The following is a 57,122-nucleotide window of genomic DNA, read 5'->3' as shown; positions in this document are numbered from 1 at the left end:
CAGCCGGGCTCCAGGCCCAGAGCGGACACCACGGCGTCCTTGATGGGCTGGACGAACTTGGCGATGCCGCCCACGATCTCGCCCTTCTCATCCAGGCGGAACCAGTAGGCCTTATTGCCGGACTGGACCTCCACCTCGTTGCAGATGCCGTCGATCTGCTTGCGGGTGCCCTCAAAGCCGGACACCACGATGGCCTTGACGGTGTTGCCCTCGAAGGGACCAAAGCCGCAGTTTGCCAGCACCTCGGTGGCGTCGGTGACGGTCAGGTCGATGCGCAGGTCGGGCTTATCGGAGCCGTACTTGTCCATGGCCTCCAGGTAGGAGATTCGCTTAAAGGGGGCCTCAGAGGCCACGTTGTAGGTGCCGTACTGGGCGAAGATGGGGGGGAGCACCTGCTCCAGAACGGCGAACACGTCCTCCTGACCGGCAAAGGCCATCTCCATGTCCAGCTGGTAGAACTCGCCGGGGGAGCGGTCGCCGCGGGCGTCCTCGTCCCGGAAGCAAGGGGCGATCTGGAAGTACTTGTCGAAGCCGGAGGCCATCAGCAGCTGCTTGAACTGCTGGGGAGCCTGGGGCAGGGCGTAGAACTTGCCGGGGTGTTTGCGGCTGGGCACCAGGTAGTCACGGGCGCCTTCCGGAGAAGAGGCGGTCAGAATGGGGGTGGTGATCTCCATGAAGCCCTGGGCGGTCATGGCCTGCCGCAGGGCGGCCACCACCTGGGAGCGGAGGATGATGTTGTTCTTGACGGCGGGGTTGCGGAGATCCAGGTAGCGGTACTTCAGACGCTGGGTCTCGTCGGCCTCACGGCTGCGGTTGATCTGGAAGGGCAGCTCGTTGTGGCGGCAGCGGCCCAGCACCTCGATCTTCTCGGGTACCACCTCAATGTCGCCGGTGGGCAGCTTGGGGTTCTTGGAGTCACGCTCCCGCACCACGCCGGTGACGGCAATGGTGGACTCCTTGTTCAGAGCCTTGATGGTCTTGACCATCTCCTCGGTCTCGGCCACCACCTGGGTGGTGCCGTAGAAGTCCCGCAGGACGGCGAAGCCCAGGCTGGCGCCCACCTCACGGAAGTTCTCCAGGAAGCCCGCCAGGGTGACGGTCTGGCCTACCTGCTCCATGCGGAGCTCCCCACAGGTGTGGGTGCGGTAGGCGGTTTTGACATTAGCCATGTGAAATCAACTCCAGATTGTATTATTTCTTTTCTATATTACAAAATAGCTGGGTTTTTGCCCTTGTTTGCAATTAACCCCGCAGGTCGATGACCTTGCTGTAGTACACCTGCACGTCGAAGTTCTTGTACGCTTCGGTGCCCTCCTTGGCGGTGACACCGAAGTGAGTGAGGGCGGTGTTCTTCACGTAGTCCAGGAAGGTGACGCCGTCCACGGTGTTGAACCAGTTGAACTCCATGCCGGCGGCGGCGCAGTCGGCCTCCAGGCCGTCGATGAGCTCCTGCACATAGGGCAGATAGGCCCCGGCGGTGGTGCCGTTGGTGAACAGCACGTCAGAGGGCTTGAGTCCGGCGGCGGTGAAGGGGGTGTAGTCGGCGGGGGTGAAGGTCTGGCGCAGGTCGGTGCGGGCCACACGGGCCACCATGGCGGCGGTCTCGGCACGGGTCAGGCTGTTATTGGCAGCGAAGGTGCCCCAGTCGTCCACGCCGGTGAGGATGCCCGCGTTGTAGAAGCGCAGCACGGCCTCGTCCTTGGTGTCGGGCAGGGTGGTGATGGTGTTGATGGGGGAGAGCATCTCCTCGGGCACCACAGCGGCCAGGATGGACACAAACTCCTGACGGGTGGCCTGCTTTTCCGGGTCGGGCACGTCAATGCCCAGGTCCTCCAGGTACTTCACATAGGAGAAATACCAGGGCAGAGTCTCGCCGGGCTTGGGAGTGGCCATGGGGATAGGGTCTCCGGTGATGGCCTCGTTCATGCGGGCGGCGATGGCGGCCACCTCGCCCACGGTGAGGATCTGGAAGGGGGCAAAGGCGTGGCCCGTGCCCTGCATCAGTCCCACCTCGGCGCAGATGCGGGCGGGATCTTCATACCAGGAACCGGCCTCCACATCAATGAAGCCGGGGTACTCGTTGACCTTGGGGAAGGCCTCCTCGGGGGAGATGGCGGCGGCGGAGCCCACCAACAGGGCGGCGGACAGGATCAGAGCGGCAAGCTTTTTCATGGAATGATTCCTCCTTGTCAAATGGCACAGGTTTGTCTTTTATAGACGGCTTGAAAGGGGGAAAGTTCCATTCAGTCCTTGTCCCGGATGGGAGCGCCGGCGGACCGGGCGGTGAGACCGGCCTGGACCAGAGCCACCGCCTCAGCGGGAGTCACGGTCTGCTGCTCGCCGGTGGTCAGATCCTTCACCGTCACCTTACCCTGAGCAATCTCGTCCTCACCCAGGAAGGCGGCGTAGGGGATGGACAGCTTGTCGGCGTAGGACAGCTTCTGCTTGAATTTCTTCTTCTCGCAGTGGAGCTGGGCCCGGACGCCGGCATCCCGCAGGGTGGTGGCGAAGGAGATGGCAGCGGACAGGTCCTCGGTCATGGGCAGGATGAGCACGTCGGCGGGAGCGGTGAGCAGCTCCTCGTTCAGGTAGCCCTGGGCCTCCAGCACGGAGAACAGCCGGGTCAGGCCGATGGAGATGCCCACGCCGGGCAGCTGCTTGTCGGTGTAGTACTCGGCCAGGTTGTCGTACCGGCCGCCGGAGCAGATGGAGCCCACCTCGGGGTGGTCCAGCATGACGGTCTCATACACGGTGCCGGTGTAGTAGTCCAGGCCGCGGGCGATGGTCAGGTCCACCATGAAGTGGTCCTCCGGCACGCCGTAGGCGGACATATACTTGACCACGGTCTCCAGCTCGGACACGCCCAGGTCGAAGAGCTCGTTCCTGCCCTTGAAAGGCTCCAGAGCGGCCATGGGGTCCTCAGCCGCCAGCAGGCCCAGCAGGGTGTCGGCGGTGTCGGCGGCCACGGCAAAGTCGTCCACCAGGATGGCCTTCACCTTCTCGGGGCCGATCTTCTCCAGCTTGTCGATGGTGCGCATCACGTCCCCGGCCTGCTCCTCCAGGCCCAGCAGGGCGAAGAGGCCGTTGAGGACCTTCCGGTTGTTCACCCGGATCTTAAAGCGGCGCAGGCCCAGGGCGGTGAAGGTCTTGTAGATGATGGAGGGGATCTCGGCCTCATTGGTGATGTCCAGGGCGCCGTCGCCGATGACGTCGATGTCGGCCTGATAGAACTCCCGGTAGCGGCCCTTCTGGGCCCGCTCACCCCGGTACACCTTGCCGATCTGGAACCGGCGGAAGGGGAAGGTGAGCTCGTTCTGGTGGAGGGCCACGTACTTGGCCAGAGGCACGGTCAGGTCAAAGCGGAGGGACAGGTCGCTGTCACCCTTGGTGAAGCGGTAGATCTGCTTCTCGGTCTCGCCGCCGCCCTTGGCCAGCAGCACCTCGCTGGCCTCGATGGCCGGGGTATCCAGGGGGGTGAAGCCGTAGAGGGAGTAGCTCTTGCGGAGGATGTCCACCATCCGGTCGAACTGCACCTGGCGGGCAGGCAGCAGCTCCATAAAACCGGACAGGGTACGGGGTTTGATCTGGGCCATAGTGATGCTCCTTTGTAGAGTAATAGAGGCTGCTGCCTGCCAACGCCGCAAGTGCGGCGTCAAGCGTTTTGCGCAGCAAAACCTTGAAATAGGCCGAATTCAGTTCGGCCTATTTGAATCAAATCCGGGGCCCCCGGCGGGTCACCGACCCGCTGGGGTCAGCAGCTCCATAAAGCCGGACAGGGTACGGGGTTTGATCTGGGCCATAGTGATGCTCCTTTGTATCGTAACATTTGGGATTCTGGCTCGGTGAGGGCGGATGTCCGCAAAAAGGCGCTCTCGTCCCTTGTCACGGGACGAAAGCGCCTGCTTTCGTGGTGCCACCCATGTTCGGCGCTCAAAAAGCGCCCTCTGGCCTTCTGTTGCGGGAAGGGGACCGCGCCCGTCTCCGGGCCCGCTGGTGGAGCCGTCTCCCGGCCGCCTGCCGCAGGTCCTTCCAGCCAGGGGACCCTTCTCTGGTGCGGCGGTGTGAGCGGTACTTGCTCCGTCATTGCGGTTTCAGCTCTTACGATATTATCCCGAAAAGGGGGAAAAGTCAATCCTTTTCCACGCTTTCCGGCAATAAAACGGGCGGCCCACAGGGGCCGCCCGTTTCAGATCACGCGGTAAAAGGCTTGGTTTTGGGATTGATGATGTCTCTCCAGTCCAAATCGCCCCGCGCCCCACCCGATGGTACCCATCGTGCGGGGACCCCTGTGATTTCAAATGCGGCCGCCGAGGGCGGCGTGCTGGAGCGGGGCGATACTTTGCGGTTTATGCAGTAAAAGGCTTGGTCTTGGGATTGATGATGTCTCTCCAGTCCAAATCCCCCCGCTCCAGACCGTGGATCAACATCTCAGCGGTGGCCACGTTGGTGGCAACCGGGATATTGTACTGGTCGCACAGGCGGGTGATATACTTCAGGTCCGCGTCCAGATCGCTGGACTGAGGATCGGAGAAGAAGAGCACCATATCGATCTCATTGTAGGCAATGCGGGCGCCGATCTGCTGGCTGCCGCCGTGCTCATGGGACAGGAAGAGCTGGACGGGCAGACCGGTAGCCTCCGCCACCAGACGGCCTGTTGTGTTGGTGGCGCAGATCGTGTGCTTGGACAGGATGCCGCAGTACGCAATACAGAATTGCACCATCAGCTCTTTTTTTCGATCGTGGCTCATCAACGCGATATTCATACTACACCTTCTCTTCCTTTCGAGATATCAGGCTCGAAGCTTCATCAGGGGGACTTTTTGTCCCGTCAGCCGCTTGGCAATGTTTAAGTAGGCGATGGCAGCCCCTCGGCTGGCGCACAGGATGAGGGGTTCTCCCCGGTTGGCGCTGAGGATGACCTGGGGGTCCTCCGGCACGATGCCCAGCAGGGGCAGACCGGCGGTATCCATGGCGTCGTCAATGGTGGTGTGGAGCCGCCGCAGCAGCTTGGGCTGCACCCGGTTGACCACCAGGTGGAGCTGGGGCAGCTGTTTGCGCAGCACCGACACGGTGCGCTGTGCGTCCCGCAGGGCGGAGGAATCGGTGGTGGAGACCACGATGGCCCGGTCCGCGGCACAGCAGGCCAGCCGGAAGCCCTCGCCCAGTCCGGCGGGGGAGTCCATCAAAATATAGTCGTACTTCTGCTTGGCCTGGCGGACCAGATCCCGCATGGCGTACTCGCTGAGGGGTTCGTCGGGCAGGTTCACCGGTGCGGTGATCAGGTTCAGACCCTGGATCACCGGGTGGGGGACTGCCGCCCGCTCCAGCGGACAGCGTCCGCAGAGCACGTCGGTAAAGTCCATCAGGGCCCGGTCGCTGAGGCCCAGATTCAGGTCCAGGTTCCTCAGGCCGATATCCATATCGATGCACAGGACCTGATGTCCCAGAGCGGCCAGGCAGGAGCCTACGCCGCCGGTGAGGGAGGTCTTTCCTGTGCCGCCTTTCCCTGAAGTGATAACGATTGCTGTGGACATAGGTTCACTCCCGACATACAAGATTAGAATAACACATTATTTCGTCAGACGCAATGCTTAACTTAGTCATATATGCACAAAATCTCGGGTTAAAGCGGGGTTTTCTGCATTCTGGCCCACCGGCGGGGATAGCCCTTGGGGGTGGGGGAGACCTTCTCCACCACCACCACCCGGTGGGTGACGCCGGTACCCGGGATCTCGTAATCCACCCGGGGCAGCAGGCGGCCTCCCAGCTTGGCGATGGCCCGGGAGGCCTTGTCCACCTCGTCGCCGCTGTCCACGCTCTTCATGGCCAGGAACTTGCCGCCCACCTTCACATAGGGCAGGCACAGTTCGCTGAGCAGCTCCAGAGAGGCCACCGCCCGGGACACGGCGAAGTCAAAGCTGTCCCGGAAGCCCTCCTGATGGGCCTGCTCCTCGCCTCGGGCGTGGAGACAGGCAATTTCGTCAAGGGAAAGTGCTTTACACACAGTTTCCAACCAGTTGACCCGTTTGCCCAGACTGTCCAGCAGAGTGACCTTCAAAGTGGGCTCCAGGATTTTCAGGGGCATACCGGGGAACCCGGCGCCGGTGCCCACGTCGATGAGGGTCTTGTTTTTAAAATCCTCGCCAATGGTGAGCAGGGCGGCGCAGTCCAGGAAGTGGAGGTCCACCACCTGGTCGGGATCGGTGATGGCGGTCAGATTCATGACCTGATTCTGCTCCAGCAGCATGGCGCCGTATTGGGCCAGGGCTTCCGCGCCCCCCGGCGTATGGATGCCCTGGGTATCCAGCCCCTGCTGAATGCGGGGCAGCTGGGCGTCCAGACGAAAGGATGTGGAAGTCTGGGTGGTGTTTTTCTCGTCGGCCATGGATGTGACTCCTTTTTCAGATACTTTTCCCCCAAGAGGGGAGAGAATGTGGAAAACCGGCCCTTACTTCAGGGTGATCCGGTAGGCGGCCCCGTCTATTGAGAGTGATGTTCAGGCCGTTGTAGGAGGCGGCGGCGGCAGGTACGGCGGAGCCGTCGGCGGTGAGCCAGATGCCGTCGGACGCCCCCACGGCGGAACTGTAGAAGTAGGGGCCGCCCCGGTGGCGGAGCTGGGGATAGGAGCAGGGGATCACCAGCTTGCCGGTGGTGTCGATGACGCCCCAGCCGCTGTCCTTCCGGACCATGGCATAGCCGTCGGCAAAGTGCTCCACGCTGTTGTACTGGGCCGGGATGACCCACTGGCCCTTGGTGTTCACAAAGCCATACAGCCGGGCGCTCTCATCCAGGCAGGGGGCCAGTCCGTCGCTGAGCACGTCCCAGTGGCCGTCGCCGGTGAGGGTGGCAATGGAGGTGCCGGTCCGGTCGTGGAGGATGGGATCGGCCCCATAGGAGGGCTGGCTGATAAACAAACCGTCGCCCAGCAGCTTGCAGGACCAGTTGGGGGTAAAGGGAACGGCGGCCCAGTCCTTAGTGCTGTCCGCCACGGCGTAGCTATCGTCGGCGGCCTCCATCATCACCAGACCGTCCTCGTTGGCGTCCAGGAACACCATGCCCTCCTCCGGGGTGTACCAGCTGCCGTCGGCGCGGTACAGGGCCCAGTGGTCGTCGTAGGTCACAGGGAGCAGGGAGGAGGTGGACCAGCTGCCCTCGGCCTTGCCGCCCTTCAGATCCAGGGGGGTGAGGGTATAGCGGCTGTCGTCCACGGTCTTAATGGTGAATTCCTGGCGCAGCTCCGGCCGGATGAGCCGGGCCGCCATGGTGGCCATCTCCGCCCGGCTCAGGGTGCCGTTGGCCCGGAAGGTGCCGTAGTCGTCAGTGCCGGTGAGTATGCCCGCCTGATAGAAGGGGAGGACCACATCCTTGGTCTCCTCGGTGGCATCAGGGAAGTCGGTGATGTCGTTGATGGGCTCCAGCAGATCGCCGGACACCAGGGAGAGCAGCTTTACAAAGTCCAGCCGGGTGGCGGTTGTGCCCAGATCGTTGATCTGGTTGGGACCGGTATGGAGCACCGTCTCCAGATAATAGGCGGTATTCCGGCTCCAGTTGCCGGGGGCGGGCCGCCACAGGGCGTCCCACAGATCGGCGGTGTAGTTCTCATAGTCCCGGGTGGCGTCGCTGAGCTGGAAGGCAAAGCTTCCGTCCCCGCGCTCCGTCAGGGTGCCGGTGTAGCTGGTACCGTTGAGGGTGAGGGTAACGGTCTGGCCTTCGGCGGCATTCCAGCTTTCATCCAGATTGAAACAGAGCTGGAGACTCTTTTCGTCCAGCCAGAAGCCGGTGTCACTGTTTTCGTGGAGGCCGACGGAGGTGCCATCGGCCCGGGTGAGGACCACCTGGCCCCACTCTTCAGGTGCTTAAGGCAGGGTGCCGTCCCCGCCGCTCAGGATATGGTGGATGCGGGCGGCCAGGGTGGCAGCCTCGCCGATGGTGACGGAGCGGCTGGGGGAGAAGTTTCCGTTGCCGGTACCGTTGAGCAGGCCGGTGACGTAGCACAGACCGGCGGCGTCGGTATACCAGCTGCCGCTGGCCACGTCTGCAAAGGAGGCGGGCTCCCGCACAGCGGGGAAGGAGTCCTCCACGCCGGTCTGGGTGGCCAGAACGGGTGTTACAAGCAGTGAGCCGGTCACGAGCAAGGAGAGCAGTCGTTTCATAGTGCCTACCTCCGTTTCACGGTGGGACGTAAGGTCCCGGGGCTTGTTCCATTCAGATACCGAAATTGGCCAGCAGGGGAGGGAACCCCAGCACCAGGCTTACCACAAAGCCCACGGCGCAGAGTACCGCCAGAATGGCCATGGACACTTTCCGGGAATAGGTGCTGTCCGGATGGCGGGCCAGATAGAGGGAAATGGCAAAGATGCCGGCAATGCCGGGGCAGGCGAAGAGGGGGGCGATGCCGGTGAGATAGTTCCCCTGATTAAAGAAGGGATACACGTTGAGGATCACAAAGCCCACCATATACACGATGCCCACCCAGGCCATGATACGCTTTACCGGGGGGGCGGGAACGTAGGGTTCCCGCTCCTCCCGGTTGGTGTTGTTGTCGGGCCGGTCAGTCATGGTTCTGCTCCTTCAGCAGGTCACGGATCTCCGTGAGCAGCTGCTCCTGGGTGGTGAGCACAGGCTCTGCCGGAGCGGTCTCGGCGGCCTCCTCCTTCTTGCGGTGGAAGCGGTTGATGCCCTTCACCAGGCAGAAGATGACAAAGGCCATGATGAGGAAGTTGACCACCGCCTGGATAAAGCTGCCGAAGGCGATGGTGGCGCCTCCCAGCTGGAAGGTGAGGGCGGCGAAGGTGGACTCGCCGATGAACAGGCCCACGAAGGGCATAAGAATGTCGTTGGTCAGGGAATCCACGATGGTCTTGAAGGCGCCGCCGATGATAACGCCGACAGCCAGATCCATCACGTTGCCCCGGGCAATAAACTTGCGGAACTCGGCCATAAAGCCTTTGGTTTTCTCTTTTGCGGACATTTGGTACTCCTTTATTCTGTGCGGGCGGCCACAAGGGCCGCCCCTACGTTCATTAGTGCTTGGGCACCAGCACTTCCTTGCCGCCCATGTAGGGGCGCAGGACGGCGGGGATCTTCACGCTGCCGTCGGCCTGGAGGTTGTTCTCCAGGAAGGCGATGAGCATACGGGGCGGGGCCACTACGGTGTTGTTCAGGGTGTGGGGCAGGTAGGTGCCCTTCTCGCCCTTGACGCGCATCTTCAGGCGGCGGGCCTGGGCGTCGCCCAGGTTGGAGCAGGAGCAAACCTCGAAGTACTTCTGCTGACGGGGAGACCAGGCCTCGATGTCGCAGGACTTGACCTTCAGGTCGGCCAGGTCGCCGGAGCAGCACTCCAGCTGACGGACGGGGATGTCCAGGGAGCGGAAGAGCTCCACAGAGTAGTGCCACATCTGCTCGTACCACTTCATGGAGTCCTCGGGCTTACAGACAACCACCATCTCCTGCTTCTCGAACTGGTGGATGCGGTACACGCCCCGCTCCTCAATGCCATGAGCGCCCTTCTCCTTGCGGAAGCAGGGGGAGTAGGAGGTGAGGGTCTGGGGCAGCTTCTCCTCGGGGATGATCTGGTCAATGAACTTGCCGATCATGGAGTGCTCGGAGGTGCCGATCAGATACAGGTCCTCGCCCTCGATCTTGTACATCATAGCGTCCATCTCGGTCTGGGACATAACGCCCTCCACCACGTTGCCGTGGATCATGAAGGGGGGCACGCAGAAAGTAAAGCCCTTGTCAATCATAAAGTCACGGGCGTAGGCCAGCACCGCCTCGTGGAGGCGAGCAATGTCGCCCATCAGATAGTAGAAGCCGTTGCCGGACACGCGGCCGGCGGCGTCCATGTCGATGCCGTCAAAGGACTCCATGATTTGGGTGTGGTAGGGGATCTCATAGTCGGGGGTGACGGGCTCGCCAAAGCGCTGAACCTCCACATTGCAGGAGTCATCGGGGCCGATGGGCACGGAGGGATCGATGATGTTGGGGATGACCAGCATGATCTTACGGATCTCCTCGGCCAGCTCGGTCTCCCGGTTCTCCAGGAAAGCCAGACGGTCGGCGTCCGCCTTGACCTCGGCCTTGAGGGCCTCGGCCTCCGCCAGCTTGGAGGGGTCCTTCTTGGACTGGCCCATCAGCACGCCCACCTGCTTGCTCTTGGTGTTGCGGGCGGTACGCAGGTCCTGGGCCTCCTGGATGGTCTTGCGGTTCTCGGCGTCCAGGGCAATGACCTGATCCACCAGGGGCAGCTTCTCGTCCTGGAACTTCTTCTTGATGTTCTCCTTGACGATCTCGGGGTTCTCACGAACAAACTTGATATCCAGCATGGTGTGATACAACCTTTCTGATAATTGATAGGGAAGAGGGGGCAGGGGGCTTTCTGCCGCCTGCTGTTTCACGTGAAACAATACCCCTTAATAAAGGGCCTCGTAGATCTCCTGATAGCGGTCGTAGGGGGAGAAGCGGTCGTTGTCGGTGATGCTCTCCTTGGGCAGGTACTCCGGCAGCTCTTCGCCCATATTCTCAATGAGGGTGCGGGCCTGGGTGTAGCGGCCCCGCACATAGGCCTCATTGATCTGCCAGAACCAGTCCAGAGCCTGGGTGCTCTTGGTCAGCTCCTCGTTCTCCTGCTCCAGCTCCTCCAGGCGGTCCTCCTGATCCCGGATGGTCTGCTGGTTGTCGGAGACAGCGGATTGCAGATCTTCCACCTGCTTGGTCAGGGTCTCATTCTGGGCAATGGTATTTTGCAGGGACTGGGTGGCGGAGTTGGAGGTCTCCTGCAGGTTATCGATGGCCTCCTGATTGGCCCGACGCTGCATGAGGAAGGACATGAGCAGCAGCAAAAAGGCCGCTGCGAACAGGATCATCAGATAGAAGAGCACCGGGTTGCGCTTGGTCGGCTTTTCATGCTCGGCCTCGTGCTGGAGGCGGCTGCGCTCCTGCTTCTCGGCATCGGGTTTGCTCAAAGGTCGGCACCTCCCTGATTGGAGGAGGGCAGCTGTTCCAGCAGGTCCAGCAGCGTGTTCAGATCCTCCGGATTATAGTATTCCAGCTCTATTTTACCCTTTTTCTTGCCGCTGATAATGTTAACCTTGCGGCCAAACCGGGCGGCCAGGGATTTTTCCGCCGCCCGTAGGTAGATGGACAGGTCGGGGCCGGGCGGGGGAGAGGGGGGCTCCTTTTCGCCGGCGGCCAGCCGCTTGGCAAGGGCCTCGGTCTGCCGGACGCTGAGATCCTCGGCAATGACCTTCTGGGCCAGCTTCTTTTGCAGCTCGCCGGTGGGGGCGGCCAGAATGGCCCGGGCGTGTCCGGCGGACAGCTTACCCTCCTCCAGCAGCTGGTGGACGGGATCGGGGAGAGCCAGCAGACGCAGGGCGTTGGCCACCGCCGGGCGGGATTTGCCCACCCGCTGGGCCACCTCCTCCTGGGTGAGGCCGTACTCGTCCATCAGGACTTTGTAGCCGTTGGCCTCTTCCACCGGGTTCAGGTCCTCCCGCTGGAGATTTTCAATGAGGCCCAGCTCCATGACCTTCCGGTCGTCGGCCTCGATGATGACGGCGGGGATTTCGGTGAGGCCCGCGATCTTGGCGGCCCGCCACCGGCGCTCACCGGCGATGATCTGATAGTAGCCTGAGGCCAGCCGCCGCACAGTCAGGGGCTGAATGACCCCGTGGGTGCGGATGGAGTCGGCCAGGTCCTGGAGGGATTCCTCGTCGAACCGCTTCCGGGGCTGTTTCAGGCCAGGTTCCACTTGGGAGATGGGGAGGGAGAGGGAACCACCCTCCTGGGACTGGAGGGCGGCGTCGCCCAGCAGCGCGCCCAGGCCTCTGCCCAGGCCGCGTTCCAATGCCATAGTCATTCGCTCCTTTCTTCCCGGGTAATGGCAAATTGGTTGTGTTCCAGCAGTTCGGCCGCCAGGGCTCCATAGGCCTCAGCCCCCCGGGAATAGGGGTCATAGGCCTGCACCGGCTTGCCAAAACTGGGGGCCTCGGACAGACGGACGTTGCGGGGGATTACCGTGGCGTACACCTGACCGGGGAAGTGGCGCTTGACCTCCTCCGCCACCTGCATGGACAGATTGGTCCGCCCGTCGTACATGGTGAGGATGACTCCTTCCAGTCCAATTCTGGGGTTGAGGGACCGCTTGACGATGCGGATGGTAGAGAGCAGGTCGCTCAGTCCTTCCAGTGCGTAATATTCGCACTGCACCGGCACCAGCACGGAGTCGGCGGCGCACAGGGCGTTGAGGGTGAGCAGCTCCAGAGAGGGGGGACAGTCAATGAAGATATAGTCATAGTCTGTCTCCAGGGTATCCAGGGCGTTTTTCAGCAGATACTCCCGGTGGTCGGCGGTGATCATCTCCACCGTGGCGCCTGCCAGAGACTTGTTGGCGGGGATCACGTCCACATAGGGAGTGGACACCACGGCCTTGTGTACGTCGGCGCCGTTGAGAAGCACATCGTAGATGTTGGGGGAGATGGTCTTGTCCACACCGAAACCGGAGGTGGTATTTGCCTGGGGGTCAAAGTCGCAGACCAGCACTCGCTGGTCCAGCTTTTTCAGGGCGGCGGCCAGGTTGACGCAGGTGGTGGTTTTGCCCACCCCGCCCTTCTGATTTACAATAGCGATGGTTTTTGCCATAGCGCACCTGCCTTTTTCTTGTAAAGGTTCAGGCTCTATTATATCCCCTTGCCTGACGCAATTCAACAGCAAAAGAAAAAGAATGGTTGTTCCTTAAGTTGTTTCACGTGAAACACAGCTTAATTGTCAAACAGAAAAAGGAGTGTTTCACTGTTTCACGTGAAACACTCCAAAAGAGAGGGAAGGCTATGATTTGGGAATGGTAATGGTCAGCTGGATGGAGTCCGCCGTCTCCTGGCGTTTGCAGTTGGCGTTCACCCCGGCGCTCTTCATAATGGACAGCCCACGGGTAACGGTGTTGAGGAAGAGCCGCACATCCTTAATAATAAAGGCGGGCTTCTTTCGGGCGGGCTTGTCCGGGGCGGGGTGGAGCAGCTCCTCCACATATTGCTCGGTCCTGGCCACCGTCAGGCCCTCCTCCGCCACATAGCGGGCAGCCGCCTCCTGGGCGGCGGGGTCGTCCAGTTTCAGGAGGGCCCGGGCGTGGCGCTCGGTGCAGCCGTGCTCCCGAAGGGTTGACAGGGCGGCAGGGGGGAGCCGCAGCAACCGCAGCTTATTGGCCACGGCGGACTGGGACTTGCCCACCCGTTTGGCGGCCTCCTCCTGGGAGAGCCGGTAGGTCTGAATGAGAGAGGACAGGGCGGCGGCCTCCTCCACAAAGTCCAGGTCCCGGCGCTGTAAATTTTCCACCAGGGCCAGCAGGGAGGACTCCTGCCCGTCTACACTGACAATGATACAGGGCACTTCGGTGAGCCCCGCCAGCTTGGAGGCCCGCAGACGGCGTTCTCCCGACACCAGCTCCAGCCCGGTGCTTGTCCGGCGCACCGACAGGGGCTGAAGCACCCCGTGCTCCTTAATACTGGCAGCCAATTCCTCCAGCCCGTCCTGGGCAAAAACCTTTCTGGGCTGGGCCGGATTGGGGGAGATGGCGGAGATGGGCATAAACTGGACCCGGTTGCTTTCAAACAGGCCCTTTCGACGTAGCAGCGGCATAAAAGCGCCTCCTTCGCGGTGGTAAGTAGTTGGTCTGACTATAGATTACCATATTTTTCCGCAAAAGAGGCCTAAGGGTGTCGAATGGGAAATATTTTCCATTTACCCGCCACCCTGGTCCAGAGCCCGGGCCAGGTGGCGGAGAAAGATCAGATTGCTGGGCCGCTGGGGCGGCAGGCCGCCCATCAGGTCGATGTAAGCCGGGCGGGCGGCGGCGTGGAGCTTGTCCACCATGGAGCGGATGTTCTTTTCCACGCTGCCGTAACAGGTGCGCTGACCGGCAATGGTGGGGGCGTAAGCCTCCTTCAGCAGGGCGTTGGGGTGCTGATGGAGGACCACAGCGGCCCGGGCGGCCGCCTCCATGCCCAGGCCGGAGGCTCCCATGGAGGCCAGCAGTTCCAGAGCCTGACGCTCCAGAGGCGCGCCGCAGAGGAACTGGAGCAGTTCCGGCAGGGCCTGGACATTCACTGGCTTGACCAGATAGTAGCTGGCGCCCAGGGAGAGGGCGCACCCCACCACCCCCTGGTGGGAGATCTGGGAGGTGACCACCACCACAGGGCCATCCCGCCGCCGGCCCATGGCCCGCAGCACCCCCAGCCCGTCCAGGTTGGGCATGACCAGGTCCAGCAGCACCGCGTCGGGCTGCAGCAGGTCTATGAGGGCCAGGCACTCCAGCCCGTCGGCGGCCACACCGCACAGGGAGAGCCCAGGCAGCCGGGGCAGGGCTTCGCTCAGCAGCCGCCGGGCGGCGGGGTCATCCTCCGCCACCAGCACCCGAATGTGGGCAGCCATGCCCTATTCCTCCGGGCCCATGGCCTCTGCCGCCTCCAGGGCCAGCAGAAGCATATGGGCGGCCAGTTCCCGGTCCAGCGGGGAGGTCTGGCGTAGATGGCGCTCCAGCCGATCCACCGCCGGATCCTCCGGCGGAGTGCCGTGGGCCAGGAAGTCCAGTCCTACTCCCAGCACCTGGCTCATTTCGACAAAAATAGACATAGACATACACTTTTTACCCTGCTCAATGTCGCTGACGTACTGAGCTGTAATGCCAAGCCGCTCGGCCAGCTGTTCCCGGCTCATGCCCAGCTGGGCGCGGGAGTTCCACACCCGTGTGCCCACTTCACCCAGCCACCGCTTTTTCTCTTGTTTTTCCACAGCAGCCACCCCGCATATCTGAGGATATCCCAACTATAGATATAGGGTGTCACAACTCAGTATTTTTACAAGAAATTATTGTTTTAAATTAAATGATTATAGTTGAAAGAATGAATAAAAAACGCAGCAGCCGGGACAAAGCCGGGCTGCTGCGCCGGAATACGAAAAAGGACCTCAGGCTGCGGGGGAGGCGGAAGGCTCCGCCGCGGGGGATTCGGTCTCAGGGGCGGGAGTCTGGGAGGCGGCGGCCTCAGCCTGCTGCTCCTCCTGCCACTCCAGGACCATGTTTATCATAAAGTCGTAGAAGGCCTTGGGGTCCAGGTTGTCGTAGGCCTCGGTGGTCTCCACCTTGGCGTCCGCCGTCCACTGGTCCAGCAGCTGGTTCATGGCGTAGTCGGTGTAGGCGGTGCGGGTCTCCTCGTTGTCGGCGTCCTGCCGCAGCAGGATGTGGTAGCCGTAGTCGGTCTCCACGGGCTGGCTGATCTGGCCCACCTCCAGCTCGGTACCGGCGGTGACGAACTCGGTGACCAGGGAGCCGCTGCCGTCCACCATGGCGCCGGTGGACAGGAAGGTGTAGCCCTCAGGCTTATACAGTTCGCCGGTGGTCTCGTCCCGGCCGTCGTCGCTCTTCTCATTCATGGCGGCGTCAAAGGCGGCGGCGGGATCGGCGGCGCCAGTGATCTCAGAGTACAGGGTGTCGGCCTCCGCCTTGGTGGCCGCCTTCTCCTCATCGGTGGGATCGGAGCCGTCGTCGTGCTGGGGGAAGGCCAGCAGGATGTGCTTGCAGCTGTAAATGCCCTCGGAATCGATCATGTTCCGGAGGTCCTCATCGGTGGGGTCCAGCTCGCCGGACTCCTTCAGGGACTCCTCCAGGCCGGACACCAGGTAGTAGGCGTCGTTCAGGCCCAGGTAGCCCTCCCGGCTGATGCACTGCTGGTCCAGCCACTCCTGGGTGGTCAGGCCGTAGTAGGCCTCATACATGGCGCCCATCTGGTCCAGCTGCTCCTCAGCCTCGGCCCGCTGATCCTCGGTGACCACGATGCCCGCCTCATCGGCGTGGTTAGCCACGGAGGCGTACAGCTTGCTGATCTCCAGGGCCTGCTCCTTCAGATAGTCGGCGGTGGGCTGGCCCTCGATCTCCTCCTCCCAGGCCTCGTCGTCGGCCAGATAGCCGGCGCTCTTAGCGGTGGAGATGCTGGTCAGCAGCCAGTACAGGTACTGGTCGGCGGTGACCTCCCGGCCGTCCACGGTAAAGAGTACGGTATCCCGGCTCAGGCCGGTGGCCTGGTAGGCGATGTCGTCGGCAGCGGGGGTGGGCTGAGGTTCCGCGGCGCCGCATCCGGCCATAGCCCCGGTCAGAAGCGCGCCGCTCAGTCCGGCGCACAAGAGTTTCTTCCAGTTCATATCTCGTTCCTCCTTGTTGTGGCCGGACTGTTCCGGCGAAACAGCATTAGTGTACACCTTTTTTTCTCTACAGGCAAGAAAACCGGGGCGGCGTTCATCGAAAATTCACAAACGCCGCCCCGGTACGGGGTATATAGATGATAGATGAGCGCCCCGCTCCTACGCCCTCAGAAAGCCTTTACCGAAGATCTCGCTGGAGTTGGCCACGATCATAAAGGCGTGGGGGTCCACCTGCTTCAGGTGGCGGCGCAGGGCCACCGCCTGGCCCCGGGAGAGGACGGTGAGCACCACATGGTGGACATCGTGGGTGTAGGCGCCCTGAGCGGTCCAGACGGTGGCGCCCCGCACCAGGGTGTGGGTCACATAGTCGCAGACGTGTTCCGGGTCGGAGGTGATGACAAAGAAGGCCTTCCGGCGGTTGAGGGACTCGATGGCCGAGTCCACCAGCACCGACTTGAGGGCCAGGCCCAGAAGGGAGCACAGGCCCGCCGTGGCGTCAAAGACGAAGAGGGCGGCGGCGGCAATGGCCACATCGGAGATAAGCAGGGCGGTACCCACGTCCAGGCCACTGTACTTCTTCAAAATCATGGCGGCGATGTCGGTGCCGCCGGAGGAGGCGTCAATGTTGAACAGAATGGCGGCCCCCAGGGCGGGCAGGATCACCGCGAAGAAGAGCTCCAGCATCAGCTGGTCGGTGAGGGGAGCGGTGAGGGGCCATACCCAGGAGAACACCTGGATCAGGCCCGCCGACAGCAGGGAGCAGTACACCGTCCGAAACCCGAAGCTCTTGTCCAGCATGAGAAAGCCCAGAATGAGGAAGAGCACATTAATAATGGTGTTGTAGGAGGAGGCCGACAGCACAGGCAGCACCTTGCCCAGCAGGATGGACAGGCCGGACACACCGCCCATGGAGAAGTTGTTGGGGAACTTGAAGCAGTAGACGCCCACGGAGATCATGACCGTGGCCACGTTCATCCAGAGAAATTCCTTCCAGAATCGCTTTTTGTCCGATATCATGTCCATCTCTCCTTTTCGTCAAGGGGGAGTCCTGTCATCGGGCGGCCTGGACGGCGCTCCACACGTCGTATCCGCTGCTGGCGGGGATGGTGCCCACCCGCCACAGGGATACCCCGGTAATGCCGAACATCCTGGCCAGCTGGAGCTTGTCCGCCACGCTGCGGGCGTCCTCATACCACACTTTGTATCTCTCGCCCTCCTCATTGGTGTAGATGGCGCAGGGATTGCGGTACTTGTCGCTGTAGGTCACCACCGTGTCCGGCTGGGCCAGCCGGGCGGCCAGGGTGGAGGCGCCGGGGTGGTAGATGGTGGTGTCCAGGAGTTTTCCTTCCTCATCGATGTGGAACCCGGCGGTGCCGAAGGAGATGGCCAGGGCGATCTTGCTCACATCCCGGACGCCGGTATCCGGATCGGTGATATCCCGCAGGGCCTCGTACACGCTGGCAATGGGGGTGACGGGGGAGTCGGTATTGCCGGTACCCACGTAGGACTCCGGGATGGAGGTCCACTGGTAGTCGTGGGCCATGAGGATCACCTTGTCGCACATCTCACCCAGGCCCCGGTAGTCAAAGCCGGTGTACCAGGTGTCGGGCTGGACGCACACATACAGGGTCTTGTTGTCAGGCAGGGCGGCCCGCAGTTCCTTCATAAAGGTGACATAGTTTTTCTTTATGGTATCCCCCTTCAGCCCCTCGAAGTCGATGGTGAGGCCGGCGTAGTCCCCGGCGGCGGCCACCAGGGCGTCAATGGCCTGGGCCCGGGCGTTGGAGTTGTTGACCACAGCGGCCACGGTGGAGGTGGTGGAGCCGTCGGCCAGGGTCACCGAGTCGGTGGCCGAGCCAAAGACACACAGGTTGTAGTCTACCCCGTGGCTGGTAAAGTAGTCGGTGGCGGGGGTGGGATCGGAGGGTTTCACCCAGTCGTTGCCGTTTGTGCTGGTGGAGTTGAGGGTGGGGCCATTTTCGCCGTACTCCAGCCGGGCCCAGCCCACGCTGACGGCGTCCATATCGGCGGTCAGGTTGATCTGGGAATAGGAGGAGAAGGCGTAGAAGCCGTGGAGCCAGTCCACCTTGGAGATATACCGCTCATATACCCGCACCAGCATGGCGGCGGCCTCCTCCCGGGTGGCCGAGTGGGAGGGGAGGAACTTGAGCTGTCCGTTGGGGCCGGTGACGCCCTTGATCATGCCGATGTCATAGGCAATGGCGATGTAGCCCGCGTTGCTCTTCACATCGTCAAAGGGGAGGGACAGGGAGGACAGGTCCTGGGCCAGGGTGTCGTACCCCAGGGCCCGGACCAGCATCACCGCCATCTCCTCCCGGCTGATGAGATCCAGGGGCCGGAAGGCGCCGTTGGGGTCCATCACGTCGTGGGCCCGGGCGGTCTCCACGGCGGAGTAGTACCACTCCCTGGTGCCGCAGTCTATGTAGGAGGGGGAGGACGGGGAGATCATGTCCCAGTCAAACATCCGGCACAGGACGGTGACAAATTCCGCCCGGGTGATGTCGTCGCCGATGCCGAACCGGCCGTCGGGGTAGCCCTCCATCAGGCCGTAATCCCGGGCCTTGTCAATGTCGGCCTGGGCCCAGTGGCCGCTGGTATCAGAAAAGGCCCGGGCGGCGGGGGAGAGGGGTGCGGCGCAAAGCAGTAAAACGGCGGTGAGAGCCGCCGCACAGATCCGGCGCTTCATGAAAAAAAGACCTCCTTTATCATGGGTAAAACAGGGAATTGGGTCTGACATCTATTATTTTAACAAAGGAGCAGGCAAAGTACAACGAAAAACGGAGGGCCTCCCAGGCGGGGGCAGAAAAAAACCTACATATATCAGACAAAATGAATAAAAAGGGGTGACGAGAACGCTGTTTTTTGATAGAATATGGTCGGTTGCAGAGGGATGCAGAATTCGATACAATAAAAATGAATTTTTTGTTAAGGAGACGGCGATATGAAATTGCTGGAAGATCGCATCCGCACCGACGGCATCATTCGGGAAGGCGGCGTGCTGAAGGTGGACAGCTTCCTCAATCATCAGATGGATGTCAAGCTGTTTCAGGAAATGGGTAAGGAATTTTTGCGTTTGTACAAGGACTGCGGGGTTACCAAGATTTTGACCATCGAGGCATCGGGGATCGGGATCGCGTGTGTGGCCGCGCAGTTTTTTGATTGCCCGGTGATCTTTGCCAAGAAGAACAAGACCAAGAACATCGCCGGCGACGTGTACACCTCCAAGGTGGAGTCCTTCACCCACGGCAAGGTGTACGATATCATTGTGGCCAAGCAGTTCCTGCTGCCCGAGGATCGGGTGCTCATTATTGACGATTTCCTGGCCAACGGCTCTGCCCTCCAGGGCCTCATCAAGCTGGTGCGGGACGCCGGGGCTGCCCTGGTGGGCGCCGGTATCGCCGTGGAGAAGGCCTTCCAGCCCGGCGGCGACCTGATCCGCGGCATGGGCGTGCGGGTGGAATCTCTTGCGAGAATTAAGAGTATGAGTGTAGAGGACGGCGTGGAGTTCTGCTGAACATCCGCCGTATAGGGTGCGCTGTGGCCCCTTTGTGTGTTCAGACCAGCCTGTAGGGAAGCAGGCTGTTTTGAAGGAAAGAATGGAAGATTTTGTGGATCAAAGGAGGAAACTTGGACATGAAGAAGAGAAAACTGCTTGCACTGCTCCTGGCCGGCGCCATGATGGTGGGCCTGGCTGCCTGCGGCGGCGGCAGCAGCGAGACCCCCGGCGGCGGTGAAACCGTCTCCGGCAGCACCGAGACCCCCTCTGGTGAGGGCAAGACTGTCAAGGTGGGCCTGATCTGTATCGGCGACGAGAACGACCAGGGCTACACCTACAACTTCATCCGCGGCAAGGAGGCCGTCACCGAGAAGCTGGCCGCCAAGGGCATCACCGTGGACTGGCAGGTCAAGTGGAACATCGGCGAGGACTCCTCCTGTGAGGACGCCAACATCGAGCTGGCCGAGGCCGGCTGCGACCTGATTATCAACAACTCCTACGGCTTTGAGCCCTTCATGCTGAAGGTGGCTCCCGACTACCCCGAGATCGAGTTCATCGCCTGCACCAACCAGGCTTCCTGGAACGACGGCCTGGACAACACCCACAACGCCTTCGCCAACATCTATGAGGGCCGTTACCTGGCCGGCGTGGTGGCCGGCATGAAGCTCCAGGAGATGATCGACAACGGCGAGATCACCGCCGACCAGGCCGTCATCGGCTATGTGGGCGCCTACTCCTTCGCCGAAGTGATCTCCGGCTTTACCGCCTACTACCTGGGCGCCAAGAGCGTGTGCCCCAGCGTGACCATGAAGGTCCAGTTCGTGGGTTCCTGGTCCGACGCCTCTGAGGAGGGCAACGCCGCCCAGGCTCTGTGCGACGCCGGCTGCGTCATGATCTCCCAGCACTCCGACAACACCACCCCCGCCACCGCCGCTCAGAACAACGGCGCTTTCCACACCGGCTACAACAACGACATGATCTCCGTGGCTCCCGATTCCTCCCTCATTGGCACCCGCATCGACTGGTCTGTGTACTTTGAGTACGCCATCGAGGCTGTGGCCAACGGCCAGCCCTTTGACCAGGATTGGTGCCACGGTATGGACGAGGGCGCCGTGGTCATGACTCCCCTGAACGAGGATATCGCCGCCGAGGGCACCGCTGAGAAGCTGGCCGAGGTGGAGGAGCAGATCCGCTCCGGCGAGCTGCAGGTGTTTGACACCTCCACCTTCACTGTGGAGGGCCAGCCCCTCACCACCTGCATGGCCCTGGATACCGACGGCGACTTCGTGGCCGATGACCAGGAGGCCGTGTTTGACGGCGCTTTCCATGAGTCCTACTTCCAGTCTGCGCCTTACTTCACCGTGCAGATCGACGGCATCGAGTGGCTCAACTCCGCCTATTGATGACCTTAACCCAAAAGAGGGCTGCACACGCAGCCCTCTTTTCTGTCCTTTCCCGGGAAATCCCGTAAAGCACCCACCCACGTCTCATCACAGGAAGGATGACAGCCTTGGAACCTGTCCATGCAATTGAACTCAGGCACATCACCAAACGCTTCGGCAAGGTGGTGGCCAACGATGGCATTGACCTGGCCATCAACCGGGGGGAGATCCTCTCCCTGCTGGGAGAGAACGGCAGCGGCAAGACCACGCTGATGAATATGCTCTCCGGCATCTATCTCCCCGACGAGGGAGAGATTCTGGCCGACGGCAAGCCGGTGACCATCCGCTCTCCCAAGGACGCCTTTGCCCACGGCATCGGCATGATCCACCAGCACTACAAGCTGGTGGAGGTGTTTACCGCCGCCGAGAACATCGCCCTGGGCCTGAAGGGGAAGGAGCACGACCGCAAGGCGGTGGCCGCCCAGGTCCAGGCCATCAGCGACAAGTACGGCTTCGGCATCGACCCCAACAAGAAGGTCTATGATATGTCGGTGTCCGAGAAGCAGACGGTGGAGATTGTCAAGGTGCTCTACCGGGGGGCTGAGATCCTCATCCTGGACGAGCCCACCGCCGTCCTCACCCCCCAGGAGACCGAGCGGCTCTTCAACATCCTCCGGGCCATGAAGGCCGACGGCAAGGCCATCGTCATCATCACCCACAAGCTCCACGAGGTGATGGCCCTGTCCGACAAGGTGGCGGTCCTCCGCAAGGGCAAGTACATCGGCACCGTCAACACCTGCGACACCAACCCCCAGAAGCTCACCGAGATGATGGTGGGTCACGCCGTCACCCTGAACATCGACCGGCCCCAGGCCAAGTACAAGGACCTGCGGCTGGAGGTAAAGGGCCTCAACTGCCGCAACGGCGAGGGCCTGCCGGTGCTGAAGGACATCTCCTTCCAGGCCTTCGGCGGTGAGATCCTGGGCATCGCCGGTATCGCCGGTTCCGGCCAGAAGGAGCTGCTGGAGGCCATCGCCGGGCTGCAGAAGGCGGACTCCGGCCACATCTTCTACTATCCGCCCCACCCTGAAAGCGACATCGCCGGCCACCATGTGCCGGTGGACAAGGCGGGGGAGGAGCTGGTGGGCAAGACCCCCGGCCAGATCCGCAAGGTGGGCGTCTCCCTGGCCTTCGTGCCCGAGGACCGGCTGGGCATGGGCCTGGTGGGGGGCATGGGCATGGTGGACAACATGATGCTCAAGACCTACAAGGACACCCCTGGCCCCCTGGTGGACCGAAAGACCCCCAAGGCTCTGGCTGAAAAGCTCATTGACGAGCTGGAGATCGTCACCCCCGGAGTGGCCACCCCGGTGCGCCGTCTGTCCGGCGGCAACGTGCAGAAGGTGCTGGTGGGCCGTGAGATCGCCTCCACCCCCACCGTGCTCATGACCGCCTATCCCGTCCGGGGCCTGGACATCAACTCCTCCTACACCATTTACCGGCTGCTCAACGAGCAGAAGATGAAGGAAGTGGCGGTGCTGCTGGTGGGCGAGGATCTGGACGTGCTGCTGGAGCTGTGCGACCGGATTCTGGTGCTGTGCGGCGGCCAGGTGTCCGGCATTGTGGACGGACCCACCGCCACCAAGGAGCAGGTGGGCCTGCTCATGACCCATGTGGGCGGCGGAAAGGAGGGAGAGGACCGTGCATGAATCCAATACGCCCCTGATCCGTCTAGCCAAGCGGGACGGTATGCCCAAGGGCCAGGTGTGGGCCATCCGGGGAGCCTCCTTCCTGGCGGCCATCCTCATCAGCGCCCTTATCTTCCTGCTCATGGGCCACAACCCCTTTGGGGCCTTCGGCACCATGGTGGGCGGCTCCCTGGGCAAGCCCACCGCCATCCGCCAGACCGTAAAGATTGCCGTGCCCCTGCTGGGCACCGCACTGGCCATCGCCCCCTGCTTCAAGATGCGCTTCTGGAACATCGGCGCCGAGGGCCAGATCACCGCCGGCGCCGTGGGCGCCTCCTACTTCGCACTGTTCTGGGCGGATAAGCTGCCTGGTCCCGCCCTGCTGGTGGTCATGGCCGTGGCCGGCGCCATCTGCGGCGGCCTGTGGGCCCTGGTGCCCGCCTTCTTCAAGGCCAAGTGGGGCACCAACGAGACCCTGTTCACCCTGATGATGAACTATATCATGATCGGCGTGGTGAAGTGGCTCCAGGGCGGCCCCTGGGAGGGCCGTCCCGGCTCCCAGATCATTCCCCAGTTTGACTCGGCGGCGGTGCTGCCCAAGGTGCTGGGGGTCCACTGCGGCTGGATCATCGTCCTGGTCCTGACGGTGGCCATGTTCTTCTACATGAAGTACACCAAGCAGGGCTATGAGATCGCCGTCATCGGCGAGAGCGAGAACACCGCCCGGTACGCCGGTATGAACGTGGGCAAGATCATCATGCGGACCATGTTCCTCTCCGGCGCCATCGCCGGTCTGGTGGGCTTCATCGTCTGCTCCGGCGCCGACAACACCCTGTACTCCGGCGTGGCCGCCGGTGTGGGCTTTACCGCCATCACCGTGGCCTGGCTGGCCCAGCTCAATCCCTTCGCCATGGTGGGCATCTCGGTGCTGCTGGCGGTGCTGGACAAGGGCGCCGATACCCTCCAGACCCAGCTGGCTGTGCCCGCCTCCATCTCGGACATCATCACCGGCATCTTCCTGTTCTGTATGCTGGGCTGTGAGTTCTTCATCAACTACCGCCTCATCTTCCGGGGCAGCCATAAGGAGGTGGCCAAGTAATGGATATCAACAGCAACGCGGTCCTGCTCCTGATCATGGCCGCCGTTCTCAACGGCGTGCCCCTGCTCTACGGTACCCTGGGTGAGATCCTGTCGGAAAAGGCGGGCAACCTGAACCTGGGTGTGGAGGGCATGATGTTCATGGGCGGAGCCATGGGCCTGGGCGCTGCCTTCTACTTCGAGGGGGCCGGCGGCACCAGCGGCGTGCTGGCCGTCATCCTGGCTTTGTTCTTCGCCTTCCTGGGCGGCGCCATCGGAGCCCTCATCTACTCCTTCCTCACCATCACCCTCCGGGCCAACCAGAACGTCACCGGTCTGGCCCTGGCCATCTTCGGTACCGGCGCGGGCCAGTTCATCGGCGAGTATATGCGGGTGACCTCCGGCGGCTATGTGGCGGTGAGCAACGACCTGAAGGCGGTTTTCCTCAATTCCCCCTTCCCGGCGGCCCTGCAGGAGCTGCCGGTGGTGGGACCCCTGCTCTTCGGTCACAGCATCTTCCTCTACCTGGGCATCGTGCTGACGGTGGGGATGCACCTGTTCCTCAATAAGAGCCGGGCGGGCCTGTCCCTGCGGGCGGTGGGCGAGTCCCCCGCCACCGCCGACGCCGCCGGCGTCAACGTCACCCGGTACAAATATCTGGCCACCGTCATCGGCGGCGGCATCTCGGCCATCGGCGGCATGGTGTACATCATGACCATCGCCAGCTGCGTGTGGAACCACGAGGCCCTGTCCGGCGAGGGCTGGCTGGCGGTTGCCCTGGTCATCTTCTGCCTGTGGCGGCCCCTCAACGCCATCTGGGGCTCCATCCTCTTCGGCGCGCTGATGATCCTGTACCAGCGGCTCCACCTGGGCTTTATCCCCGACGAACTGTACAAGATCCTGCCCTATGTGGTCACCGTCATCGTGCTGATCTTTACCTCCCTGCGCAACAGCAAAGACAAGCAGCCCCCGAACTCCCTCGGTTTGCCCTACTTCCGGGAGGAGCGGTAAGCCGGATTGATTGCCAGTGTAAAAGCTGCTTGTCTTGGGACCCGCCGCAGGCGGGACGCGCCTTGGCGCGCGGGCCGGGGGAATTCATTTTCCCCGGCCGCAAATAGAAATCGGGGGGGGTCCCCGCGGGACAGGTCCCGTGGGGGTCAAGCAGCCGCCAAACTCCCTCGGTTTGCCCTATTTCCGGGAGGAGCGGTAACAAAATCAAAGAGCGGCCCCGCTGCACAGCGCAGCGGGGCCGCTCTTGCTACCGCTCACCCCCATCGGACCGGCAGTGAGCAGGGTGATGAGCCACAGGGAGGCTGCCGAGCCGCCGAAGGATTGGTCCGGCGCTCTCCGGCCGGGTCACCGGCGGCTTCTGTACGGTCAGATTTTTTTCGGCGTAAAGCGGACCTTCACCCGGCCGCCGCACACCATGCCCAGCTCGGCGGCGGCGTGGGACAGGTCGTACTCCACGACCTCCTCCGATCCGCCGGACTGCCACAGCGCCAGGGCGTGGTTTTTGGCCTCATACTCCACAGCGCCGCCGCCGATGGTACCGGCGCAGCTGCCGTCGGGGCGCACCAGCATCCAGGTGCCCACACCCCGGGGGGCGGAGCCGTGCTTCTCGATGATGGTACACAGCACCCCGGGCTCCTCCGGCGGCTTGACGGCGCCGGGGCCCCGCTGGGCCCGGACCTGGATCAACTGGGCGGCAATGGACACGGCGATCTCCGCCGGGGTCTGGCCCCCGATGGACAGGCCGATGGGGGAGTGTACCCCGTCCAGCAGTTCCTGGGGAAAGCCCTCCTCCCGCAGGGCCTTGTACACAGCGGCCACCTTGGTGCGGCTGCCGATCATGCCCACATAGGCGTACTTGCCCCGCAGCACCTGGGCCAGGCAGTCCTTGTCAAAGGCGTGGCCCCGGGTAAGAATGGCGAAATAATCGCTGTCCCGGCTGCCTAACTGGCTGAGAGCCTGGTCAAAGGGCATACACAGCACCTGATGGGCCATGGGGAAGCGGTCAGTGTTGGCAAACTCCGGCCGGTCGTCAATGACGACCACCTCAAACTCCAGCCGGGCGGCCACATAGGCCAGCTCCAGGGAGACGTGGCCGCCGCCGCACAGAATCAGTCGTTCCACAGGCGCAATCTCCTTCCAAAGTACAAAATACCCTCCAGCACGCCGCCGCCGATGGCCCGGGCCTTGTCGGACACAGTGAAGCAGTGGCGCACCTCGCACCGGGGATCGATGTCACCGGACTTCATCCCGGTGGTCACCGGGATGAAGGCGGGGAGCATCCCCCGGACGATGCCGGTGAGCTGGGCGGTGACGGGGATGCCGTTGACCTTTGCCACCACGTCCCCCAGATTGACCTGCTGGCCGATCTGAGCCACCGGCTCAAAGGGCCCGTCGGCGGGAGCACGGATGATGCGCTCGGTGGTGTAGCCTCCCACGTCGCCGGGCACGCCGGTGTTGGGGATGGCGGCCCCCTCCAGGATGAGCCGGCCCAGGTCGTGGCCCCGCTTGGTCTCAATGACGCCGTGGCAGTCGGTGCCGGCGGTGAAGCCTGGGCCCAGGGCCAGCACGATGGGGGCGTCGCTGATGGTGGTGCCCAAATTCTTTTTGGCCAGAATGGCGTCCACCACCACCATAAAGGGCAGCTGGGCCAGAATGGCGGCCTGGGGGTCCACCAGCACCGGGATCTCCCCGGCGGCCAGAATGTCCCTGGCCTGGTCCCGGTTTTCCGCCTTCCGGGCGGTAATTCCCTCCACGGTGGTTTGACCGTCGTAGATACACTGGGAGAAGGCCACGGTTCGCCGCACCGCCGTGGGCTGGGCAATGTCCGTCATGACCACCTGAAAGCCCGCCCGGTACAGCCGCACCGCCGTGCCGGTGGCCAGATCTCCTGCGCCTTTCACTAGAATAAGCATGATCCGCCCCGCTCCTCTTCTTTGTAGTAAGTAATGGCGCTGTGGATGCCCTGCTGGGCCAACAGCCCCTGAATTTCCGTACCCCAGGCCCACCGCTGATCGTCGTCCGCCTTGTTCAGCAGACAGCGGAAGGCCATGGCCTGTCCCACGTCTTTTCGTCCGCCCAGAGGGCTGGACAGAATGGCTGCCACGTCGGCGGGGGTGATTTTGTGGTCGGGCTCCACCCCCAGCAGGGCGCATACCCGCTCCGGCCGGTGGCAGATCTCCTCCACAGGTTTGCCCAGGCTGTCTAGGCCTGCCGACGCGATAACGGCGTGGCAGGAGGGAGGGATCACCGGCTCATGGTCCGCCGGAGCCTTGAGAGGCCGCAGCTTGGCCCCGTCGGCCTCAATGAGTACCACGTCGGCCAGCTCCAGACAGGCCCCGGGATCGCCCGCCCCGGTCAGCTTGCCCCGGCTGTCGTAGGCCCCCAGGGTGACCACCCGGTGCTTCTTCAGCAGGGCGGCCAGCTGGGCCAGATCCCCCGCCAGAGGCAGGCCGGGATGGGGAAGGATGTGGGTGGTGGTGGTGACCACCGCCTTCCGCCCGCTGTCCGCTGCTTGCTTGGCCATGGCGTACATGGTGGACGACTTGCCGCCGCTCCCCACCAGGGCCACCATGCGGTGGACCGCCGGGTCCAGGTCCAGACGTTCCCAAATGCCCACGGTTCAGCCTCCCATCGTATGCTCCACCAGAATTTTAATGCCGATGCCCACCAGTACCAGACCGCCCACCAGTTCAGCCCGCCGCTGGAACAGAGCCCCCAGCCTACGGCCCGCCAGGCCGCCCACCACAGACAGCACAAAGGCCACCACACCGATGACCACAGCGGAGAGGAGCACCGGCACATTCATAAAGGCCATGGACACGCCCACGGCCAGAGCGTCGATGCTGGTGGCGATGGCCAGCAGGCACAGCCGCCGGGCGGACAGGTCGGAGGGGGCTTCCTCCTCCTCGCCGGCGCCGCGGCGCAGAGCGCCCCACACCATCCGGCCGCCGATGATGGCCAGCAGAGCGAAGGCCACCCAGTGGTCCACCGCCTCGATGTACTGACTGACGCCGGTGCCCAGCAGCCAGCCGATCAGCGGCATGGCAAACTGGAAGCCGCCGAACCAGACCCCCATTTTCACAGCCTGCCGGCCGCCGAAGCCGGGGATGGAGATGCCGCTGGACACCGAAACGGCAAAGGCGTCCAGGGCCAGACTGACGGCGATGAGGAAAATTTCGAGCAAAACAATCACCTGCAAAAAAGTTAGGTTTCCTTCAAATAGTATAGCATAGCCTTTGAAATTATGCTATAACAAATATAAGGACACATGACCACAAAAGCCGTGTGAGAGAAGGAGGAGAGCGGATGGAGCATCGGGATTACATGGCCCGCGCCCTGGAGCTGGGCCGTCAGGCCATGGAGGAGGGCGAGGTGCCGGTAGGCTGCGTCGTCGTGAAGGACGGCGTGGTGGTGGGGGAGGGCCGCAACCGGCGGGAGACCGCCCGCACCGCCCTGGGCCACGCCGAGATCGAGGCCATCCATCAGGCCTGCCGCACCCTGGGGGGCTGGCGGCTGACGGGCTGCACCCTGTACGTCACCCTGGAGCCCTGTCCCATGTGCGCCGGGGCCATCGTCAACGCCCGCATCCCCGCCCTGTACTACGGGGCCAAGGACGACAAGGCCGGGTGCTGCGGGTCGGTGCTCAATCTGTTTGAGGAGCGGTTCAACCACCATCCCCGCATCTACGGCGGCCTGATGGAGGCGGAATGTACCGCATTACTCCAGAGCTTTTTCCAGAATTTGAGGTAAAGAAGACGGCTTTTTTGTACATTTAATCAAATTGTAACAAACAGAGCTACTTTTTTTAACAACCCACTGTTAGGATATCACTTGCAAGAGACAAAGCTTCTTTTCATTCTATCCTCCAATCATAAGAAATGGGCAGCGAGCGCAACGCTGCCCGTTTCGCTTTTCTTCACAGGATCTTTACAGAATGGATGGCAGATTTAACGGAATTGTAACACCTGGGGATTTTTTCGTTAACATCTCTCCGGTATCATAATCCTTGCAAGAGACAGTTTCTTTTCATTTCATTGTATCCTCTTTCCTTCGGCAGAGGCCGGGCGCCAGGAGCGGGCGTCCGGCCTCTGCCGTTTTTACAAAAAACCGCGGCAGACGGGGGTTCCGTCTGCCGCGGCACAGGTTCAGGTCTTCTCAAAAACCAGACTCTGGTCGTTCTGCTCCAGGGTCAGGACCCCGTCGGAAAAGGTGACGGGCAGTTCCTCGCTGTCGGTGGCAAAGGTAATGGCGCCGTCCTTCTGGCTCCAGGTGCCCGAGATGGTCTCCTGCCGGTTCAGCTCCGGCATGGCGGAGTCCATAACAAAGGTGCCGTCGGCCTTCACCTCCAGCTGGATAGAGATCTGGGTGCCCATGGTCTCGCTCAGCGCGTCGGCGTCCAGATCCAGCCCGGCGGCGGTGATGTGCTGCAGGCGGTAAATGCCCACCACGTCGGCACTGGTGTCGGTGGGAGCGGGCTGGGAGGAGCTGCCGCAGGCAGTCAGTCCCACGGTCAGAAACAGCGCTGCCAACAGGGGCAAAAGGAGTCGGGTTCGGATCAGCTTCATGAGGTCCTTCCTTTCTGGCTGGTATGGCAGGGGGGACGGTGTTTTCTTAATAGGGATCCATTATAGCACGAAGGGTCGAAAGGGCGCAAGGTCAGAGACTGGAAGAAAAACCGGACTGCCCCAGATGGGGCAGTCCGGTTTACAGGCGTTTTCAATAAGTAAGAGACAAGACTTACTGCTTCTCGAAGGTAAGGGACTGGCCGTCCTGCTCCATGACCAGCGTATTGCCGTTCAGGGTAGCGGCAATATCCTCCCCCTCGCTGGAGAGAGTCACGGTGTTGCCGCTGGCGGTCCAGGTGCCGGAAACGTTGCTGCCGGTGCCCAGAGCGCTCATGTCCAGAGTGAAGTTGCCGTCGCTCTTCAGCTCCAGAGTGACGGTCATATCCACACCGGCCATGGCGGCCAGATCTTCAATGTTCATCTCAACGCCGGCAGCGTTCATCTTGGTCATCTTATAGGAGCCGGCAGGACCCCCGCCGCCGCCGCCGCAGGCAGCCAGGCTGACGATCATGGCCAGAGCCAGGAGCAGAGTCAATGCGCGCTTCTTCATAACATTCTTCCTTTCTTTTTCAGCCGCAATGCGGCGGAGATCGAAATAAACGGAACGCATTTATTTCGCAATGTAGATTATAGCATATCAGGGGAATGGTGGCAACCTGAAATATCCCTTAAAAAATAAGCTGTTTTGGGAAAAAATTTAAGCAGGGGCGGCCCTTATGGGCCGCCCCTGCTGCTTATACGCTCAGATCCTCCGGCCGGTCCACATCGGCCAGTTCTTTTGGGGAGAGGGCCTCCACCAGCACCAGCCGGTCCGGGTGGCGCTTCACCACCGCGCCGCCGCCGGTGTCCCCGGTGAGGGCGGCCAGCTCCCCCAGCAGGTCGGCAGGGAAGAGGACAGGATTGCCCCGTTTTCCACCCCAGGACAGGGCACAGATGGCGTCTTTTGATTCCTCAAAGACATCTTTCAATCGAATAATACTTTTTGTGGTCAGAAAAGGCTGGTCGCACACCGAGAAGAGCACCCCATCCATGTCCCCCATCCGGGAGCCCCCCAGGCGGATGGAGGCGGAGATCCCTTCTGCACCATTGGGGTTGTACAGGGGGAGAAAGCCCAGCTCCTCCCCGGCCTCCAGCACCTCCTGGTAGGGGGAGCACACCGCCAGCCGGTCCAGGCCCGCCCCCGCCAGGGTGGTCATGGCGCGGCGGTAGAGGGGCACGCCCTCTACCAACCTCAACAGCTTATTGGAGCCGAACCGCCGGCCCAGACCGGAGGCCAGCAGCACGGCGCCCACCCGCTTCACCGCCAGAACTGGGCGGGGCCGCGGGACACATAGCGGCCCAGACCCTCCTGGACCACCTTGCCGTCCTTCACAGCCACCTGGCCGTCCAGCAGCACCGTGTCGGTTCGGCCCGCCATCTCCATGCCCTCGTAGGGGGTGTAGTCCACCCGCTGGTACTGGGCCTCGGCGGTAATACGCCAGGTATAATTGGGATCAAAGATTACGATATCGGCGTCGCTGCCCACCGCCAGAGCGCCCTTCCGGGGGAACATACCGAAGAGCTGGGCGGGGTGCTGGGCCAGGGCCAGCATCATCTGATGGGGGGTGATGCGGCCGGATTTCACGCCGCAGGTGTACATGATGGGGGGGCGGTGCTCGGTGCCGGGGATGCCGCCGGGGATAGCGGAGAAGTCGTCCTTGCCCAGCATCTTGGTGGGGTTGAAGTTGAAGGAGCAGTGGTCGGTGCCGATGGTGTCGATCTCACCGTTCTCCAGGGCCTCCCACAGGGCGTCCACGTCGGACTGGGGCCGGGCGGGGGGAGCGCACACATACTTGGCGCTCTCGAAGCCGGGCAGGTGGTACTTGTCCTCGGTGAGGGTGAAGTACTGGGGGCAGGACTCCAGATAGACCTTCTGGCCCCGCTTGCGGGCGGCGCGGGCCGCCTCCAGGCCCCGCCGGGTGGACAGGTGGACCACATTGACGGGGTAGCCCGCCTGCTCGGCCAGAGCCAGCCAGCGGTCCACCGCCTCCGCCTCCATGACGGCGGTGTGGGACAGGGGATGGCTGGCGGGGGACAGCTTGCCGGCGGCCTTCAGCTCGGCGATGGCCCGGTCGATGAGGTCGCCGTTCTCACAGTGGCAGCCCACCACGCCGCCCTCCTTGCCCACGGCCTTGATGACCTCGTAGGCCACGCCGTCGGAGATGCGGATGTTGGCGTAGGCCAGGTACACCTTGTAGGAGGTGACGCCTTGGGCGGTCATCTGGGGGATTTCAGCGATGATGCGGGGGTCCCAGTCCTTGATGGTCATATGGAAGCCGTAGTGGCAGTTGGCGTGGCCGTCGGCCCGGGCGTGCCACTCGTCCAGGGCGGACTGGAGGGAGGCCCCCCGCTCCGGCTCGGCAAAGTCCAGCACGCAGGTGGTGCCGCCGGCCAGAGCGGCCCGGGTGCCGCTCTCCCAGTTGTCGGCGGTCTCCCGGATGGTGCCCTTGTTCATCTCGAAGTGGGTGTGGGTGTCGATAAAGCCGGGGAACACCAGCTTGCCGGAGGCGTCGATGACCTGGCTGTCTCCCACCGGGAGAGAGGGGCCGATCTCAACGATCTTGCCTCCATCCACCCGCAAGCCGGCCTGCACCGGACCTTCCGGGCAGATCAGGGTGCCGTTTTGGATGAGGATAGACATGGAACAGACCTCCTTTTACAGCTGCATGATGAGGATGGGGACAATGATCTTCACCGCGCCCACGATGAGGGTCATAAAGGTGAGCAGGGCCAGGGCGCTGGAGCGTTTGCCGAAGGCGTCCTGCCAGCGGTCCAGCATCCGGGTGAAGTTGGTCATCCGGCGCTGGGGGCCCAGCAGGTCGGCCATGCCCCGGAACAGGGTGTAGGCCAGATAGCCCAGCCACACGGCGATGAGCACGAAGGTGAGGGTGCCGTCATGGCGCCAGAACAGCAGAAGATAGAGGGAGAGGATAAAGCTGGCCAGGGTCAGGATAAAGTGGGCCCAGACCCCCATTTTGGCGGCGCGTTCATTCATGGTGATAGATTTCCTTTCTTTGGTTGGTTTCAGGGACGGATGCCCGCCCGGTCAAAGGCGGAGAGCAGCGCGTCCATATCCGGGGATACCAGCAGGGGTTCCCCGGCGGCTTTGATGCCGTTTTGCACGTCTTTCAGACCGTTGCCGGTGATAATACTCACCACGGTACTGTCGGGAGAGATGAGGCCCAGCTCCAGAGCCTTCTTTACCCCGGCGGTGCCGGTGACGCCCGCGGGCTCGCCGAACACCCCCTGGGTGCGGCCCAGCAGGCGCATGGCGGCGAGAATCTCCTCATCGGACACATTGACGGCCACGCCGTGGGAGGCCCGGATGGCGTTCAGAGCCTTGTCCGGGTTGCGGGGCACCCCAACGGCGATGGAGTCGGCCAGGGTGTTTTCCTCCATGGGGGACCAGGGCTGTCCGGTCTGGATGGCCCGGTTCAGGGGGCAGCAGCCCTCCGCCTGGACGGCGATGAGCTTGGGCAGCCGGTCAATGAGGCCCACCTCGTAGAGGTCCACCAGGCCCTTCCAGGCCCCGGCGATGGTACAGCCGTCTCCCACGGAGAGGGCGATGTAGTCGGGCACCTGCCAGTTCAGCTGTTCCATGATCTCCAGCGTCACGGTTTTTTTGCCCTCGGACAGGTAGGGGTTGATGGCGGCGTTGCGGTTGTACCAGCCCCACTTGTCGATGGCGGCCTTGGACAGCTCGAAGGTGTCCTCATAGGAGCCATCCACGCTGATGACAGTGGAGCCGAAGATCCGCAGCTGGGCCACTTTGCCCTTGGGGGCCCGGCTGGGCACGAAGATGTAGGTATGCAGGCCCGCCGCGGCGGCGTTGCCCGCCAGGGAGGAGGCGGCGTTGCCGGTGGAGGAGCAGGCGATGGTGTCCGCCCCCGCCTCCTTTGCCTTGACCACCGCCAGGGCGGAGGCCCGGTCCTTCAGAGAGGAAGTGGGGTTCTGGCCGTCGTCCTTGATGTACAGCTTTTTCAGCCCCAGTTCCGCCCCCAGACGGTCTGCCTCATAGAGGGGGGACCAGCCCACCCGCAGGGGCGGGGGAACGGACTCCTCCTCCATGGGCAGCAGGGGCCGGTACCGCCACATGGACCGGTCCGGGTTTTGGGCCAGCTTTTCCCGGGAAAAATCCCGGCGGAGGGCGGCGTAGTCGTACTGGATATCCAGGATGCCCCCGCAGAAGCAGGTGGTGAGGTCGGGGACGGCGGCATATTCCCTGCCGCATTTGACGCACTTGGCGCCCAGAACGTATTTCATGGAGGAACCTCCTTTTACAGGCCCTTCAGCACCCCGGTCTCCTCGTTGAAGGCCCGGATCAGCTCATCCAGGGCGTCGGCCTGGCTGTGGACGTCGGCCCACTCGGTGCCGTACCACAGGGCGTCCAGTTCGTCGGTGGTCTTGCCCTGCTGCTCCACCCAGGTGTAATACTTCAGGTTGTGGACCCGCTTGCGGTCGTAGTAGCCCAGCTCCGCCATGCAGTCGGTCTTCAGGCCCATCAGGTGGAGGGCAAAGTCGTAGGCGGCTGCCTTGGCGTCATACTCACCCAGCTGTTCGGTCAGCTCCGCCAGACGGGAGCGGTACATATCCGCCGAGTCGGTGAGGACGGTGCATACCACGTCGTGCCCGGTGAGCTCGTAGTACTTGGCCAGCTTGATGCAGCACAGCACGTTGGCAATGCCCGAGATGCCCATGAGGGACAGCTGCTCCACCAGCTGGGGGTCCACCCCGGCGTCCATGAGCTGGGCCTTGCCCGCCGGCTCGTTGAACAGCCGCAGCAGAGCCATGGCGTCGTTGTCGTCCACATCCACCACCATGTCGGTGTTCTTCACGTCGTGGATCCAGGGCACGTGCTTGTCGCCGATGCCCTCCACCCGGTGATCGCCGAAGCCGTTGTTCAGAATGGTGGGGCACTGGACGGCCTCGCCCACCGCCAGCTTCATGGCGGGGTAGACCTCTTTCAGGTAGTCGCCGCAGCCGATGGTGCCGGCGGAGCCGGAGGTGAAGCAGGCGCCCGCCAGCCGGTCGCCGGGGCGCTTGGCGTCCTCAAAGGCCTCGGCCACCGCCGCGCCGGTGACCTTGTAGTGCCACAGATGGTTGCCCATCTCGGCAAACTGGTTGAAGATCATGCAGGAGGGGTCCCGGCTGAGCTCGTTGGTCTTGTCGAAGATCTCCTTCACGTTGGACTCGCAGCCGGGGGTCTTGATGACGTCGGCGTCGATGGAGGCCAGCCAGTCAAACCGCTCCTGGCTCATGCCGGCGGGGAGAATGGCCACGCCGTGGACCCCCAGCAGCTTGGAGTTGAAGGCGCCGCCCCGGCAGTAGTTGCCGGTGGAGGGCCACACCGCCTTCTGGGAGGAGGCGTCAAACTGGCCGGTGACCAGCCGGGGAGCCAGACAGCCGAAGGAGGCGCCCACCTTGTGGCAGCCGGTGGGGAACCACTTGCCCGGCAGGCACAGGATGCGGGCGGGCACGCCGGTGAGGGCGGGGGGCAGCTCGATGTAGTTGGGGGCGGAGCGGTACAGACCGCCGGTGGGCACCGGCTCGTTCTTCCAGGTGATGCGGAACAGGTTGGCTGGGTCCACATCCCACAGGCCCACATGGGTCAGCCGGTCCCGGATAGGCTGAGGTACCGTCTCCGGATGGATCATATTTTCAAACGTAGGAATCACCACGCCGTTTTCCCGGGCAATACGGATGTTATGCTCCAGGCCCTGGCGATGGACGGTCAGGTCGATCATACACAAGCCTCCTTACCGAGATACTTACCAACATGATAGCACATGACGCTGAGAAATCAAGGAAAAGTATCCCACAGCGGTGGGAAAAAGACCGTCGGATTTGTGGAGAGACAACAAAGGGGCGCGCCGTCGCTGTGGACGGCGCGCCCCAAAAGGGAAAGGTTCAGTTGCGGCTGAGCTGGTCCATCTCCGCCTGGGAGAGGAAGGCGTGGGGATAGTCCTTGAGTACCTCCATGGTGTGGACGGCGCTCTTTTGCAGGGTGATGGTGACGGTGTAGGTGGAGGCCGTGGCGGCGGGGGCGGTGCCGCCGGAGACGCCGGTCTGGTCCAGCCGGAAGGTCAGCTCCAGGTCGGTATAGCAGCAGTTATCCATCCGCTCCTGGTCCTCCAGCAGGTAGCGGCGGCCCAGATTGCCCTGGGCCAGGTCGGTCTGCACCGCCTCCAGCAGGGGCTCCAGCAGCTCGGCGGGCAGGTACTCGAAGCCGTAGCTGTCGTCCTCCGGGTTGTACAGGTTCACCAGGGCGGCGTCCACCAGCCGGGCGGTCTCCCCAATGGAGCCGAAATAGATCTCGCTGACCACCTGAGGCTGGTTGATGAGCTGGGACAGCTGGGCGGCGGGGGTGGAGGGGTCCTCCAGATCCTCCTGCCGGATGGGCAGATCGTACTGCCGCTCCAGCACGGTGCCGTCGGTCAGCTCATACCACAGGCGGACGGAGGTGTTGGTCTCCACCTGCAGGTCCAGGCCGTTGGACTGGGTGATCCAGGACTCGGTGCTGATTCCGCTGGCCTGCACCGCCTCCAGTTCGTCCTTGCGGCCGGTGATGGAGGAGTGGAGGCTGGTGATCTCCTCAATGGTCTGGGGATCGGAGGTGGAGAAGTCCAGGTAGGCGCCGCTGTCATAGGGGGCGCTGCTGATGCCGCTGATCTCCACCGTCTTGACCTGAGCGGCGTCAGGTACCCGGCGCTCAAAGCCCAGCAGGTCCAGCTCCAGGGTGGCCATGGCGGCCACCAGGCACACCAGAAAGATCACGCAGCCCTTCCAGCTGGTTTTGAATACCCACAGCCGCTTTTTCAGCAGCATTTCTGCGATAAAGCAGCCCGCGGCGCCCCACAGCAGCATCCAGCCCAGCAGGGTCCAGGCCCCCTGGGGCAGCAGGGGGTAGAAGATGGCGTAGAAGAAGGCCCCCAGGGTGATGGAGCAGCACAGGGCCATGCCGTAGCGGAACACCGGGCGCACCCAGCCTACGGTGATCACATCCCCAGCCCGCTCCAGCTGGCGGCGGCAGTAGACCGCCAGGGCGATACCCGCCAGCACCAGGCCGATGAGGGCGTAGAGGACCACCAGACCCAGGCCGAAGTAGCGGGGGTTGCTGCCGGTGTAGTCCAGGCCGGTGGCTCGAAGCAGCTTGAGGGCGGGGGTGAACCACATGGCCCACTTTTCAGCCCACACGGCGCCGTTGAACCCGAAGAGAAATTCCCGGGCAATGCTCTCCACCAGATAGGTAATGACTGAGGCCAGGAAGTTGAGGATCAGGTAGAAGGCGGGCAGGGCCAGAATGTGGCCGGTAAACATGGCGCAGAACACGGCAAAGGAGTAGAAGAACAGGCACAAAAGGCAGGTGACCACCAGCCAGGTGAACAGGGAGCTGAACACCACCGTGCCGTTGAGGGCCTCCGCCGCCAGGGCCAGCAGAAAGACAGCGAAGTTGGGCACCCACAAAAAGGCCAGGCCGGACAGGTAGTTGGTGAGGAACAGGCCCTCCCGCCGCATGGGCAGAGCGTGGAGCATCCCCACCGAGCGGGCGGAATAGAGGTAGGAGAACACCGCCATGGCGCACAGAATGCCGAAGAGGAAGGCCAGCACCAGGGCCATGTTCCGGCTGCCGTCCAGCAGGACCAGGGGGAATTCCCAGGCGTTCCCCTTGTCCCACACGTCCCGGCGCAGCAGTACCCCCGCCGGCAGCAGTACCACCCAAATCAGGGCATACAGCCCCCAGATGGGCCAGAACCGGGCCAGATTCTTGCGGAAGAGGGTCATATTAAAGTACGATGTCCCGGACCCCATAGTCCTCACCTCCCAACTCATAGATAAAGATTTCCTCCAGGGTGAGCGGCAGAGCCTCCATCAGAATGGGGGCGTACACCGCCAGACGGTTGGTGACGTCGGTGGCATTGCCCCGGATGATGAGGGTATGGATGCGGCCCACCTGGGACACATGGAGCACCTCCAGGTCCTCCGGCAGCTGGGGCATCTCCCGCTCCTGGAACACGATCTGCATTTTCACCACGTTCTCCTGCAAATCGGACAGGGAGCGCTCGATGAGCACCCTGCCGTGGGAGAGGATGCCCACATGGTCGCACACGTCCTCCAGCTCCCGCAGGTTGTGGGAGGACACCAGCACGGTGGTGCCGTGCTCCGCCACGTCCCCCATCAGCAGGGACCACACCTGGCGGCGCATCACCGGGTCCAGGCCGTCCACCGGTTCGTCCAGCACCAGCACCTCCGGCCGGCAGCACAGAGCCAGCCAGAAGGCGCTCTGCTTCTGCATTCCCTTGGACAGGCGGCGGATGGGCTGGTTTTCGTCCACGTTGGTGAACACATCCTTCAGAGCCTGATACCGGGCCGTGTCGAACCGGGGATAAAAGCCCTTGTAAAAGCGCATCATGTCCCGGGTGGAGGCGGACAGAAAGTAGTACAGCTCATCGGGAATGTCGGCGATGCGGGCCTTGGCGGCGGGGTTTTCGTAGATGGGGTTGCCGTCCAGCAGCACCGAGCCGGAGTCCTGCCGGTACACCCCGGTGACGTGGCGCAGCAGGGTGGACTTGCCCGCGCCGTTGGGGCCCACCAGACCGTAGATGGAGCCCTGGGGCACCGTCATGGTCAGACCGTCCAGGGCCTTAAAGCCGTCGAAGGTCTTGACCACATTCTTGGCTTCGATCATGGTTTCCTCTCCTCTCTGGCCGCCTGGCGGGCGGCGGCCTCGTCCAAACGGCGGGCCAGTTCCCCCGCCGTCATACCCAAAAACAGCAGCTCTGCGGCGGAGGAATCAAAGTCCTTCAGCAGCCGCTCCCGGCGGTCGGCGTTTACGTCCGCCTGGGGGGCGGCAAAGGAACCCTTCCCCGCCACGGTGTACAGATAGCCCTCCCGCTCCAGGGACTCGTAGGCCCGCTGGATGGTGTTGGGGTTGATGGCCAGCGACGTGGCCAGCGCCCGCACCGAGGGAAGTTTGTCCCCGGCCTGGAGGGCCCCCGTCACAACCAGGTGCCGCAGTCCATCCTTTACCTGTTCATAGATGGGCCGGGCGTCCCGGTAATTCAGCTGGATCATCCTGGCATCTCCTTTCCGGAAGTGTATGACACATCTTAGTACAGTTAGTATACACGGGTGAGAGGGGGGAATTCCTTAAAAAAGTGTGACGTTTTTCTTCCGGTTTTCGGCGGGGGCGACGCGCAGAGCATAAAAAAACGTCCCGCGGTTTTCCGCGGGACGTTTGATAGCGGCAAAAGCCGATCAGCACATGGGCTTCAGGTCGGGGGAGACGATCAGGGTAGCCTCGGTGGCAGCCTGGATCTGCTCCACGGTGAACTCGGGGTTGTACTCCACCAGCTCCAGACCCTTGTCGGTCACGTTGATCACCGCCATCTCGGTGATGATCTTGGTGATGCAGTGCACGGCGGTGTAGGGCAGACGGCACTTCTTCAGGATCTTGGGGTTGCCCTTGGCGGTGTGCTCCATGGCGACGATGACGTTCTTGGCGCCCACCAGCAGGTCCATGGCGCCGCCCATGCCGGGCACCTTCTTGCCGGGGATGATCCAGTTGGACAGGGAGCCCTCCTCGTCAACCTCCAGGCCGCCCAGGATGGTGGCGTCCACATGGCCGCCGCGGATCAGGCCGAAGGAGGAGCAGGAGTCGATAAAGGCGCCGCCGGGGGCCACAGCGGCGGGAGCGCCGCCGGCGTCGGTGACGTACAGGGGGTCCTTATTCTCGTCGGTGACGGTGCCGGTACCCACGATGCCGTTCTCGGACTGGAGGGTCACCTTCACGCCCTCGGGCAGGTAGTTGGGAACCAGGGTGGGCAGGCCGATACCCAGGTTGACCACGTCGCCGTCCTTCAGCTCCTTGGCGACACGCTTGGCGATAAAGCCCTTGATCTCAGACTTTTCCATTACGCTTTCCCTCCATCCACAACGTAGTCCACGAACACGCCGTAGGTGTGTACGTTCTCAGGCTCGATCTCACCGATCTCCACCACATGGTCGGCCTCGGCGATGACCAGATCGGCGGCGGTGGCCATGGGCAGGTTGAAGTTGCGGGTGGTGCCCTTGTACCACACATTGCCGGCCTTGTCGATCTTGTTGCCGCAGATGATGGCCACGTCGGCGTGGACGGTCTTCATCAGCAGGTAGTCGCGGCCCTCGATGGTCTGCTTACCCAGGCAGAAATCCTTGTTGTCCTCCACGATGGTGCCCACGCCGGTGGGGGTGAGCACGCCGCCCAGGCCGGCGCCGTTGGCGCGGATCATCTCGGCCAGGGAGCCCTGGGGAATCAGGTCCACCTTCATGGTGCCTTCGTTCATCTGCTGGGCAACCTCGGGGTTCAGGCCCACATGGGTAGCGATCAGATGCTTGACCTGGTGGTTGTGGATCAGCTTGGCCACGCCGTAGTAGTCCTCGCCCAGAGGGCCGCCAGGCATGGAGCCGTCGTTGGAGATGAGGGTAAAGTTGCCCTTGCCGGACTTGGACAGGGCGTCGATGATCTTGTGGGCGTTGCCGCAGCCCATGAAGCCGCCCACCATGATGGTGGCGCCGTCAGGGATGAGGGCCACAGCCTCTTCCACAGTGACAAACTTGGCCATTGGAGTGTCCTCCTTAAATCACATTATTTTCAAGCCGGAGGGCCGGTAAACGGCCCTCCGGTTTGAAGTTACGGATGGATCAGCACTTCTCAAAGATAGTGGCGACGCCCATGCCGCCGCCGATGCACAGGGTGGCCAGGCCCTTCTTGGCCTCGGGCCGCTTCTGCATCTCGTGGAGCAGGGTGACGATGATACGGGCGCCGGAAGCGCCCACGGGGTGACCGATGGAGATGGCGCCGCCGTTGACGTTGACCTTGCTCATGTCGAAGCCCAGCTCACGGGCCACGGCGATGGACTGAGCGGCAAAGGCCTCGTTGGCCTCCACCAGGTCGATGTCGTCGATCTTCAGGCCGGCCTTGGCCATAGCCTGACGGGAAGCGGGCACGGGGCCCACGCCCATGATCTTGGGATCCACGCCGCCCTGGCCCCAGGAGACCAGCTTGGCCATGGGCTTCAGGCCGTACTTCTCAACAGCCTCGCCGGAAGCCAGCACGATGGCGGCAGCGCCGTCGTTGATGCCGGAGGCGTTGGCAGCGGTGACGCGCTGGACGTGCTTCTTGGCGTCAGCCTCGTGGACCTGGGTGACCTCAAAGGTGTGAACGATCTCGTCCTCCACGCCCTCGGGACCGGCGGGGAAGGCGCCGCGCAGCTTGGAGACGGACTCCATGGTCACGCCGGCCTTGGGGAACTCGTCCACCTTGAACTCCACCATTTCCTTCTTCTTCTTCACCATCACGGGCACGATCTCGTCCACGAACTTGCCGGCAGTCTGGGCGGCCTCGGTCTTGTTCTGGGAGGACACGGCGAAGGCGTCCATCTCCTCGCGGGTGATGCCCCACACGTCGGCGATGTTCTCAGCGGTGGTGCCCATGTGATAGTTGTTGTAAGCGTCCCACAGGCCGTCCTTGATCATGGTGTCCACGACCTTCTTGTCGCCCATGCGGGCGCCCCAGCGCTCAGCAGGCAGAGCGTAGGGAGCAGCGGACATATTCTCAGTGCCGCCGGCCACGATGACGTCGGCGTCGCCGGCCAGGATGGCGCGGGCGCCCTCAATGACGCTCTTCATGCCGGAGCCGCACACCATACCCACGGTGTAGGCGGGCACGGAGTAGGGCAGACCGGCCTTCACGCCCACCTGACGGGCGGGGTTCTGGCCCTGGGCGGCGGTGAGGATGCAGCCGAACATCAGCTCGTCCACCTGCTCGGGCTTCAGGCCGGAGCGGTTCAGAGCCTCCTTGACCACCACAGCGCCCAGATCGGTGGCGGGGGTGTCCTTCAGGCTGCCCCCGAAGGAGCCGACAGCGGTACGGCAGCAATTGACTACGTAGACTTCTTTCATTGTGAATGACCTCCAGATGATTTCGATTTCTCCCCTAATAAACCCTTCGTTTCATTATACATCCGATATTAGTAAAAATCAACTGTGGAAAGTGTGGAAGCGGCGGGCGCCGCATGGTATCCGGTTTGCACCAGAAGCGCAGGGGCAGGATAGGGTTGCGGGCCGGGTTGCAGGGGGATATAATAAGGAAGAACAAGAGCGGAGAAGGAGGCGTGGTATCGTGCGGGAAGAACACTGGGCGGCCTATCTGGACTGCGTGGGGGAGCTGCTGGTGTCCCAGCCGGTGCAGGCCATGAAGGAGATCCGGCACCATCCGGGTGTGTCCTGCTTTGAGCACAGCCTGTTTGTGTCCTATGTGGCTTTCCGCCTGGCCCGGCGGTGGGGGCGGGACGGACGGGCGGCGGCCCGGGCGGGGCTGCTCCACGATCTGTATCTCTACGATCCCAAGAGCCTGCCCTCCTATAAACAGTGCTTTGCCCATCCCCTGGCGGCGGAGCGAAACGCCCGGGCCCTGTGCGGGGAACTGAGCCGGGAGGAGGAAAACGGCATCCTGGCCCATATGTGGCCCATGGCCCGCAGCGCCCCCCGCAGCCGGACGGCGGCGGCGGTGTGTGTGGCCGACAAGCTGTGCGCCACGGCGGAGGTGCTGGGCATCTGGCGGCGGACCGCCCTGTACCGGATGGCCTGCCTGCCCCGGCCTGCCTTCGGTGGAAACGCGGTAAAGAAACGGTAAAGACCGCCCTTTCCTTGTGCAAGGGGCCCAAGTTGGAAAAAAAGACGGGTTTTTTTCAAAATCCCGGTGCATTTTTCCGCCCACTTTGTTATAATAATGTCTACTGAATAAACCGAAAATCGGTTTATTCCCGCGGCTGTAGCCGCGCAATTCCATAAAATGGCTCAAGGGAGCCGATTTTATGGAATTCAGCCATTGTTATAATGCGTATTTCCATTGGTGCGTTGAGACGCACCAATGGAAGGTGCAAGGTTTTTTGGATAACTTCGTCCAAAAACCTTGCACCAGAACAAAGCTACTTGGCCTTGAAAGCTTTGGCTTTCAAGCCTTCCAGCTTTGTTCATTGCGCATTATAATGACCCTAGAATACGCCCTGCGGCAGCCTGCCCGCCGGGCGGACAGGCAAATCCATTGTTTTTTGAGGTGATCTCAGGTATGAGCGCGACTGGAGCGGTAGTGTTCCTGCCCCGGGAGGGGACCGGCGTGTGCCCCATGCTGGAGGACCTGCTCTTTGATCCGGCGGCCCTGTGGCTGGCGGAGGCGCTGGAGAGCGCCGGCGTGCAACAGTTTTTCGTGGTGTGCCACAGTGACGACCGGGAAAAGGCCGAGAGCTGCTTCCCGGTGGGAACGGAATTCGTCACCGGCGGCACCGAGGACGCCCTGGACCAGCTGATGGCTTTCCTGGGCAAGCTGGAGGGGAAGGTGCTCATCCTGACCCGGCCGGTGCTTCTCTCCTGGCAGAGCGCCCGGCAGCTGGTGGATGACAGCAGCACCGGTCCTCTGGATAATAAAGATACCGGCGTGTGCCGCATTGACGCGGCCCTGTTGGCCCAGGCTCTGGCCGACGGCAGCGGCCTGGACGAGGCCCTGAAGGAAAACGCCGACAAGCTGGGGGGCCGGAGCATCTGGTATCAGGGCGCCGCCGTCCTCAAGAGCGGCCCCCAGGGCCGGGTGGAGGCCGAGCTTACCGCCCGCAACTACGGCGCCTACCGCCTGCTGGAAAGCGGCGTGCGTATTATGGACCCCAACACCTGTTATGCCGGACCCCGGGTCCGGGTGGGTAAGGGCACGGTGATCCTGCCCGGCACCATCCTGCGGGGAGAGACGGTGATCGGGACTGGCTGTGAGCTGGGCCCCAACACCATGATCCGGGACTGTACCCTGGCCGACCATGTGGTGGTCAATGCCTCCCAGCTCAACGAGAGCACCGTGGACACCGGGGCCAGGATCGGACCCTTCGCCTACATCCGCCCCAACTGCCATGTGGGGGCCAACGTGAAGGTGGGCGACTTTGTGACGCTGAAGAATGCCTCCGTGGGAGAGGATACCAAGATCTCCCACCTGACCTATGTGGGAGATGCCGACGTGGGCTGCCGGGTGGACCTGGGCTGCGGTACCGTCACCGTCAACTATGACGGGGTGGGCAAGTACCGCACCACCATCGGGGACGACGCCTTCATCGGCTGCAATACCAATCTGGTGGCTCCCGTCCGGGTGGGGGACGGCGCCTACACCGCCGCCGGCTCCACCATTACCGACGACGTGCCCGACGACTCCCTGGCCATCGCCCGGCCCCGCCAGACGGTGAAGAAGCAGTGGGCCGCCCGCCAGACCCGTAAAAAGTGAACCCGTCCCGCTGATGGGACAGAAAATAAAAAATAAGTTCGATCTGCACGAAAAGACAGAGAACACTAATTTTGTGAGAGGATGTTTAAAAGATGATCGCACACGGTAAGGACATCAAGATCTTTTCCGGCACTTCCAACCGCCCCCTGGCCGAGGCCATCTGCAAGGAGATGGGCATGGAGCTGGGCAACGCCGAGGTAGGAGCCTTCTCCGACGGCGAGAACTACGTCTCCATCTATGAGACCGTCCGCGGCTCCGACGTGTTCGTGGTCCAGTCCACCAGCCACCCGGTCAATGACAACCTGATGGAACTGCTCATTATGATCGATGCCCTGAAGCGGGCCTCCGCCGGTCGGATCACCGCCGTGATCCCCTACTTCGGCTACGCCCGCCAGGACCGCAAGACCAAGCCCCGCGATCCCATCTCCGCCAAGCTGGTGGCCAACCTGATCACCCGGGCCGGCGCCGACCGGGTGCTCACCATGGACCTGCACGCCAACCAGATCCAGGGCTTCTTCGACATCCCCGTGGACAACCTGCTGGGCAACCCCATCTTCACCAACTACCTCCACGACCGCTTTGCCGGCAAGGAGGATGAGATGATCGTGGTCTCTCCCGACGTGGGCTCCGTGGCCCGGGCCCGGGCCTTCGCCCAGAAGCTGGGCATGGGTCTGGCCATCGTGGACAAGCGCCGCCAGAAGGCCAACTCCTCCGAGGTCATGAACATCATCGGCGACGTGCGGGGCAAGAAGGTCCTCCTCTTTGACGACATGGTGGACACCGCCGGCTCCCTGTGCGGCGCGGCCCAGGCTCTGGTGGAGCTGGGCGGCGCGGTGGACGTCATCGCCTGCGCCAGCCACGGCGTGCTCTCCGGCCCCGCCGTGGAGCGCATCGAGAAGAGCGTCATCAAGGAGCTCTACTTCCTGGACACCGTCCCCCCCAAGCAGGGCGTCACCTGTGACAAGATCAAGTACCTCTCCGTGGCCCACATGTTTGCCGAGGCCATCGAGCGCATCTACGAGGAAGTTTCTGTCTCCAAGCTGTTTGTGTAAATCCATTGACAATACCAACCGGACGCGGCGGGGGCTTGCCCCCGCCGTTGTCTGTCCAAGGAGCAAGTATGTTATTCAACAAAAATCGATCCTCCGGCGTGGAGTGGCTGGTGGTGGGCCTGGGCAATCCCGGGGACAAGTACGAGAACACCCGGCACAACGTGGGCTTTCTCACCATCGACCACATCGCCGAGGAGCAGCAGGTGCCGGTGCAGAAGCTGAAGTATCGCGCCCTCACCAACACGGTGGAGCTGGGGGGCGCCAAGGTGCTGCTCATGAAGCCGGTGACCTATATGAACCTGTCCGGCGAGGCGGTGGGGGAGGCCGCCCGGTTCTACAAGATCCCCGCCGACCACGTGCTGGTCATCTCCGACGACGTGTCCCTGCCCATCGGCAAGCTGCGCATCCGCAAGGGGGGCTCCGCCGGGGGCCACAACGGCCTCAAAAACATCATCCAGCACCTGGGCACCGACCAGTTCCCCCGGGTGAAGGTGGGGGTGGGAGAGAAGCCCCATCCCGATTACGACATGGCCGACTGGGTGCTCTCCAAGTTCGTGGGGGAGGATCTCAAGACCATCACCGCCGCCATCGAGAAGGCGGGCAAGGCGGTGGAGTGCCTCATCGCGGAAGGGCCCGACAAGGCCATGAACAAGTTCAACGGCTGACAGGCTGTTGCCAAATCGTAACTTGCAATTCCCACCGGGGATGCTAGGATAGAAGGAGCGGGCGCGCCCGCTCCTTTTTCACAGGGGGCGCGCCGGATTTGGGAGGTGGTCTCCATGGCGAGACGCAGGCTGTTTTGTCAGTGTGGTCCGGTGTGCTATCGGATTTCCCTGTGGAAAGAGGGGGCACGCAAGGCCCTGGCTGACCGGCGAGGTGGGGTACATTGGTCCACCTGGCGGTGTGAAGAGGAGCTGCCCGTGCTCCTCAAGGGGCACCGCTCCCCGGTGCTCCGGCGTCTGACCGGAGTGGATATGGACCTGCAGCGCAGCAAGCGGACCAATCTGGCCCTGGCCGCCGCCTGCATCGACGGGGTGGTGGTGGCGCCGGGGGAGAGCTTCTCCTTCTGGCGCCTGGTGGGCAAGCCCTCCGCCCGGAAGGGTTACCAGGACGGACTCACCATCGCCAGCGGGAACCTGGGCCGGTCGGTGGGGGGCGGGCTGTGCCAGCTGGCCAACCTGATCCACTACCTGGTGCTCCATGGCCCCCTCACCGTCACCGAGCTGCACCACCATTCGGACGCCCTCTTTCCCGACGACCGCCGCCGGGTGCCCTTCGGCACCGGCACCTCCATCTTTTACCCCCATGTGGATTACCGCTTCCGCAACGACACGGAACAGCCCATCCAGCTGCGGGTGTGGCTGGAGGAGGACGACCTGTGCGGCGAGCTGCGGGGGACGAACCCCTTCCCCCTGCGCTACCGGCTGCGGGAGGAGGGGAGCGGTTATGTCCGGGAGGGAGAAGAATACTACCGGGTGAGCCAGGTCTACCGCATTGCCTATGACCGGACCACCGGAGAGGAAGCGGGCCGGGAGCTGCTGCTGGACAACCACTCCAAGGTGCTCTTTGATCCCGCCCTCATTCCGGCGGATCAGATGCTACCGCGCTGAAAGGAGCCCGCTATGCTGCTGGAACGAATCAAGGCCCACAGTGAATCTCTGAGGGACCGGCCCGCCCTGACGGCGGGGGAAGAAGTGGTCCGCTGGGGCGAGCTGTGGCCCATGGCACAGGGCCTGGCGGCCAAACTGCGGGCGGAGGGGACCGGCCCGGTGGCCCTCATGGGGGACCCGGGTCAGGTCTGGGTGCCGGTGGCCTTTGTGGCCTGCCTGCTGGCGGGGCGGCCCTATTTGCCCCTGGACCCCTTGTTGCCCCCGGCGGGACAGGGGGAGCTGCTGGAGCAGGCGGGGGCGGTGCTGCTGGACCGGCGGAGGGCGGAAGATGGCTTTGCCTCCGGCCTGGCCTGCCCCATTCCGGACAACCCCGGCCGCATTGCCTACCAGATCTTTACCTCGGGCAGCACCGGCCGGCCCAAGCTGGTGGAGGTGAGCCTGAGCAATCTGGAGCACTTTCTCCGATGGGCCTCCGCCCTGCCGGAGATCGCCGCCGTCCTGGGCGGGACGGCGGTGGGTCAGGCGGCCTGGTCCTTTGATCTGTCGGTGGCCGACCTCTATCTGGCTCTGCTGGGGGGCGGCACCCACGTGGCCCTCACCCCAGGGGAAAAGGAGGATTTTACGGCCCTCTTCCGCCGGTTGGAGGAAAGCGACCTGTCTTTGCTGGTGGCCACCCCCTCCTTTTTGCGCCTGTGCCTGACGGAGCCCTCCTTCGGCCCCGACCGGCTGCCCCGTCTGCGGACGGTCTTTTCCTGCGGGGAGGTTTTGCCCCCCGCCGCCGCCCGGCGGCTGCTGGACCGCTTTCCCGGTGTGGCCCTCCTCAACGCCTACGGCCCCGCCGAGGCCACCTGCGCCGTGTGCGCCGTCCCTATTTCCCGGGAGATGTGCACCGGGCCCCTGCCCATCGGCACAGTTGGGGAGGGGGCTGTGGATATCTCCCTGGAGGAGGGGGAGATTATCCTCACCGGAGCCAGTGTTTCCCCACGGTTTGGGGGGAAGTATTCCACAGGGGACCTGGGTTATGTGGAAAACGGCCTGCTCTACTGGGCGGGACGGCGGGATTTACAGCTGAAGTACAAGGGGTACCGGCTGGAGCCCGCCCGCATCGAGGGGGCGCTGGAGGCCCTGCCCCAGGTGGAGCGGGCGGCGGTGCTCCCCCGGCGGGATGGGGCGGGACAGGTAAAGGGCCTGACCGCCTTTGTGGAGGGGGCCGGGCTGGAGCCGGAGAAGCTGACTCAGGCTTTAGGGGATTTGCTGCCCCCCTACCAGATTCCCAGCCAGTGGCGGGTGCTGGACCGGTTGCCCCTGACCCCCAACGGAAAATGCGACCGGAAACGGCTGGAGGAGATGCTATGATGATGGGTGACGATGTGATCCGGGATCTGCTGGTGCAGGTCTGCGGCACCCGGGACGCCCTCCGCCCCGGAGCCGATCTGCTGGAGGAGGGTATATTGGACTCCCTGGCCATGATCGATCTGCTGGAGGGGCTGGAGGATCTGGGCATCCAGATCCAGCCCACCCGGGTGCCCAGGGATTCCTTCCGCACGGTGGAGGGCATTCTGGCCCTCTGCCGCCAGGCGGAGGGGGACGCCCCCTGAGGCTGCCCCCTGCACCGGGGTAAGGTGCGCTTATAACTTCCAAATTTTTCTATATCTTCGAGGTGTACCATGAAACAACTGCTGTCCGCGCTGAAGGATATCCCGGAATATTGTGCCCTGACGGCGGCCATTGACAACGGGGCCTGCCCGGTGGCCTTTTCCGGTCTGTCGGCGGTCCACCGGGCCCACTTTGCTGCCGGGCTCCATCAGGAGCTGGAACGGCCGGTGGTGGTGGTGTGCGCCGACGAGGGGGAGGCCCAGCGGATGGAGAAGGACCTGGCCGCCCTCTCCGGGGAGAAGGTGGCCGCCCTGTCCGCCCGGGAGTTTACCTTCCACAACGCGGCGGTGGTGTCCCGGCAGTATGAGCACCGGCGTCTGTCTGTCCTCCGGGCCCTGGCGGCGGGGGAGTGCCCCCTGCTGGTGTGTACGGTGGAGTCCCTCCTCCAGCGCACCATTCCCAAGACCCTCCTCACCCAGGCGGCCCAGGTGGTGCGGATGGGGGAGGCCCATGACCTGAACGAGCTCACCGACACCCTCACCGCCGCCGGGTACGCCCGGTGCCAGCAGGTGGAGGGCGTGGGCCAGTTTGCCCTGCGGGGCGGCATCCTGGACTTCTTCTCTCCCGCCCATCAGAAGCCGGTGCGTGTGGAGTTCTTCGGGGACGAAGTGGACGCCATGGGCTTCTTCGACCCGGACACCCAGCGGCGCATCCAGAACATCAGCGAGGCGGAGATTCTGCCCGCCGCCGAGGTGCTGTCCCAGTTCACCCCCGGCGGCTGGGCGGGGCTGCTGGAGGGCCTGGACAAGCTGATCGCCCGTACCCGCAAGCGCAAGGGGTCGGAAAAGCTGGTCCAGACTCTGGAGGAGGACCGGGAGCGGCTGGACGCCGGTACCTCCTTCCCGGCCATGGACCGGTATGTAAGCCTCATCTACCCCCAGATGGCCACGGCGGCCGACTACCTGCCCGAGGACGCTGTGGTAATTTTCAGCGAGAGCGGCCGGGTGGCTGAGCGGGGGAAGAACTACCTGTGGCAGCTGGGGGAGGACGCCAAGTCCCTGATGGAGCGGGGAGAGCTGGCGGGGGATCTGGCCGACTTCGCCCGCACCCCCGAAGAGCTGTGGCAGGTGCTGGAGGAGTGGCCGGTGTGCTACCTGGACGCCTTCGCCGCCTCCACCTATCCCCGGCGGCCCCGGACGGTGCTCAACCTGCTGGCCAAGCAGCTGCCCTCCTACGGCGCCAGCCTGGAGACCGCCGTCTCCGACCTGGCCCATTACGTCTCCGAAGGCTTCCGCACCGTGGTGCTGGTGAGCAGCCAGCAGCGGGCCCTCAACCTCCAGGCCCTGCTGCGGGAGCAGAAAATGACCACCGCCGTGGACTTCGAGCTTCACGACCTGCCCGGCTACGGCAAGGCGGTCATCGCCGTGGGGGGCGTCACCGCCGGTATGGAGTACCCGGTGGGACGGCTGGCGGTGCTCACCGAGGGCCAGTCCGCCCTGGGCAAGCGCCGCCGGAGCAAGCCCGCCACCAACCGGCAGAAGCTGAAGTCCTATGCCGACCTGTCCCCCGGGGACCTGGTGGTCCACGAGCACCACGGCGTGGGCCGCTTCGTGGAGATGACCAAGAAAGTGGTGGACGGCATTGAGAAGGACTATGTAAAGATCGCCTATGCCGGCACCGACATTCTGTATGTCCCCGCCACTCAGCTGGACCTGGTGAGCAAGTATATCGGCGGCGGCGAGGACGCCAACGAGAAGCGCAAGCTGTCCAAGCTGGGAGGGGGCGACTGGGAGCGGGCCAAGTCCAAGGCCAAGAAGGCGGTGAAGGACCTGGCCAAGGGGCTCATCCAGCTCTACGCCCAGCGGCAGCGGCAGCCCGGCTTCGCCTTCTCCCCCGACTCCGAGTGGATGCACGAGTTTGAGGAGCAGTTCGAGTACGCCGAGACCGACGATCAGCTGCGGTGCATCGCCGAGATCAAGCGGGACATGGAGACCGCCCGGCCCATGGATCGGCTGCTGTGCGGCGACGTGGGCTACGGCAAGACCGAGGTGGCCTTCCGGGCCATTATGAAGTGCGTGCTGGACGGCAAGCAGGCCGCCATTCTGGTGCCCACCACCGTGCTGGCCCGGCAGCACTACCTGTCGGCCAAGCAGCGGTTTGCCAAGTACCCGGTGGAGATCGACGTGGTGAGCCGGTTCCGTACCGCCGCCCAGATGAAGGAGACCCTGCGGCGGCTGGCGGCGGGGCAGATCGACCTCTTGATCGGCACCCACCGGCTCTTCCAGAAGGACGTGACCTTCAAGGACCTGGGGCTGCTGGTCATCGACGAGGAGCAGCGCTTCGGCGTCCAGCACAAGGAGCGGCTCAAGGAGCTGTCCAAGCAGGTGGACGTGCTCACCCTCTCCGCCACCCCCATTCCCCGCACGTTGAATATGGCCCTCTCCGGCATCCGGGATATGTCCACCCTGGAGGAGCCCCCCATGGACCGCCAGCCGGTGCAGACCTATGTGCTGGAGCACGACTGGGGTGTGCTGATGGACGCCGCCCGCCGGGAGCTGGAGCGCGGCGGCCAGGTGTACTACCTCCACAACCGGGTGGACACCATCACCCGCACCGCCGCCCGCATCAAGGAGATGCTGGGGGAGGACGTGGAGGTGGCGGTGGCCCACGGCAAAATGAGCCAGGAAGAATTGAACGAGGTCATGACCCGCATGAGCGAGGGCGAGGTGGATGTGCTGGTGTGCACCACCATCATCGAGACCGGCATCGACATCGCCAACGCCAATACCCTCATCATTGAGGACGCGGACAAGATGGGCCTGGCCCAGCTCCACCAGATCAGAGGCCGGGTGGGCCGGTCCACCCGCCGGGCCTTTGCCTACCTGACCTACCGGCAGGGGAAGGTGCTCACCGAGGTGGCCTCCAAGCGGCTGGGGGCCATCCGGGAGTTTGCCGAGTTCGGCTCCGGCTTCAAGATCGCCATGCGGGACCTGGAAATCCGGGGCGCGGGCAACATCCTGGGCCCGGAGCAGTCCGGCTTCATGCTCAGCGTGGGCTATGATATGTACCTGCGGCTGCTGGAGGAGGCGGTGCTGGAGGAGCGGGGGGAGCCTATCCCCAAGCGCACCGAGTGCGCCGCCGACCTCAGTGTGGCGGCCTCCATCCCCGACCGGTACGTCCCCTCCCCGGAGGAGCGGATGGACCTGTACCGGCGGATCGCCGCCATCCGCACCGAAGCCGACGCCGACGACGTGACCGACGAGCTCATTGACCGCTACGGCGACCCGCCCCGGACGGTGAACAACCTGATCTCGGTGGCTCTGCTGCGGGCCGCTGCCGCCGAGAATGGGGTGGTGCAGATCCGCCAGCAGGGGGGCGGCCTGCAATTTTATCTGGACGGCTTTGACCTCCAGCGGGTGAGCGCCCTGTGCGCCCTGGAGCACTACCGGGGCCGGCTGCTCTTCTCCGCCGGAGAGAAGCCCTACCTGGCCCTGCGGCTCAAGAAGGGGGAGGACCCCCTGAAGTGGGGCCGGAAGGTGATGGAGGACTACGGCAAGACCGGGGCGCAAAGCCCGGCAGATCAACCGTAAAACAGACAGAAGAGGCCCGGCGCATTGCGCCGGGCCTCTTCTGTATAGGGAAAGAAAGATGGGATCGGGATCAGAAGCCGATGATGTTCAGATACACGTCCACAGTGCCGGACACCACATAGGGATTGCCGTCGGCATCGTTGGCGTACCAGAAATTCTCCTCCATGGGGAAGTCGGGGTTGGAGGTGCCGGCGGTGGCGTATACCGGGATGGAGATCTTCACCCAGCCGTCGGTGGCCTGGGTGAAGGTGCCGGTCAGGTACTTGTCGGCCCAGCGGTAGCCGTCCTCATTCTCAATAACCTCGTAGTCCAGGGACAGACCGTACTCCGCCAGGGCGTCCAGAGCGGCCTGGGTGCCGATGGGGGAGGAGCCGGGGATCTCCCGGTCGGCGGTCAGGTCGTCGGCGGTGTAGAAGATGCCGTCAAAGAAGGAGTTGATGCCGGCCCGGTCCACGGGATCGCCCACCTTGCCCCACAGGATGACGGGAGCCACCGCAAATTCATCAGGCTCCATGAACTGGAAGTGGAGGGTGCGGGTGACGGCCTCGCCGTTTCTGGGGGTGACGGTAAAGGTCACGTCGGCCTCTGCCACGCCCTGGCACCCGCCCTCCAGGTGGTCGCCCACCAGGGTGATGCCGTCGGGCAGCTGGCCGGACACCTGCTTGACGGTAAAGCTGTTCTGCTGCTCCTCGGGCAGCCACCAGCGGAACTCGTAGCCCACGCCGTTGTACCAGGTCTGCGGGTTGCCGTTTTCGTCGGTATAGGTCTCGGGGGCTACGCTGAGCACATAGTCCACCTGGTCGGGGTCATAGGGGGGCAGCACCGACTGGATGACGGCGGTCTGGGTGGAGGCGTCGTAGCTGACGGCCTTGCCAAAGGCCTCACTGATGGCACGGATGGGCACATAGGTGGTGCCGTTGTAGGCAAATACATCCACTTCCTTGCCGTTGACGTCGGTGGGCACAAAGGCCTCGCCGTCGATGGACAGCTTCATGCCGGGGTTGACGGCGATGTTGACCAGATTACCGGCGGCCAGGGCGGCGGTGCCGGTGCCCAGCACCAGGGTCAGAGCCAGGGCGGCCACGCAGGTCTTTTTCTTCATAGAGACACTTCCTTTCGTGAACTGCGGGTTTTGCAAGCTGAAACCAGCATACCACAGTACTGTAAGAAAGTGGTGTGCATAACAGCACACTCGTACACACCGGAAGGAAAACAGCAGGGCCCGGCGTGATACGCCGGGCCCTGCTGCATTGGGAAGGGAAGGAAGTTTGGAAAGATTTAGGGTTCGGAATTATAGGCATCCTGGATGATATCAGAGCCAATGGTTGTAACGGTAAGGTTACCGCCCCGATCCTGGAGGGTGCCGGTACCGGTAATAGAACCGGTGCCGTTGATATCGCCCTGGTAGCCCGCGTGGGCGTCGCCGGCCAGCTCCATGGTGCCATTGATGGTTAGGGTGCTGCCCGGCCAGATGCGCAGGATGCCGGAACAGGTCATGGTACCGCCCTGGTCAATCACCAGGTTCATGCCGTCCACCAGGTACATCCAGCCGCCGTCGTTTTCGGCTTCGACAAAGTCGGGGACCATAAGCTTACCGCCTGATTCCACCACCAGCTTGTCGTCCCCCTCCAGCCAGTACTGGTTGCAGGAGACGGTGCCGCCGTCCTTGACGATCAGGGAGGTGTGGCCCTCAAAGCCCTCAAAGCCGCTGCTGGCAAAGTCCAGCTTGCCGCCGGTGAGGGTACCCTCGATGGTGATGAGGTAGGGGGTCTGCTCCTCCAGCTCCCAGTTGTCCGAGCTGTCCCGGACCAGCAGGGTCACGTTATCGGGCAGGATCAGGGTTTCCCCGGCAGCCAGGGTGTAGTTGTTGCGCAGTTCCAGACAGTAGTTGCCGTAGGCGTTGTTGTTCTGTACGGCTTGGATGGTGGCACGGATCATGGCGTCCACCGCCTCGTTGTCGTTCCCCAGATCGGGGAAGTTCAGGGCGCAGTTGACCCGGCTGGGGTCCTCGGCCTCAATGGGGGGATGGTCGGGAATGGCCCAGCTGCCGTCGTCGTTGGCGCTGATGCCGTGGTAATAGAAGGCCCCGGCGCTCATGTCTATTTTGTCAGCGGTGACGCGGCCGGTGCCGTCCACAAACAGATTGCCGTTGAGGGTGAGGAGACCGGCTACGTCCAGAGCAGCGTCATATTCCACATGAACCTGGCTCTGTTCCTCCAGGGAGAGCGCCAGGGAGTCGGCGGAGAGGGTGGTGCCGCCCTGGACAAAGACTTCACCGTCCACAGTCAGGGTTTCAGCGACGGAAAGGTCGTACTGGTCGGTCCACAGCACCACATTTGCGGGGATGGTCAGATTGCCGCCCACCGTCACATTCTGGACCAGGAACACCTCGCCGCCGCCGTCGGCCTGAGCGGCATTCAGGGCATCCTCCAGGGTGAGCCAGAACCGGCCGTCATACTCCGCCTCACCGATGGGGCGGTACTCCTCCTCCTGGGTGTTCCGCTGGAAGAGGGTGCATTCCACAGTGGCGCCGTCCTCCACCACCAGGCATTCCTCGATATTGCCGGTGATGTACAGCTCGCCGGTCAGGGCGGCGCCGTTTTTCACGGTGAGCTGGGCCACAGGATAGCCCTCAAAGGTGATGATTTCTACATTGCCGTTGAGAATGCTGCCGCCCTCCTCAATGGTGATGCCCCGGCCTTCGCCCCCCATCAGGGCCAGGCTGGTGTTGGCGGGCAGAGTCAGCTCGCTGTTGACGGTGAGCTGGCAGCGGGCCTCCAGCAGGTGGAAGGTATAGCCCGCGCTCTCAGGGATGTCGTTGATGCGGTCGATGGCCTTAGCCAGAGCGGTATCGCTGCCGTTCAGGTCCTCCTCGAAATTGAAGGCGGCAAAGATGGAGCAGTCGGTTTCATTTGCCATATTGGGCAGGGGGGCCAGAGTCCAGCCCTCGCCGTTCCACTGGGCGTACTGGTAGTACTCCACGGCCCAGTCCGAGCCTTCCGGCTGGTAGTTGACCACGGTACAGTCGATGACGCCACGGTTCCAGATGGTGTTGCCGCTGCGCAGGGTGCCCTCGCCGCTGATGGTGCCGTGGTTCAGGATGGCGTACAGGTTGTCCAGGGTGACAGTTTCCGGAATGGTCAGGGTGACTCCCTCATGGATGCCCAGGGTCCAGTAGTCGGGGAGGGTCACATCTTCGGTCAGGGTGTAGTCGCTTACCAGATAGAATTCACCCGCACTTCCGGGATCTTTCAGAATGGCATCCACAGCAGCCTTCAGGGTGGGATAGCCCACGCCGCCCACGGTGGCCACCGTATCGGATGGATCGACACCGACCAGAGTCAGGCTGCTGAGATCCAGATCCATGGCCCAGCCGCCCATATCGGCATCGCTGTTCACGCCGTGCCACTTCAGGAAGAAAGTGAGGACCTGATTGCAGGAAGTAGCGCCTGCCGGGGCCACCACATAGTCCAGCGTCAGGATGCCGTTCTCGTCAAAAGCATCGTAAGGATACCAGACCTGTGCGCCCTCATAGCCGTCTGCCGAGGTGGTGAGGAGCAGCACATCCACCATGGGCTCACACTCCACCCCCTCCGGGGCCTTGAGCTGGAGGGTAAGTACATAGTCGCCCTCTTCGTTGGGAGCCAGGTTGCCGGTGACAGGGTTGAGGAAGGTATCCGGGTCGGTTTCGCCGATGGTAATGCCCTCGGTAATGGCCGTCACCGTGCCGTCAGGCACGGCGGCCAGCTGGGCATAGAGCGTCACATTGCCGGTGACGGTAATATCGCTCAGCTCCACCGGAGGCCATTCGCCCTCCACCTTCCAGCCCACAAACATATAGCCCACCTTACTGGGTACGGTGATGCCGCTGGCGGTGGGATGGCCGCCGCTGGCCACCCGCTCGGTGCCCAGGACCTGATCCAGGAACTGATAGGTGACGGTATAGTAGGAGACGGAGCTGCCGCCGCCGGAGGAACTGCCGCCGGAGGAAGAGCCGCCGGGGGTGGTGGCGGAGGAGCCGCCGGCCACGTCCTTGTCACCGGCAGTGACGCCGGAGGTGCCCTCAGAGGCCTCTACCTTGGTATTGGGGGTGGATACGGCCACGTTGTCGGCATTGGCGGTGACGTTCTCCACCTTGCCCGCGCCGGACACGGTGGTGCCGGTGCCGTTGGCGGTGACGCTCTCCACCGTACCGCCCTTGCCCACGGTAACGGCGGTGTTGGGGGCGGCTGCGGTCAGATTGTTCACCGTAGCCCCGCCGGAGACGGTGATGCTGGCACCTTCGGCCTGCTCAGAGACGGTGAGGGTGTCCACGGTGCCCGCCACGGTGACCTGGGCTTCCGTCCCGGCCACGTTCAGGGTGCCCACGGTACCCGCCACGATGACGGCGTCGGAGCCGTCGTCAATGGTGATGATCTCCACCGAGGCGTCGTCCTCCACCGACAGGCGCACCCCGCCGTCCCGCCGCTGGGCGGTGATGGTGCTGACGGAGGAGTTGCCCTTGATGATGATGGAGTGTTCACCGCCACCCCGGACCACCAGGGCGCCTTTCACGGTGACGTTGTCCAGGATCAGGTCCCCGTCGCCGATGCCCTCGGCGGCGATCAGGTTGCCGTCAATGGTCATGTCGGACAGGGTGACGCCGGCGGCGCTGACGATGACGTTGCCGTCGGCGTCGGCGGTGTAGCTGCCCCCCTCATCCCAGCGGGCGGCAACGGCGTTGTCCAGCAGCTGGGCCACCTCCGCCCGGGTGATGGTGGCGGCGGGCATGATCCTGCCCTGATAGCCGCTGAGGATACCGGCCTGGGCCATGCCGCCCAGATAGCCGGCGGCCCAGCCGGCGGCCTCACCGGCGTCGGCAAAGCCCTCCAGCCCGGCGGCGTCCTCCGTCACGCCCAGGGCCCGGCCCAGCAGCACCGCTGCCTCCTGCCGGGTGATGGGGTCCAGGGGCCGCAGGGAGGTGCCGTCCCCCTGGAGGATGTTGGCCTGGGCGGCTCCCAGCACCGCCTCCTCATACCAGCTGTCCGCCTCCACGTCGGGGTAGGCGGTGTCGGACAGAGTCTGGTAGTCCATCAGCCGGTCCAGGATCACCGCCAGCTCGCCCCGGGTGATGGGCGCGTCGGGACGGAATTGGCCGGCATAGCCCTGGAGAACATCCTCCTCGCTCCAGCGGTCGATGGCCTCCGCGCCCCAGTGACCGGCGGTGTCGTCGTAGGCCAGAGCGGGGACCGTCAGTGCCAGCGCCAGGACCACGGCCAGCAGCGTGCCCCGAATGGAATGGAATTTCATATCCGTGTACCTCCTTTTGTAGAAAAATATGAATAAAAAACCAGGAACTATGGTGATGATACCATAGTTCCTGGCAGGATTGGTGTGCATATACGCACACTGTGTACGACTCAGTTCAGCAGGCTGACCCGGCCGGGGCAGGCAGCTTCCGCCGCCGCCGTCATGGACTGGGGCACCAGCACCGTATTGAGCCGGGGCAGGGCGGACAGGGGGGAAAAG

At 63.3% G+C, this 57,122-nt stretch carries 53 protein-coding genes (1 of these 53 running past the window's edge); 14 read left to right on the top strand and 39 right to left on the bottom strand.

The window, feature by feature from the left end; translation table 11 throughout:
- From aspS to B5E56_RS10660, 20 genes are all read right to left on the bottom strand, one after another.
- Positions 1 to 1,169: the 5' portion of an aspartate--tRNA ligase gene (aspS, locus tag B5E56_RS10755; RefSeq protein ID WP_087389929.1), read on the bottom strand. Its footprint begins 625 nt before the window's first position; the window shows 1,169 of its 1,794 coding nt (coding positions 1-1,169); it begins with the start codon at positions 1,167 to 1,169; the stop codon falls past the left edge of the window.
- A 73-nt stretch (positions 1,170 to 1,242) separates the two neighbouring features.
- Positions 1,243 to 2,172, bottom strand: coding sequence for a hypothetical protein (locus tag B5E56_RS10750; protein WP_087389926.1), 930 nt, complete (start codon positions 2,170 to 2,172; stop codon positions 1,243 to 1,245).
- Positions 2,173 to 2,243: 71 nt separating this feature from the next.
- On the bottom strand, positions 2,244 to 3,593 hold the full coding sequence (hisS, locus tag B5E56_RS10745) for a histidine--tRNA ligase (protein ID WP_087389923.1): 1,350 nt from the start codon (positions 3,591 to 3,593) through the stop codon (positions 2,244 to 2,246).
- A 753-nt stretch (positions 3,594 to 4,346) separates the two neighbouring features.
- Positions 4,347 to 4,763, bottom strand: coding sequence for a methylglyoxal synthase (locus B5E56_RS10740; RefSeq protein WP_087187280.1), 417 nt, complete (start codon positions 4,761 to 4,763; stop codon positions 4,347 to 4,349).
- Between the two features lie 27 nt (positions 4,764 to 4,790).
- The gene (gene minD, locus B5E56_RS10735) at positions 4,791 to 5,534 is read right to left on the bottom strand and encodes a septum site-determining protein MinD (RefSeq protein ID WP_087389920.1); all 744 of its coding nucleotides are present in this window, start codon (positions 5,532 to 5,534) and stop codon (positions 4,791 to 4,793) included.
- An 89-nt stretch (positions 5,535 to 5,623) separates the two neighbouring features.
- Positions 5,624 to 6,385, bottom strand: coding sequence for a 16S rRNA (guanine(527)-N(7))-methyltransferase RsmG (rsmG, locus tag B5E56_RS10730; protein WP_087389918.1), 762 nt, complete (start codon positions 6,383 to 6,385; stop codon positions 5,624 to 5,626).
- Positions 6,386 to 6,401: 16 nt separating this feature from the next.
- Positions 6,402 to 7,835, bottom strand: a complete 1,434-nt coding sequence (locus tag B5E56_RS10725) for a WG repeat-containing protein (protein WP_087389915.1) — start codon at positions 7,833 to 7,835, stop codon at positions 6,402 to 6,404.
- A 21-nt stretch (positions 7,836 to 7,856) separates the two neighbouring features.
- Positions 7,857 to 8,153: an S-layer homology domain-containing protein gene (locus B5E56_RS10720; RefSeq protein WP_087389912.1), complete on the bottom strand. Its 297-nt coding sequence runs from the start codon at positions 8,151 to 8,153 to the stop codon at positions 7,857 to 7,859.
- A 52-nt stretch (positions 8,154 to 8,205) separates the two neighbouring features.
- The gene (locus B5E56_RS10715) at positions 8,206 to 8,559 is read right to left on the bottom strand and encodes a hypothetical protein (protein WP_087389909.1); all 354 of its coding nucleotides are present in this window, start codon (positions 8,557 to 8,559) and stop codon (positions 8,206 to 8,208) included.
- A complete protein-coding gene (gene mscL, locus B5E56_RS10710) occupies positions 8,552 to 8,971 on the bottom strand; it encodes a large-conductance mechanosensitive channel protein MscL (protein WP_087187285.1) in 420 nt (139 codons plus the stop codon). The genes B5E56_RS10715 and mscL overlap by 8 nt, the downstream gene beginning before the upstream one ends.
- Positions 8,972 to 9,023: 52 nt before the next feature.
- Positions 9,024 to 10,325 (bottom strand): serine--tRNA ligase, encoded by a 1,302-nt coding sequence (gene serS / locus B5E56_RS10705; protein ID WP_087389906.1) that lies wholly within the window; start codon positions 10,323 to 10,325, stop codon positions 9,024 to 9,026.
- Between the two features lie 87 nt (positions 10,326 to 10,412).
- Positions 10,413 to 10,964 (bottom strand): hypothetical protein, encoded by a 552-nt coding sequence (locus tag B5E56_RS14915; RefSeq protein ID WP_242958912.1) that lies wholly within the window; start codon positions 10,962 to 10,964, stop codon positions 10,413 to 10,415.
- Positions 10,961 to 11,851 (bottom strand): ParB/RepB/Spo0J family partition protein, encoded by an 891-nt coding sequence (locus B5E56_RS10695; protein ID WP_087187287.1) that lies wholly within the window; start codon positions 11,849 to 11,851, stop codon positions 10,961 to 10,963. Before B5E56_RS10695 ends, B5E56_RS14915 begins: the two co-directional genes overlap by 4 nt.
- A 2-nt stretch (positions 11,852 to 11,853) precedes the next feature.
- On the bottom strand, positions 11,854 to 12,639 hold the full coding sequence (locus B5E56_RS10690; protein WP_087187288.1) for a ParA family protein: 786 nt from the start codon (positions 12,637 to 12,639) through the stop codon (positions 11,854 to 11,856).
- 186 nt (positions 12,640 to 12,825) lie between these two features.
- The gene (locus B5E56_RS10685; protein ID WP_087389902.1) at positions 12,826 to 13,632 is read right to left on the bottom strand and encodes a ParB/RepB/Spo0J family partition protein; all 807 of its coding nucleotides are present in this window, start codon (positions 13,630 to 13,632) and stop codon (positions 12,826 to 12,828) included.
- A gap of 102 nt (positions 13,633 to 13,734) precedes the next feature.
- Positions 13,735 to 14,424 carry a response regulator gene (locus tag B5E56_RS10680; protein WP_087389899.1) on the bottom strand — a complete coding sequence of 230 codons (690 nt, stop codon included), beginning with the start codon at positions 14,422 to 14,424 and terminating at the stop codon, positions 13,735 to 13,737.
- Positions 14,425 to 14,427: 3 nt separating this feature from the next.
- Positions 14,428 to 14,784 carry a helix-turn-helix domain-containing protein gene (locus B5E56_RS10675; RefSeq protein ID WP_087267569.1) on the bottom strand — a complete coding sequence of 119 codons (357 nt, stop codon included), beginning with the start codon at positions 14,782 to 14,784 and terminating at the stop codon, positions 14,428 to 14,430.
- Between the two features lie 174 nt (positions 14,785 to 14,958).
- A complete protein-coding gene (locus tag B5E56_RS10670) occupies positions 14,959 to 16,188 on the bottom strand; it encodes a peptidylprolyl isomerase (protein WP_087389896.1) in 1,230 nt (409 codons plus the stop codon).
- A gap of 159 nt (positions 16,189 to 16,347) precedes the next feature.
- Positions 16,348 to 17,205, bottom strand: a complete 858-nt coding sequence (locus B5E56_RS10665) for a YitT family protein (protein WP_206404976.1) — start codon at positions 17,203 to 17,205, stop codon at positions 16,348 to 16,350.
- Between the two features lie 34 nt (positions 17,206 to 17,239).
- On the bottom strand, positions 17,240 to 18,895 hold the full coding sequence (locus tag B5E56_RS10660; RefSeq protein WP_087389893.1) for an S-layer homology domain-containing protein: 1,656 nt from the start codon (positions 18,893 to 18,895) through the stop codon (positions 17,240 to 17,242).
- Between the two features lie 255 nt (positions 18,896 to 19,150).
- Between B5E56_RS10660 and B5E56_RS10655 the strand changes: the two genes are divergently transcribed.
- The 5 genes from B5E56_RS10655 to B5E56_RS10635 all read left to right on the top strand — a co-directional run bounded on the left by B5E56_RS10655 (position 19,151) and on the right by B5E56_RS10635 (position 24,863).
- Positions 19,151 to 19,723 carry a xanthine phosphoribosyltransferase gene (locus B5E56_RS10655; protein WP_087187293.1) on the top strand — a complete coding sequence of 191 codons (573 nt, stop codon included), beginning with the start codon at positions 19,151 to 19,153 and terminating at the stop codon, positions 19,721 to 19,723.
- Between the two features lie 119 nt (positions 19,724 to 19,842).
- A complete protein-coding gene (locus B5E56_RS10650; protein ID WP_087389890.1) occupies positions 19,843 to 21,108 on the top strand; it encodes a BMP family ABC transporter substrate-binding protein in 1,266 nt (421 codons plus the stop codon).
- Between the two features lie 107 nt (positions 21,109 to 21,215).
- Complete coding sequence (locus B5E56_RS10645) at positions 21,216 to 22,796, top strand: ABC transporter ATP-binding protein (protein WP_087389887.1); 1,581 nt, start codon at positions 21,216 to 21,218, stop codon at positions 22,794 to 22,796.
- Positions 22,789 to 23,874 (top strand): ABC transporter permease, encoded by a 1,086-nt coding sequence (locus B5E56_RS10640; RefSeq protein ID WP_087389884.1) that lies wholly within the window; start codon positions 22,789 to 22,791, stop codon positions 23,872 to 23,874. Before B5E56_RS10645 ends, B5E56_RS10640 begins: the two co-directional genes overlap by 8 nt.
- On the top strand, positions 23,874 to 24,863 hold the full coding sequence (locus tag B5E56_RS10635; RefSeq protein ID WP_087326395.1) for an ABC transporter permease: 990 nt from the start codon (positions 23,874 to 23,876) through the stop codon (positions 24,861 to 24,863). Before B5E56_RS10640 ends, B5E56_RS10635 begins: the two co-directional genes overlap by 1 nt.
- A 366-nt stretch (positions 24,864 to 25,229) precedes the next feature.
- Here B5E56_RS10635 and B5E56_RS10630 read toward each other — a convergent pair whose 3' ends face one another.
- From B5E56_RS10630 to B5E56_RS10615, 4 genes are read right to left on the bottom strand one after another with little or no spacing between them, the layout of a single operon-like run.
- On the bottom strand, positions 25,230 to 25,985 hold the full coding sequence (locus B5E56_RS10630; RefSeq protein ID WP_087389881.1) for an XdhC family protein: 756 nt from the start codon (positions 25,983 to 25,985) through the stop codon (positions 25,230 to 25,232).
- On the bottom strand, positions 25,973 to 26,776 hold the full coding sequence (gene yqeB / locus B5E56_RS10625; RefSeq protein WP_087389878.1) for a selenium-dependent molybdenum cofactor biosynthesis protein YqeB: 804 nt from the start codon (positions 26,774 to 26,776) through the stop codon (positions 25,973 to 25,975). The genes B5E56_RS10630 and yqeB overlap by 13 nt, the downstream gene beginning before the upstream one ends.
- Positions 26,764 to 27,480 (bottom strand): selenium cofactor biosynthesis protein YqeC, encoded by a 717-nt coding sequence (gene yqeC / locus B5E56_RS10620; protein WP_087389874.1) that lies wholly within the window; start codon positions 27,478 to 27,480, stop codon positions 26,764 to 26,766. The genes yqeB and yqeC overlap by 13 nt, the downstream gene beginning before the upstream one ends.
- Before the next feature lie 3 nt (positions 27,481 to 27,483).
- Entirely contained in the window at positions 27,484 to 28,047 is a 564-nt protein-coding gene (locus tag B5E56_RS10615) for a manganese efflux pump MntP (RefSeq protein WP_242958910.1), read from the bottom strand.
- 122 nt (positions 28,048 to 28,169) lie between these two features.
- Between B5E56_RS10615 and B5E56_RS10610 the strand changes: the two genes are divergently transcribed.
- Positions 28,170 to 28,613 (top strand): nucleoside deaminase, encoded by a 444-nt coding sequence (locus B5E56_RS10610; RefSeq protein ID WP_087389871.1) that lies wholly within the window; start codon positions 28,170 to 28,172, stop codon positions 28,611 to 28,613.
- Positions 28,614 to 29,008: 395 nt separating this feature from the next.
- Here the strand turns inward: B5E56_RS10610 and B5E56_RS10605 are convergent, their stop codons facing one another.
- From B5E56_RS10605 to B5E56_RS10545, 13 genes are all read right to left on the bottom strand, one after another.
- Positions 29,009 to 29,428, bottom strand: coding sequence for a hypothetical protein (locus B5E56_RS10605; RefSeq protein WP_087389868.1), 420 nt, complete (start codon positions 29,426 to 29,428; stop codon positions 29,009 to 29,011).
- 172 nt (positions 29,429 to 29,600) lie between these two features.
- Positions 29,601 to 29,978, bottom strand: a complete 378-nt coding sequence (locus B5E56_RS10600) for a lipocalin family protein (protein WP_158098712.1) — start codon at positions 29,976 to 29,978, stop codon at positions 29,601 to 29,603.
- A 184-nt stretch (positions 29,979 to 30,162) separates the two neighbouring features.
- Positions 30,163 to 30,720, bottom strand: coding sequence for a nucleotidyltransferase family protein (locus B5E56_RS10595; RefSeq protein WP_242958908.1), 558 nt, complete (start codon positions 30,718 to 30,720; stop codon positions 30,163 to 30,165).
- Positions 30,721 to 30,725: 5 nt separating this feature from the next.
- Positions 30,726 to 32,108 carry a dihydropyrimidinase gene (gene hydA / locus B5E56_RS10590; RefSeq protein ID WP_087389862.1) on the bottom strand — a complete coding sequence of 461 codons (1,383 nt, stop codon included), beginning with the start codon at positions 32,106 to 32,108 and terminating at the stop codon, positions 30,726 to 30,728.
- Between the two features lie 15 nt (positions 32,109 to 32,123).
- Entirely contained in the window at positions 32,124 to 32,462 is a 339-nt protein-coding gene (locus B5E56_RS10585) for a hypothetical protein (protein ID WP_087389858.1), read from the bottom strand.
- A gap of 29 nt (positions 32,463 to 32,491) precedes the next feature.
- Positions 32,492 to 33,730, bottom strand: coding sequence for a threonine synthase (locus B5E56_RS10580; RefSeq protein WP_087389855.1), 1,239 nt, complete (start codon positions 33,728 to 33,730; stop codon positions 32,492 to 32,494).
- A gap of 14 nt (positions 33,731 to 33,744) precedes the next feature.
- Positions 33,745 to 35,211, bottom strand: coding sequence for a pyridoxal-phosphate dependent enzyme (locus B5E56_RS10575; RefSeq protein WP_087389853.1), 1,467 nt, complete (start codon positions 35,209 to 35,211; stop codon positions 33,745 to 33,747).
- Between the two features lie 163 nt (positions 35,212 to 35,374).
- Entirely contained in the window at positions 35,375 to 37,276 is a 1,902-nt protein-coding gene (locus B5E56_RS10570; RefSeq protein ID WP_158098711.1) for a hypothetical protein, read from the bottom strand.
- Entirely contained in the window at positions 37,251 to 38,153 is a 903-nt protein-coding gene (locus B5E56_RS10565; protein ID WP_087389847.1) for an ABC transporter ATP-binding protein, read from the bottom strand. The genes B5E56_RS10570 and B5E56_RS10565 overlap by 26 nt, the downstream gene beginning before the upstream one ends.
- Entirely contained in the window at positions 38,150 to 38,539 is a 390-nt protein-coding gene (locus B5E56_RS10560) for a GntR family transcriptional regulator (RefSeq protein ID WP_087267516.1), read from the bottom strand. Before B5E56_RS10560 ends, B5E56_RS10565 begins: the two co-directional genes overlap by 4 nt.
- Positions 38,540 to 38,722: 183 nt before the next feature.
- Positions 38,723 to 39,379, bottom strand: coding sequence for a 3-oxoacid CoA-transferase subunit B (locus B5E56_RS10555; protein ID WP_087187311.1), 657 nt, complete (start codon positions 39,377 to 39,379; stop codon positions 38,723 to 38,725).
- Positions 39,379 to 40,068, bottom strand: coding sequence for a CoA transferase subunit A (locus B5E56_RS10550; RefSeq protein WP_087389844.1), 690 nt, complete (start codon positions 40,066 to 40,068; stop codon positions 39,379 to 39,381). Before B5E56_RS10550 ends, B5E56_RS10555 begins: the two co-directional genes overlap by 1 nt.
- Positions 40,069 to 40,147: 79 nt before the next feature.
- Positions 40,148 to 41,407: an acetyl-CoA C-acetyltransferase gene (locus B5E56_RS10545; protein ID WP_087389841.1), complete on the bottom strand. Its 1,260-nt coding sequence runs from the start codon at positions 41,405 to 41,407 to the stop codon at positions 40,148 to 40,150.
- Positions 41,408 to 41,627: 220 nt separating this feature from the next.
- On the opposite strand from B5E56_RS10545, the gene B5E56_RS10540 reads away from it, so the two are divergent.
- From B5E56_RS10540 to mfd, 8 genes are all read left to right on the top strand, one after another.
- Positions 41,628 to 42,140: an HD domain-containing protein gene (locus B5E56_RS10540; RefSeq protein ID WP_242958906.1), complete on the top strand. Its 513-nt coding sequence runs from the start codon at positions 41,628 to 41,630 to the stop codon at positions 42,138 to 42,140.
- Between the two features lie 435 nt (positions 42,141 to 42,575).
- Positions 42,576 to 43,766: a DapH/DapD/GlmU-related protein gene (locus B5E56_RS10530; RefSeq protein WP_087389835.1), complete on the top strand. Its 1,191-nt coding sequence runs from the start codon at positions 42,576 to 42,578 to the stop codon at positions 43,764 to 43,766.
- A 92-nt stretch (positions 43,767 to 43,858) separates the two neighbouring features.
- Positions 43,859 to 44,818 carry a ribose-phosphate pyrophosphokinase gene (locus B5E56_RS10525; RefSeq protein ID WP_087267501.1) on the top strand — a complete coding sequence of 320 codons (960 nt, stop codon included), beginning with the start codon at positions 43,859 to 43,861 and terminating at the stop codon, positions 44,816 to 44,818.
- A 68-nt stretch (positions 44,819 to 44,886) separates the two neighbouring features.
- A complete protein-coding gene (gene pth, locus B5E56_RS10520) occupies positions 44,887 to 45,483 on the top strand; it encodes an aminoacyl-tRNA hydrolase (RefSeq protein WP_087389832.1) in 597 nt (198 codons plus the stop codon).
- Between the two features lie 114 nt (positions 45,484 to 45,597).
- On the top strand, positions 45,598 to 46,428 hold the full coding sequence (locus tag B5E56_RS10515) for a VanW family protein (protein ID WP_087389829.1): 831 nt from the start codon (positions 45,598 to 45,600) through the stop codon (positions 46,426 to 46,428).
- Between the two features lie 12 nt (positions 46,429 to 46,440).
- Complete coding sequence (locus tag B5E56_RS10510; RefSeq protein ID WP_087389827.1) at positions 46,441 to 47,784, top strand: AMP-binding protein; 1,344 nt, start codon at positions 46,441 to 46,443, stop codon at positions 47,782 to 47,784.
- Positions 47,781 to 48,026: a phosphopantetheine-binding protein gene (locus B5E56_RS10505; RefSeq protein WP_158098710.1), complete on the top strand. Its 246-nt coding sequence runs from the start codon at positions 47,781 to 47,783 to the stop codon at positions 48,024 to 48,026. The genes B5E56_RS10510 and B5E56_RS10505 overlap by 4 nt, the downstream gene beginning before the upstream one ends.
- A gap of 69 nt (positions 48,027 to 48,095) precedes the next feature.
- Positions 48,096 to 51,614, top strand: a complete 3,519-nt coding sequence (mfd, locus tag B5E56_RS10500) for a transcription-repair coupling factor (RefSeq protein ID WP_087389825.1) — start codon at positions 48,096 to 48,098, stop codon at positions 51,612 to 51,614.
- A 70-nt stretch (positions 51,615 to 51,684) separates the two neighbouring features.
- On the opposite strand, the gene B5E56_RS10495 is transcribed toward mfd, so the two are convergent.
- Together B5E56_RS10495 and B5E56_RS10490 are read right to left on the bottom strand one after the other, a co-directional pair.
- Positions 51,685 to 52,716: a stalk domain-containing protein gene (locus tag B5E56_RS10495; RefSeq protein WP_087389823.1), complete on the bottom strand. Its 1,032-nt coding sequence runs from the start codon at positions 52,714 to 52,716 to the stop codon at positions 51,685 to 51,687.
- A gap of 176 nt (positions 52,717 to 52,892) precedes the next feature.
- Entirely contained in the window at positions 52,893 to 56,903 is a 4,011-nt protein-coding gene (locus B5E56_RS10490; protein WP_158098709.1) for an S-layer homology domain-containing protein, read from the bottom strand.
- Positions 56,904 to 57,122 lie beyond the last annotated feature (219 nt).

The organism is Flavonifractor sp. An112 (assembly GCF_002161085.1).
GTDB lineage: Bacteria > Bacillota > Clostridia > Oscillospirales > Oscillospiraceae > Flavonifractor > Flavonifractor avicola.
This window is presented reverse-complemented; position numbering and strand designations above follow the sequence as displayed.

Coding starts and splice junctions, on each gene's coding strand:
- hisS (WP_087389923.1), bottom strand. CDS start 3,593: ATGGCCCAGATCAAACCCCGTACCCTGTCCGGTTTTATGGAGCTGCTG.
- B5E56_RS10600 (WP_158098712.1), bottom strand. CDS start 29,978: ATGAAGAAGCGCGCATTGACTCTGCTCCTGGCTCTGGCCATGATCGTC.
- B5E56_RS10550 (WP_087389844.1), bottom strand. CDS start 40,068: ATGGCCAAGTTTGTCACTGTGGAAGAGGCTGTGGCCCTCATCCCTGAC.
- B5E56_RS10545 (WP_087389841.1), bottom strand. CDS start 41,407: ATGAAAGAAGTCTACGTAGTCAATTGCTGCCGTACCGCTGTCGGCTCC.
- B5E56_RS10575 (WP_087389853.1), bottom strand. CDS start 35,211: ATGATCGACCTGACCGTCCATCGCCAGGGCCTGGAGCATAACATCCGT.
- B5E56_RS10490 (WP_158098709.1), bottom strand. CDS start 56,903: ATGAAATTCCATTCCATTCGGGGCACGCTGCTGGCCGTGGTCCTGGCG.
- minD (WP_087389920.1), bottom strand. CDS start 5,534: ATGTCCACAGCAATCGTTATCACTTCAGGGAAAGGCGGCACAGGAAAG.
- B5E56_RS10655 (WP_087187293.1), top strand. CDS start 19,151: ATGAAATTGCTGGAAGATCGCATCCGCACCGACGGCATCATTCGGGAA.
- B5E56_RS10720 (WP_087389912.1), bottom strand. CDS start 8,153: ATGAAACGACTGCTCTCCTTGCTCGTGACCGGCTCACTGCTTGTAACA.
- B5E56_RS10685 (WP_087389902.1), bottom strand. CDS start 13,632: ATGCCGCTGCTACGTCGAAAGGGCCTGTTTGAAAGCAACCGGGTCCAG.
- hydA (WP_087389862.1), bottom strand. CDS start 32,108: ATGTCTATCCTCATCCAAAACGGCACCCTGATCTGCCCGGAAGGTCCG.
- B5E56_RS10510 (WP_087389827.1), top strand. CDS start 46,441: ATGCTGCTGGAACGAATCAAGGCCCACAGTGAATCTCTGAGGGACCGG.
- B5E56_RS10505 (WP_158098710.1), top strand. CDS start 47,781: ATGATGATGGGTGACGATGTGATCCGGGATCTGCTGGTGCAGGTCTGC.
- B5E56_RS10635 (WP_087326395.1), top strand. CDS start 23,874: ATGGATATCAACAGCAACGCGGTCCTGCTCCTGATCATGGCCGCCGTT.
- B5E56_RS10530 (WP_087389835.1), top strand. CDS start 42,576: ATGAGCGCGACTGGAGCGGTAGTGTTCCTGCCCCGGGAGGGGACCGGC.
- B5E56_RS10690 (WP_087187288.1), bottom strand. CDS start 12,639: ATGGCAAAAACCATCGCTATTGTAAATCAGAAGGGCGGGGTGGGCAAA.
- B5E56_RS10650 (WP_087389890.1), top strand. CDS start 19,843: ATGAAGAAGAGAAAACTGCTTGCACTGCTCCTGGCCGGCGCCATGATG.
- yqeB (WP_087389878.1), bottom strand. CDS start 26,776: ATGCTTATTCTAGTGAAAGGCGCAGGAGATCTGGCCACCGGCACGGCG.
- B5E56_RS10565 (WP_087389847.1), bottom strand. CDS start 38,153: ATGATCGAAGCCAAGAATGTGGTCAAGACCTTCGACGGCTTTAAGGCC.
- B5E56_RS10605 (WP_087389868.1), bottom strand. CDS start 29,428: ATGAAGCTGATCCGAACCCGACTCCTTTTGCCCCTGTTGGCAGCGCTG.
- B5E56_RS10560 (WP_087267516.1), bottom strand. CDS start 38,539: ATGATCCAGCTGAATTACCGGGACGCCCGGCCCATCTATGAACAGGTA.
- B5E56_RS10750 (WP_087389926.1), bottom strand. CDS start 2,172: ATGAAAAAGCTTGCCGCTCTGATCCTGTCCGCCGCCCTGTTGGTGGGC.
- B5E56_RS10515 (WP_087389829.1), top strand. CDS start 45,598: ATGGCGAGACGCAGGCTGTTTTGTCAGTGTGGTCCGGTGTGCTATCGG.
- B5E56_RS10570 (WP_158098711.1), bottom strand. CDS start 37,276: ATGGGGTCCGGGACATCGTACTTTAATATGACCCTCTTCCGCAAGAAT.
- B5E56_RS10670 (WP_087389896.1), bottom strand. CDS start 16,188: ATGAACTGGAAGAAACTCTTGTGCGCCGGACTGAGCGGCGCGCTTCTG.
- B5E56_RS10495 (WP_087389823.1), bottom strand. CDS start 52,716: ATGAAGAAAAAGACCTGCGTGGCCGCCCTGGCTCTGACCCTGGTGCTG.
- B5E56_RS10715 (WP_087389909.1), bottom strand. CDS start 8,559: ATGACTGACCGGCCCGACAACAACACCAACCGGGAGGAGCGGGAACCC.
- pth (WP_087389832.1), top strand. CDS start 44,887: ATGTTATTCAACAAAAATCGATCCTCCGGCGTGGAGTGGCTGGTGGTG.
- serS (WP_087389906.1), bottom strand. CDS start 10,325: ATGCTGGATATCAAGTTTGTTCGTGAGAACCCCGAGATCGTCAAGGAG.
- mscL (WP_087187285.1), bottom strand. CDS start 8,971: ATGTCCGCAAAAGAGAAAACCAAAGGCTTTATGGCCGAGTTCCGCAAG.
- rsmG (WP_087389918.1), bottom strand. CDS start 6,385: ATGGCCGACGAGAAAAACACCACCCAGACTTCCACATCCTTTCGTCTG.
- mfd (WP_087389825.1), top strand. CDS start 48,096: ATGAAACAACTGCTGTCCGCGCTGAAGGATATCCCGGAATATTGTGCC.
- B5E56_RS10660 (WP_087389893.1), bottom strand. CDS start 18,895: ATGAAGCGCCGGATCTGTGCGGCGGCTCTCACCGCCGTTTTACTGCTT.
- B5E56_RS10610 (WP_087389871.1), top strand. CDS start 28,170: ATGGAGCATCGGGATTACATGGCCCGCGCCCTGGAGCTGGGCCGTCAG.
- B5E56_RS10525 (WP_087267501.1), top strand. CDS start 43,859: ATGATCGCACACGGTAAGGACATCAAGATCTTTTCCGGCACTTCCAAC.
- B5E56_RS10740 (WP_087187280.1), bottom strand. CDS start 4,763: ATGAATATCGCGTTGATGAGCCACGATCGAAAAAAAGAGCTGATGGTG.
- B5E56_RS10555 (WP_087187311.1), bottom strand. CDS start 39,379: ATGGAAAAGTCTGAGATCAAGGGCTTTATCGCCAAGCGTGTCGCCAAG.
- B5E56_RS10580 (WP_087389855.1), bottom strand. CDS start 33,730: ATGAAATACGTTCTGGGCGCCAAGTGCGTCAAATGCGGCAGGGAATAT.
- B5E56_RS10695 (WP_087187287.1), bottom strand. CDS start 11,851: ATGGCATTGGAACGCGGCCTGGGCAGAGGCCTGGGCGCGCTGCTGGGC.
- B5E56_RS10680 (WP_087389899.1), bottom strand. CDS start 14,424: ATGGCTGCCCACATTCGGGTGCTGGTGGCGGAGGATGACCCCGCCGCC.
- B5E56_RS10665 (WP_206404976.1), bottom strand. CDS start 17,205: ATGATATCGGACAAAAAGCGATTCTGGAAGGAATTTCTCTGGATGAAC.
- B5E56_RS10585 (WP_087389858.1), bottom strand. CDS start 32,462: ATGAATGAACGCGCCGCCAAAATGGGGGTCTGGGCCCACTTTATCCTG.